Here is a 57671-nt window from a genome sequence, read left to right on the forward strand (position 1 = left end):
GCCGGGACTTGCTCCCGGCGCCGAACCCGTCGACACGAGCACGTTCACTCGACACAACGTAGACCTCATCAACACTATGTCGACCGCACCGGTCGCCGTCTTCAGCACCGAAAGGGCGACGCATGAGCCTCCCGCAGTCGTGACCGGCGCCTCGTCGGGCATCGGCGCCGACATCGCACGCGAGTTGGCCCGGCGCGGGCACGGCGTCACCCTGGTCGCCCGGCGCGAGGACCGGCTGCGCGACCGCGCCGAGGAACTGTCCGGTGCCGTCCGGGCGGAGGTCATCGCCTGTGACGTGGCCGATGCCGGGCAGCAGGCGCGGCTGTTCGACACGGTCGCCGAGCGTGGGTTGACGGTGGACGTCCTGGTCAACAACGCCGGCATCGGCACCGTCGACGCGGTGGCCCACTCGCCGGTCGAGGCCGAGATCGCGCAGGTCCGGGTCAACGTTGAGGCGGTCATCGACCTGACCACCCGGGCGGTGCAGCAGATGGTGCCGCGGGGGCGCGGCGCGATCCTCAACGTCGGCTCCGTCAGCGGCTTCCTCCCTCAGACAGGCCAGACCGGATACGCCGGGACGAAGGCGTTCGTGCAGATCAACAGCGAGAGGGTACGCGCGGAGCTGGCGGGCACCGGCGTCACCGTCGCGGTGCTGTGCCCGGGGCCGGTCCGTACCGGGTTCATCGCTGCGGCGGGCCTGGACGGCGACGCCCACGCCACCTCGACACCGAAGTTCCTGTACGTGCCGTCCCGCGAGGTCGCGAGGATCGGCATCGACACGCTCGACGCCGACCGCGGCGTGGTCGTCGCCGGCCTGCCCATGCGGATCGTCAGCCGGCTGATGCGTCTGACGCCCCGACGCATACTGCTGCGCGCTCTGGTCAAGCAGAACCCCGTGCTGAAGCGGGAGGACCTCACCCGCGGATGACCGGCACACTCCGTTCCACAGTGCAGACGTGGACGGCCGTCAGGACCGTCTGCTGCTCGGCCACGGTCCCGGCGACCTGCTCCGACTTGAGCAGGTCGTCCATGGCGGCGCGGCTGTCGGTTCCGATCACGACGCTTCCGTGGTAGCGGTGGAAGGTGGGCTTGTCGTGGCAGACGCCGAGCGTGGGGGACGACCCGGCCCCGGCCTCGTTCCCGCATCGCCTCGATCGGCGCCGAGGTCAGCCGGAGCACCACCTCGCAGTGAGCCTTGAGCATCTTCAGTCCGTCGGCCACTGGTACGTCGAGGTAGGGGGCCCTTGTTGGCGAGGCCGGCGTTGTCGACCAGCGGGTCGACCGGGTTCACGCGGTCGGCCAGGCGCCGCTCGATGGCCTCGATGCCGTCATCAGTCGCCAGGTCGGCCGTCAGCACCTCCGTCTTGATGCCGCGCCGGTCGTGTAGCTCGGTCACCTGCTCACGCAACCGCTTCGTGTCCCGTGCCACCAGGACGAGGTCGTAGCCGTCAGCGGACAGCCGCCGAGCGAAAACGGCACCGATACCTGCGGTCGATCCCGTGATCAGAGACGTCGTCATGCCGCACGACTAGCCATGGGCAGCCTGTCGGCACACCTTGGAACCCGGTGCTGGGGCAGGGACAGGTCGTGTTGTCCCTGCCCCGCCTTCGGTTCACCGTGCCGCGAGGGCTACGGTCAGAGGACCGGGTTCCAGCCGTCGCTGCCAGCCAAGTACTTCTGTGCGGTGTAGTCGGCCGCCTCAGAGTCGGTCAACATGGGGCGGTTGGAACCCCCGGGGGCGGAGCTGGTGCTGCACACCTGATCCACACAGTAGACGGAGGAGTTGCTGTACTCCTTGAACCGGGCCCAGCTCCAGGGGTATTCGGGCACCATGTCGGTCCAGGGGTGATCGCTCCTGATGCCTGAGTGGATCTTGGTGCCGCGGATCACAGCCTGGGGCCAGGCTTCCTGCACGTTGTGCCACGGCCGACCAAGGTACATCGTGTTGTCCGGCACGCCGTTGGTGAAGATCTCGCTGCCGGTGATCAGGATCCCGTACTTCTGCCGCCAGTCAGTGTTCGGCGCCAGCACCGTGCCGCCGACCCAGTTGCGCATGGCGATCCTGCATCGGTCGAACACTGCCGTGGCGTTGCCGAAGATGAAGTCGATCGAGCCCTCGATGTAGCTGTTGACGAAGTACTGCCGGGTCTGGTCGGTGACAACCGGCGACTTGACGAGCACCGTGTCCTGGCGGCCGATGATCCGGACGTTGTTGTACACCTGCCGATCGCCCATGGCGGCCAACGCCACGGCCTGGGTCTCGTATGGGTTGATCTCCGGGTGGGCGGCAGGGTCGAACGAGTTGGCGATCGTGAGATTCGAGACTCGCAGGTCGATCGACTTGAAAGTCGCCACGGCGCTGCCCTGGGTGCCCCACTGTGTGCCGTCGGGCTTGAGCATTCCGTGGGCCCTGTCGCCCGTGATGACGACATCGGCGGCGTTGGCGCTGACGCCCTCGAGCATCATCCAGGGCTTGCCCGCCGGGATGTTGATGAATTCGTGGTAGGTGCCCTCGTCGATGAAGATGGTGTATGGCTGGTCGAAATAGGGGACGTAGTCGATCGCGTCCTGCACGGTCCAGTAGTCGCCGGTGCCGTCGGGCGCGACGAGCAGCCACGCCCCTTCGATCTTCTTGCCGCCCCTCTTGGTGTGCTTGCCCCCGTGGTGGGCCAGCATGATCACGGCCGCGAGGGCCACCACGGTTTGGTAGGTGGCGCCGATTGCTTCGATTTCAGGCGTGAGGGCGACGGCACCCGCGACCATCGCGCCCAGGAGTACACCGCTCCACAAGGACCAGTTGTTGTGATGCTCTATGTGTCTCGCGGTGACGGTGAACGGCAGACCGTTTCCGAAGGCGGTCGCGGTTTCAGCCGCTTGATGCCGGAACCGGGAAGCTTCGGCGATTCCCACGATGATCTGAAGGATCGCCGCCGCCGCGTTCCTGGTCGTGGCCTGGGCACCGCCCTGGAGGGTCAGCACCGCGTTGTGGAGGCTGGAGGGGCTGATCTGCATGCCGTCGCGGGTGGCACCCTGTTGCTGCAGGTCGCTGTAGTTCGCCAGATTCTCGAACCGCGTGTTCGTGTTCGCGTTCGTCACACCGTTGCCTGGGCGGATCGAACCCGGAAGCTGCACGTGGGGATCCAACGTGAAGAAGGTGCTCAGGTACGCGACATCACCGTCCCGGGTGGCCGACCGCCATCCCATGATGTAGGCGTCGGACCGGCGTATGAACAGCCGGATGAGTTCGGGCCTGTCCTCTGCCTCCAGATCGACGGCGATGAACTCATTGTCCCCGTCCTCGTCGGTGACCAAAACGGGGCGGCCCGTAGTTGTGCGCTGCGGGTTGTCATCACTCACCAGCCTCCTGATGCCGTTGAGCAGTCGGGCATAGTCCATCTTGGCCACCTCGGGCTCACTGGAGATGGTCCAGGTGAGGTTCGCGGTGGGCGTGGCGCTGGCGCTGGGGGCGGCGGCAACCACCAGGCCCAGGCCGCCGACGGCCATCGCACTGACGGCCGTCGCGGCGGCGAGGAATGATCTACGTGAAGGTCGGCCCTGCTCTGCGCTCGTCACTTGAGCTCCGTTTCGTTGTTGGTGGCCCATTGGCGGGATGGCCATGTGCAGCGGTTTGCGATCTCGACGGTGCACAGGCGGTGATCCACCGCATCGGGCATGTACTGCTCCAGCCGCATTCCGTCGTTGCGTTGCTGCAGTTCACGGCGGTGAAGGCACGATCGAATGCCTGGATCCCTGCGGCTGGGAACGAGATGCTTTGCATCCGCGGAAGCCGAATGCTCCGGGTTCGAGCAACGCGCGCTGTTAGCGGGCTCTCCCGACTGTCGTGTCCGGCTGTCAGCTGCTGTCGCGGAGGTCTGAACTGCCCCTGGAACCGGTCTGTGCCGAGGGTGGCCACGGCAGTCGTGCCTCGAAAGATGGCGGGAGGGTCAGGCCGCGTCGCGGCGCCATATCCTGTCTCCGACATCGCCGGGTGTCTTCAGCCGGTCCGGTTCGGGTCGTAGGTCCGATGCCCGCGGTACTGGAACGTCCGCTTCGGTGTGTGTCATGCGAGCAAGGATCAACGCGGGGTCTGCCCGCAGGCCATACGCATTTCTGCGCTGCGGGCCGCGCCCCGGGTCCGCGTAGTTTTGCGGGGTTGTCCTACAGGGTGGGCGCCTGGTTGGCTGTCCACCAGGACGCGATCCGGGCGCGGGAGCCGAAGCCGAGCTTGGCAAGGATGTTCTTGACGTGGCCGTCGACCGTGCGCGGGGAACGTCCGAGTGCGGAGCCAATCTGCCGGTTGCTCATGCCCTGGGCCACGAGCGCGGCCACCTCCCGCTCTCTGCGGGTCAGGAGGCTCGGGGCGGTGGCCGGTTCCGGGGCGGCCGTGTCGGAGTCGGGGCCGGCGAGAGTGTGGGTGCGGGGCTCCACAGCGAAGGCGATGGCCCGGTCGGGGCTACCGTGCGGACTGCCTTCCTCGAACACCGTCTGGTACGAGGCCGGGCCCAGGGCGTCGATGACCTCTGCCTCGCAGCGCGCGTGGTGCTCGGCCATCCGCGGGTCGAACGCGGTGATGGCGGTGCCGGCGTCCCTCCACAGGTGGTCCGCGGCGCCCAGGAGCCGAGCGGCCTGCTTGCGATCGCCCACGGAGGCGGTGGCCCAGGCGAGCACTTCCAGCATCCTCGCGACCGCTGAATGGTCGTTGAAGCCCCTCATGCTCTCGAGCGCGGCTCGGGCGTGTGCCCCGGTCCCCTCCTGGTCACCCCGCTGCCAGGCGTCGAAGCCGAGGGCCAGCAGCACCTGCGCGCGTCCCCATCTCTCTCCAGTCGCCTCGGCGGCGTTGATCAGGTGCCCGCCCGTCTGCGCCGCACGCGGGTCCCCTACATAAGCCTGGAGGCAGGCCAGCGCGAGCAGCCAGCCGGCCGCCCCGCGTTCGTCGCCCAGCGCCGTCAGGGTGGCCAGCGCGTCCTCGTACCGGGTCATGGCTTCCCCCAGCCGCCCCCGGAAGTGCGCCGACACTCCGCGAAAGCCCCGCACGTCGGCCAGCAGGGCCGGGTCGCCCAGCTCCTCGCCGATCGCGTCGGCCTCATCCAACCACCGGTCGGCCACCGCCAGATCACCCTGACACAGCGCCACCCAGACAGCGCTCACCAGCGCCCGGGCCCGTGCCGGTGTGGGCTCGGACGCCACCGCCAGAGCCCGGTCGAGCTGACGGCGTCCCTCGCCGAGGAAGCCGCCGACGCACCAGTGGAAGGCCAGCGCGGCGGCCAGCGTGAGCCTTGCCTGGGGGTCGGCATCGCAGTCCAGGGCCGCCAGCAGGTTGCCGTGCTCGGCGCGCAGCCGGGTCAGGTTCTCCACCTGACCGGGGCCGTACCAGCCCTTGTCGACGCGCTGGGCGAGGGCGAGGAGGAAGTCGCGGTGCCGCCGCAGCAACCTGTCCTCCTCTCCCGACTCGGCGAGCCGTTCCCGTCCGTACTGCCGGATGGTCTCCAGCAGCCGGTAGCGCGGCAGGCCCTCGGCCTCGCAGGTCAGCACCACGGACTGGGCGACGAGTCGGTCCAGGAGGTCCAGCACTTCGTATGCTTCGATGCCCTCGCCCGCGCAGACTTCCTCGGCCGCGTCCAGGCCGAAGGTCCCGGCGAAGACCGACAGTCGGTTCCACAGCAGCCGCTCGACGGGAGAACACAGCTCCCAGCTCCAGTCGACCAGCGCACGCAGCGTGCGCTGCCGTGGCGGCGCGGTCCGGCAGCCACCGGTGAGCAGCGCGAACCGATCCGCCAGCCGATCCGCGGCCTGGTCGACGGTGAGGGTGCGCAGCCGGGCCGCGGCCAGCTCGATCGCCAGCGGCAGCCCGTCCAGGTCGGCGCACAGCCGGAGGACCTGTGCCCGGTTCGCGTCGGTGACCTGGAAATCCGGCCGGACGGCGGAGGTTCTGGTCCGCAGCAGTTCGACTGCCTCGTCCGGGGGCAGCGGGGGCACGGTGAAGACATGCTCGCCCGTGATGCCCAGTGTCTGCCGACTGGTCGCCACCATGCGCAGCCCGGCGGCGGCCGGCAGAAGCGTCTTCGCCAACTCGGCGCAGGCGTCGACGAGATGTTCGCAGTTGTCCAGCACGATCAGTACGTGCCGCCCGGCCAGATATCCCGTGAGCTGCTCCAGGACGGGCCGGGTGCCCATGTCCGGCACGCCCAGCGCGGCCGCCAGCGTGTCTGCCACCGCCGACGGCACCCGCACCGGGGCCAGGTCCACTACCCACGCACCGTCCGCGAACTCCTTGCGGGACTCCGCGGCCACCTCCAGGCCCAGCCGGGTCTTGCCCATCCCGCCTACCCCGGTCAGGGTCAGCAGCCGCGCCGTGGCCAGCACACGCCGGACCTCGGCGACCTCCCGCTTCCGCCCCACGAAAGGGGTCAAGGCCGCGGGCAGGTTCCCCACTTCGGATACCACACTGGTCGGGACAACCATGTTCACTCTCACCGGCAATCGTGTGGGCGACGTACCGAAGCACCATCGGCGCGGTGCGGCCGCAGCACACCGTTGCGCCCGCGGCCTCGGCCACAGCCGAGGCATCTGCCCCTCGACCTGTGCAATAGCGTCATCCGCCCGGCAGGGGACAGGGACCGCCCCCGGCGACCGAGGCTCTCAGCGCAACAACGACGGCATACCTGCGTGAATTGCTTTCCGCGTGTGCGCGTGACGAATATCGGCACCGCACTATCCCTTTCAACTGGAGCAGCCAGGCCATAATTGCACATATGCGAGCAATTATCTAAATGACGGTGCTCACAGTCCGCTGCGGCAACATGCTGGATGCTCGACGCCCACAGCAGAGACGAAAGACGTCCCGACCTGCCTCGTCACGACCGGCCCGGCACCCGTGCAAGGACTCCCACTGTCATGCGGCATGGCTTGCCGCCGGGTGGGCGCGAAGCGCACCGGAGGCATTCGTCATGATCAAGCCCAGCCAGTGTCAACGACGCTCGTGATCAATACGCCTGGGCCGGTCAGCCCCCCCATTTGGCAGGGCGAGTTGGGCGAGGCTGAGGACTTCCCGCGATACACGTCCCGGCTTCCGACTCCGGGGATCGCTGCTGTGGTATTGGGAGCCCGAAGGCTACCTAGGGGGTCGTGGCTACGAGGTTTCAGGCGTTGGTGCCACACCTGGAGTAGCGCAAACGTCGGCTGACCACAGAGGCGGAGGTTCGGCCGCTGGCAGGGCGGGATCAGGCTCGTCGCCGCTGCGACCGGGGTCCGGAAGGCCACGGTTCGCACGGAGAGTTCTGACCGACGCCCCGGACGCCACCTGAGAGCGGATTCCGTGCGGAGACGGCGCGAAGGCCGGCCCGTCACAGCCCGTCCCGCCTTGAGGAGGTCGCCTACTGCCTCACCTTCGCCCTCGCGGAGGCAGACGTCTCCGAACTGGTCCGCGTGGCCGGCTCCCGATGGGCCGTTGAGGAGTTCTTCCCGGCCACGAAGAACGAGCGCGGCCTGCACCAGTACGAAGTCCGCCGCTACGTGGGCTGGTACCGCCGCATCACTCCGCCCATGCTCGCGCACACCTTCCTGGCCGCGATGGCCGCTCACGCCCTCGAAAAGGACGCCGAAGACACGGTCCGAGCAGTCTCGTTCCCTTCGCCGTGGCCGAAGTGCGACAGCTCCTGGATCTTGCCTATTCCCAGCAGTCCGGCTGCCGCGGCCCATCATGAACCACCACCTAGCATGACAAATAGACAAACCCAACTAGATTACTGGCCGAGCAGCCCGCTCACTCCTCTGATCGTGATGGTCAGGCCGAGGATGGTCACGACAGCCGCGGAGACCATCGGCAGCCACCGGATCAGCGGGCTCCACCTGTCCGGGCGCTGGAACCCTTCCAGCCTCGTACGGGCGCTGACCAGGATCAGTCCGAGTCCGACCAGCACCCCGGCCAGCCCGACACTGAACGCGACGATCATGGCCAGGCCCAGCGCCGTGCGGTTGAGCCCGATGGCGAGCAGGAGCACGCCCAGAGCCTCGGGACAGGGGATGATCCCGCTGGAGACGCCCATGGCGGCGAGACCACGGAAGGTGGTGGGGACGGTCAAAGGCGCGTGATGGTGGTGACCCTCTCCGTGACTGTGGCTATGGCCATGGCTGTGGCTGTGGCTGTGGCTGTGAGCGTGCCCGACGCGCTGCTGCCAGCGGCGCAGCAGCAGTCGCGCGCCGAGGACCAGTACGACCGCCCCAGCGGTTATCTCCAGTACCGGCACCAGGACTTCGGGTACGACGAACCGGCCCGCGAACAGCACCAGCGTGCCGAGGGCGATCACGGAGGCGGTGTGGGTGACGGTGATGACCGCGCCGAGGCCGACCGCCTGCCGGGGGGTGCTGTTGGCGCCGACCAGGTAGGAGGCGAGGAGTGCCTTGCCGTGTCCGGGTGTCAGGGCGTGGAAGGCGCCGAGCAGGGCGCAGGTGCCGATCAGCAGGAGCAGTGCCCAGGGGGAGGTCAGCGGGGCGCGCAGGGCACTGAGCATCGTCCCCTCGCCTTCCCCCGCGTCGGCGGAGCTCGGAACGGTGTCTACCTCTCCCTCCCCGAACATGAGCGTCATGGCCCGCCCCTCGTCTCCTCTCTCGAACCCGCTGGGGCGCACCGCGTCCGTTGCCGCGACCAGCACGTCCGCCTGGACCGTCGTACGGACGCCGGGGTCGTACGCGTTGGTGAAGACGACCTGGCCGAGGCTGCCGGGCGACGGCAGTTCGGCCGTCAGGCCGACGCGTACGGCGCCGCCGGCTGCGGCGAGCAGCGCGTACTCGGCGTACTCACTGCCCGTCACGGTCAGCTTCACCTCCCGGCCGTCCACGCGCAGCGCGAGGGCAGAGGTGACACGGTGCAGGTGGACGGCCCGCTCGCGGGCGTCCAACTCCCCGTCACCATCGGTGTCGAGGGATTCGGCGAAGGCGGGTGCCACCAGCACGCCAGGTGTGATGGCGAGTTCGACGTCGAGGCGGGTGGTGGTGGGCGTCAGGTATGCCTGCTGCGCCACCTCGTCGGTCGGGTGCGCCTCGGCGGGTACGGCGGCCATGCCCGACCCGGCGACGGCCAGCGAGAGGGCCGCCGTCCACCGGGCCAGGCGACGGGTGCGGGGGGAGATCACGGACGTCAGTCCTCGGCGCCGTAGTCGTTGCCGTTCTCGCGGTAGATGGCGTGGATGTGGGTGACCCCGCCGGCGTTGGCGCCCTGGCCCTGCTGGTGGGCGAACTCGATGGTGTACGACGGGCTCTGCACCCGGTAGTAGATCGGCTGGTCGCTCTCTGTCGAGCCGTACCAGGCGAAGTAGGTGCTCTTGAGGTTCTTCTTGGCGTCCGCCAGCTTGGCCTTCGCCTGCTCGTCGTTGAGCGGGGTGATCCACTCGTCGATCAGGCTGAGCAGCAGCTTCTGCTGCTTCGCGGTGAGGTCGGACGCCTTGACGCCCTCGCTCTCCAGCGTCTTCCCGTCCTGCCCGGCGCCCAGCACGATCTCGGTGACCGCGGTGTCCAGCTCGGCCGTCTCGAACTGCTCGTCGTCCAGCGACTGCACGACCTTGAATGCCTTCTCGGTCTCGCCCTTCAGCGGCTCGACCTCGTTGCCGTCCTTGTCGTAGTACGCGGGCTGGGCGGCCCACAGGGTCGGGCCGAGCGTCATGGTGTCGCCGGTGAGGGTGATGTTGGTGCCGAGGTGGTGGCCGCCGTACTGGAGTGTCCACTGTCCGGTCTCGGACGGGGTGCCCAGGACGCGGATCCAGTAGTGGTCCGCGCCGAAGTCGAGGTCGATGCCGCCCGCGTCCTTCAGGACGCCGTCGCCGTACGTGATCCCGGTGACCTGCTCGTAGCCGTCCTCGCTGAGCGCCGCCTTGAGGATGGCGAGCACAGCGGCCTGCTGCTCGTCGTCGAGGGAGTCCATCCTGAGGCCCGCCCGCTCGAAGAGCTGGTCGGGCAGGTTGGACCACTGCGACAGGTTGGCCTGGGTGCGCTCGGCCTGCACGGACGACTTCTGCGAGTCGTCCAGGGTCGCCAGGAACGCCTTGGTCGCGGTCAGGACCTGGGCGGCCGCCTTGCCGCCGCCGGAGCCGGAGCCGGACGACGTGGTGGCGGAGGCCGAGGCCGAGGCGTCCGTGGACGTCGACGACGACTCGGAGTCACCCGACCCACAGGCAGTCGCGAACAGAAGCACGGCGGCAACACCGGCCGCGAGACGGTATTCGGACACGGCAGTTCTCCAATGGAGGGGAAGGGAGAGGAGGGGAGAGCGGGGAGCGGGGAGCGGGAGGGGACGACGCTCCAGGCGGTGATCATGGAGAAAACTGATGGAAGCGTCAAGTGTGATCGGGGCCGATCACGTTGCCTGACGGTAGGCGAAAACTCTGTTTACGCAGATGAGGCATGCGTTCGCCGCGCGATCGCTGACGAAATTGCTAACAAAATGACAGCTTCGGCCCCGATGCGAGACGGACCGTGCGGAGCTGGTCGACGAAGCCGCGGATGGGTTCGAGGCTCTGGATGGCGGACGGTGCCGCAGCCGATTGCCCTTGGCCGGCAGCGCGGCACGCCGGGCAAGGAAATGTGCCCCGCACCCGCCGATCGGGACCGGCGTCGACGCCGGTCCCGACAGGGGCGCTGTCACTCGTCGGGGATACCGGCGCCGCTGAGGGCCGGGACGGCGTTCTCCGGGTGGGCGAGGGAGCGGGCTCCGAGCCGGAACTGGTCGAGTTTGTCGACGATGGTCTGGCCGACCGGGGTGTGGCCCCAGATGCTGATGCCCTGGTGGGTGCTGGGTTCCCAGGTGGACTCGTCGACGACGATCGGGTTCCAGCCGACCTCCCACTCGAAGCCCGAGGGGGTGCGGGCGTAGTAGGAGAGTTCCCTGTCGTTGGTGTGCTGGCCGACGGACAGCGCCATGTCGAAGCCGAGTTCACACACCCGCTGGTAGCTGCGGGCCACGTCGTCGAGGCTGGTCACCTCGATGTTGAGGTGCTGCACCCGGGTGCGGATCGGGTCGATGGGCAGGCCGCGGACGGCGGCGATGGCGATGGAGTGGTGGCGTTCGTTGACCCGCAGGAAGCGGATCTTGAGCTTGACGCCGCTGATCGTCTCGTCGATGTAGTCGGTGAGGCGGGCGTCGAAGACCGTGTTGAAGTAGCCCCGCAACTGGGCCGGCTTGGTGGACGTGATGGCGACGTGGCCCATGCCCGAGTCGCCGGTGACGAACCCGGAGGCGAGCATCCGCAGCGGCTCGGCGGACTTCACCGGGGTGGTGTAGATCTCCTGGGTGATGCCCCTGGGGCCGGGGAAGCGGAGCAGACGCTCGACGCCCCGCAACTCCGCCTCCTCCTTGGTGCCTTCGACGACGGGGACGCCGTGGGCACGGATACGGGCCTCGATCTGCTCGAACGTGGCGTGGTCGTCGAGGTGCCAGCCGGTGGCGACGACGTCCTCGGCGAGCCCTCGCCGGAGCAGGAAGCGGCACTCCTGGTCGTCGAGGCGGAACCGCATCAGGCCGGCGTCGAGGTCGTCGCGGTGCATGCCGATGGCCTCAGTGCCGAAGCGGCGCCAGTCGGCGAAGCGGTTGGTCTCGATGACGACGTAGCCGAGGTGGACGGCGCCGAAGACCGAAGCGGTGGTGTTCATCGGCGGCCTGCCAGGAAGTCGGCGCACAGCCGGTTGAACAGCTCGGCGCGTTCGAACTGGACCCAGTGCCCGGTGTTGGCGACCTCGTACAGGTCGCAGTTGGGCATCCTCCCGGCCAGCATGGGACCGCCGGAGGGGCGGTTGACCTTGTCCGCCGCGCCCCACAGCACCAGGGTGGGCACGGGCAGCCGGGCCAGTCGCTTGTCGCGGGTGAAGTCCATCTTCCACAGGGTGCGCAGCGCGTTCGGGCCGGACGGGCGGCGCAGCGGCGGCGCCGCGACGACGTCCGGGTCGATGCTGTCCTGGTACCGCGCGTCGATCACACTGTCCGGCACGTCGGCGGCGTTGAAGACGAGGTAGTTGCGGATGAACTTCTCCAGCTTCAGCCGCGAGGGCCCGTCCCCGGAGTAGTAGTTGAGCAGGCTGTTCAGGCCCGGGGTGGGCAGCGCACGCGTGGTGCCGATGCCGCCGGGGCCCATGAGGACCATGCGGTCGACGCGGTCGGGGGTGTCCAGGGCGAGGCGCAGGGCGCAGGCGCCGCCGTAGGAGTTGCCGACCAGGTGGGCCTTGTCCAGGCCGAGTCGGTCGAGCAGAGCGCGGATCGTGTCGGCGAGGTACCCGAAGGGGTCGGCGCCGTCGACGCCCTTGGTGCTTCGTCCGTAGCCGGGCAGGTCCGGGACGATGACCCGGTACTCCTTGGCCAACTCCGCGATGTTCCGAGCATAGTTGGAGACACCGGAGGCGCCGGGTCCGCCGCCGTGCAGCAACAGGACGGGCGGGCCCTCTCCCGTCTCGGCGACGAAGATCTTCTTGTCGGCGACGTCGAGCAGGGACTCCTGCATCGACGGCAGTTCGGTGTGCGTGGTCATGGCAGTCCTTACAGGGCGATCGAGGCGGTCGGGCGCGATGCCGTAGCGAAACCGGTGGGAGGCGGCGGGAGTGGGGCGCCGGTGCGTGCGGCGGCGTAGACATAGGCGTCCGGGCGCAGAGCGAGGGTGGCCACGCGGTGCTCGGCCAGCCAGGGCAGCAGCACGCCCTCGCTGTCGACGACCGTGCCCTCGGCCGGCTCGGAACCGACGGGCGTGACGGTCAGCGAGGGAACGCCGGCGCGGTCCCACGAGGGCTGGGGCACGGACGGGCCGCCGTGCAGGAGCAGCCAGCGGCCGCCGAGTACGTCGTCCAGCCGTACGCGTTCACCGTCGGGGCCGGTCACCCAGGGCTGCGGGATCTGGTGGCCGGACGCCTTGGTGCGCGGGCGGGCCTGGAAGCCGTCGGCGTAGTGGGCGACGGGGATCCAGTTGGAGTCCTGGAGCCAGTTGCTGAAGCCCGGTATGCGATTGAGGCCGCGCAGTGCGGTGTTCCGGATGCGGGTTACCGGCAGGCGCCGTTCGGTGATGATCCGCCCGACGAACACCGCCCGCTTGGTGATCTCCTTGACGTGCGGCTTGCGTTCGGCCTCGTAGCTGTCCAGCACCGACTCGGGCAGCTCGCCGCGCAGGACGGCGGCCAGCTTCCAGCACAGGTTGGCCGCGTCGCGCACTCCGGCGGCCATGCCCTGGCCGATCCACGGCGGCATCGCATGGGCGGCGTCGCCGGCCAGGAAGACCCTGCCCATACGGAAGCGGGCGGCGAAGCGAACGTGGTGGCTGTAGACGGTGGCCCGCAGGATTTTGATGCTGTCCCGGCTGATGCCGTACCGCAACACCATCGAGTGGATCGCGTCGTGTGTGGTCAGGTACTGCTCGTCGTCGCCCGGCAGGATCGGGAACTCCCAGCGGTGATGGCCGAGCGGGGTCGGGCAGTCCACGGCAGGCCGCGTGGGGTCGCAGCGAAAGCGCAGCCGGTCGTGGTCCGGCCAGGGCTTGAGCATCTCGGTGTCGATGACCACCCAGCGGTCCTCGTACGTCTTGCCCTCGTAGCCGATATTGAGCTGGGCGCGGGTGAGGCTGGAGCCGCCGTCGGCAGCGATGATGTAGGAGGCTCGCACCCGGTGCAAGAAGTCGTCGGCGGTCCCGACCACCGTCAGCTCCACGCCCTCCGCATCCTGCCGCAGCCGTAGACACTCGTGCCGCAGCAGGACGTCCACGTTCGGGTAGCGGCCGACGCCCTCTCGCAGCACCTGTTCCAGCGCCGGCTGGTAGATGAACATCTGCGGCGGATGGCCATGGCCGCGCGGGCTGGGGTGTGCGCTGATGAAGGCACGGCCCTTGGCGTCGACGAAGTCCAGCGGCCGCTCGGCCAGCATGTCTTGCTTCAGCCGCTCGGCCAGACCGGCGCGCTGCCAGATCCGCATGACCTCCTCGTCCGTGGAGATCGCCCTGGCCCGGGAAAAGATCTCGGCGTCGCGCTCGAGTACGACGACCCTGAGACCCATCGCCCCAAGCAGGTTCGCCGCGGTCACTCCTGTGGGTCCGTAGCCGATCACGGCCACGTCATACGCCTCGTCTTCGGCTCTGTCCCTGGCACGGGTTCCGCTCACCAGGCCACCTCACTGTCATCCTGAACTACATCGGCTCTTGCTGTAGCGTTCACTCCAATTAGAGTAATCGCTACGGTAAAGTGGGTACACGACGAGGTCAAGAGCTGGACTGAGGGAGGGGCGGATTCGATGACCAGGCCGCAGGGGGCGCGCCAGAAGCGCGCGAACGGGGTGGAGTCGCGGCAGCGGATCCTCGACGCCGCGGTGGAGATCGCCGGTGAGCGGGGGTACGAGGGCACGTCGATCGCGGCGGTGAGTACCAAGTGCGGGCTGCCCGCGAGCTCGATCTACTGGCACTTCAAGGACAAGGACGATCTGATCGCCGCCGTCATCGAGCGCAGTTTCGAGACATGGCTCGCGGCCGTGGAACTGCCGGGGGAAGAGACGGGCACGCCGCTGCAGCGGGTCACGAGCATGGCGGCGAACGTGGCGAAGTCGCTCGTCGACGCCCCGGACTTCCTGCGCCTGGGTCTCATGCTCGCCCTGGAGCGACGGCCCACCGAGCCCCGGGGCCGGACGGTGTTCCTCCAGGTCCGTGACATCGCAGGCCGGAAGATCACCGAGGTGATCGAGATCCTGGCCCCAGACCTGGACGAGGACGCCGTACGCACGCTCACCACCTATGCCGTCGCCGGCGCAGACGGACTGTTCATCCAACGGGAGGTCGTCGGCGACGCCGTCGACCTCGTCGCGATGTTCGAGCTGCACGCGCAGTTGGTCTATGAAGCGGCCATCTGTATGGCTGCGAGGAGCGGGGGGCGACTCTGACCGCCTGACAGCGGGTCCGGCCGGGTGCGACGACCCGACGGAACCCGTCGCTGCGGGCTTCCGGCTCGGCACGCGGATGGACGAGTCCCACCCGGAACTCATCAGGTCCTGCGCCCCGCTGCCTCGGACAAGTCCACTCGGGCCGCTTCACAGCCCTCGAACCTCGCCGAGACGACGCTGCGCATGCTGGGCGTCCCGACGGTCGACGCCCGCCAGGTCGACGCCCGTTGCCCGACCTCGGCCGAGAAGGAGGGCGGTGCCGGCTGCCCCTCCCGGCACCGCCCCGGCCGTGCGCCGCTCAGGCACGGCCGCCCTGGGATGGAGGAGTACGGCGGATCCGCCGGGCGGCCTCCTCCTGAACCGCCCCGCCTGGAGCCTCAGGCGACGCCCGCGCGCTCCGCCTCCGCCTCCGCCGCATCCTCCTGAGCAGACTTTCCGGCGCGCTTGCGTCCCGGCAGGACGACGAGAACGATCAGGGTGCCGGCGGCCATGATGATGCCGCCGATGAGGCTGGTGTGCGCGACGCTGTGCGCGAAGGACTCGTTCACCGCGTCCACCAGTGCCTGCGCCTGCTGGGCGCCGGTGGTGGAGGTCTTCGCGAGCTGTTCGGCGACCGCGAGGCCGCCGCCCACGGATTCCTTGGCGATCTCCAGCGCATCGGCCGGGAGCTGTCCGCCGACCAGGTCGGTCAGCTTGTCCTGGTAAGCCGTGCCCAGCAGTGAGCCGAGGATCGCGATGCCGAGGGAGCCGCCGAGTTCCATGGAGGTGTCGTTGGCGCCACCGCCGACGCCGAGTTCGGACTCGGGGAAAGAGCCCATGATGGTGTCGGTCGCCGGGGACACGCTCAGGCCGATCGCGAAGCCGAGCAGCATCATCGGTGTCAGGAAGTCGGTGTACGTGGAGCCCTTGTCGACCTGCGTGAGCAGGAAGACACCCGCCGTGCCTATCAGCATGCCGGCCACAACCATCGGCTTCATGCCCAGCTTCGGGGTCAGCTGCCCGGTCACCGCGGCGCCGAGGAAGACGGCGCCGGCCAGCGGCAGCAGCCGTACGCCGGTTGCCAGCGCGTCGTAGCCGAGGACGAACTGCAGGTACTGGGTGGAGTAGTAGATGGCGCCGAAGGTGCCGAAGAAGAAGAACAGCACCGCGAGCATCGCACCGCTGAAGGGGCGCAGCCGGAACTTGCGCACGTCCAGCATGGGGTGCGGGTGGCGTAGCTCCCACGCGACGAAGGCGACCAGGCCGACACCGGCGACCACCGCGGCGGCGATCGGGCCGGCGCCCCAGCCGAAGTGCGGGCCCTCGATGGTCGCGTAGACCAGGCAGCCGACCGAGACGATGGAGAGCAGACCGCCCACGTAGTCGATCCGGCCCATGCCTTCAGCCTTGGACGGCGGGATCAGGACCAGCGCGCCGATGACGGCGACGACGGCGATGGGGACGTTGATCAGGAAGGTCGAGCCCCACGCGTGGTCCTCCAGCAGCCATCCGGCGACCAGCGGGCCGACGGCGATGGCGAGACCGGACGTGGCGGTCCAGGCCGTGATGGCCCGCGTTCGCTCGCGCTTGGGGAAAGTCGCGACCAGCAGGGACAGTGTGGCCGGCATGACCACGGCGGCACCCACACCCATGATCGCGCGGGCCGTGATGACCAGTACGGTCTGGTCGACCAGGCTGCCCATCACCGAGCCGCCCGCGAAGATCACCAGGCCGGTGATCAGGGCGCCACGGCGGCTGTACTTGTCGCCGATCGAGCCCAGCACCAGCATCAGCGCGGCGTACGGGACGGTGTAGCCGTCGATGACCCACTGCAGATCACTGCTGGACAGACCCAGGTCCGTGGTCATGTCGGGCGCGGCCACGATCAGCGATGTGTTCGCCATGACCACGATCAGCAGACTCAGGCACAGCACGATCAGAGCCCACCAGCGGCGGGGATACGGCCCCGTCATCTTCTCGACGGGTGTGGTGGCGATCAAGGGCATGGGGGCTCCCAGGGACGGATTAATTGCACATCGATGGGTAGACTATTTTATTGCTCACCGATGTGCAAATTCTCCGAGGCCCACCACCCGTTCCCCTTCAAAAGGTGCTGATGTGACCAACGGACCACCCCCACACGCGCCACAGCGCCGCACGGCGCGCACCACCCGCGAACGCATCCTGGAGGCGGCCGGGCAAGAGCTGGGCCGCAACCCTGACAGCAGCCTCGCCGACATCGCCGAAGCCGCGGGCGTGGCACGTCGCACCGTCTACGTCCGCTTCGCCGGCCGGACCGCACTCGTCGAGGGACTCGCCGCGGATGCGGGGGAAGCGATACGCCTCGCGGTCACCGTCGCGAAAACGCCGTCCCCCGACCCGGCGAGTGCCCTGGCGCGCTTTGTCCTCACCCTGTGGCCGGTCGGCGATCGCTACCGCACACTCATCGCCCTCGCCTGCCGGGATCTGGGGGCCGATCGGGTGAGCGAACTCCTCTCCCCCGCCCGCGACACGGTCGCCGAGATCCTCGCCCGCGGCCAGCGGCAGGGCGTCTTCCACACCAGCGTTCCGCCCGGCCCCCTCAGCAGAGCCCTCGAAGCACACCTGCTGGCACTCCTGGACAGCGTCAACTCCGGGACCTGGGGCGACGACGGCACCGGCGCCGCCACCGCCGCGCTGATCGCCGCAGGCGTCGACCAGGACGACGCAGCTTCCACGGTCCAGCGTCTGCACGGCGCCGGGCACAGTCACCCCTCTGAAGGAGTCTCATGCGCCAGCCCCGCTACGGATATGAGGACGACGACGTCCCGTACGCGTCATTCGAGCCACCCGCGGCGCCCCGCAGGGCCCGACGGCCGGTCGTCGTCGGCGTCGTCCTGGTCGCGCTGACCCTCGTGCCCCTCGTGGTCGACCGGGTCGCGGCGGCCCACGTGGAGTCGCGCACGGCGAAGGCATTCCAGCAGGGCATGGACACGCCTGAACGGCCCGAGGTCCACGTCCGCGGCTTCCCGGTGCTGGCCCAACTGGCCTCCGGCACCCTGCGGCACGTGGACATCACCGCGCACGACATACCCGCCGACGGACCCGACCGCCCACTTCCGGTCTCCCGACTCGACCTCGCACTGGACGGACTGTCGAAGTCCGACGACGACACCGAGGCACTGGCACACTCGGCGGAGGCGACCGCCTACCTGTCGTACACGGACGTGTCCCACACTCTCGGGCTGGAGGTCTCCCAGGGCACCCGCCCGGGCCGGATCACTGCGCGCGTCCCGCTCCCCCTCGGCAGCGACGTCACCGTGACGGCCACCGTCTCGGCGGTCTCCGGCAACCGCGTCTCCTTCAAGGACTTCGAGGTCGCGGGCGGCGCACCGGCCACCACCCAAGCGCTGCTCGACAAGATCTTCGAGCAGCCGATCCCACTACGGAACGTCCCCGAGGGCCTGCACCTGCGCTCGGTCACCCCCACGGCGAGCGGACTCAGCGCCCGCTTCTCCGGCGAGTCGGTCACGTTCCGCCCCGACGGTGGGTCACAGAGCAACTCGGCTCAGGACAACTCGTCGTATCGCCAGGCGTGAGAACGAGGATGAGCCCTCGGCCGTCCACCGTCGCCTGAGCACCCGCGAGGTGGGGGCTGCGTACGGACCTGGCTCGCCGCCTTCGCCGCAGTCGGCCCTTACGAGGTCACCTCGCGCTTCTACCGCCCCATCCCTGAATGCATCGCCGGATTCGGGGGGGGGACGTGGCGCCCGGCATGATCGACACCGACATGCTCTCCGCTCACCGAGGAACCCGGGATGCGGCGGTCCGCGGTGGAGGCCGTACCGCTGGGCCGGATCGGCACCGCGGGCGAGGGATTACCGGTTGCCGCGACGAAGCGCCGTCGGCGTCTGTCCGAACCAGCGCCTGCAAGCACGCGTCAGGGCCGACTGTTCGGAGAAGCCCAGGGCGAGTGCCACGTGCGACATCGAAAGGGAGGACTCCGTGAGGTACTGGTGCGCCAGTTCCCTCAGCGCCTCGTCGCGCAGGTGGTCGAAGCTGGTTTCCTCCTCGGCCAGGCGGCGCTGCAGTGTCCTGGGGTGGAGCGCCAGCATTCTCGCCACCTGCTCAAGGCCCGCTCCCGCCCGCCCGCCGGGAGTTCGCGCCATCGCGGTGCGGACGAGGTCGGCCGTGGACGAGCCGGGCGCCGGGTAGTTCGTGTCGAGGTAGCTGGTCGCGACCCGGCGGATCGTCTCGTCGACGTCCTGGAGAGGGACGTCCATCAGACGCTCGTCGATGATCAGGGCACCGTGGGCACGTTCCGGTCGCACTTCGGCTCCGAAGAAGCGCACGTAACTCGACAGCGGGGCAGCGGGCGAGTGCGGCAGCAGCACGGCCCGGGGCCGGTATCCGCTCCTGACGACGAGGCCGAGAAGCCGGTGGGCCGTGGCGAGACCCAGGTCCATCGCCTGACGGGCGGGCGGGCGGGGGTCGAGCACCATCTCGAAGCGCATCGCGACGTGGCCGGGGAACTCCTGGCCCGCGGGGACCAGCGCCAGGGTGAGCGACGGGCTGTGCACGAACAGGTACTGCGCCGCGGTCTGGATCATCTCCCGCACGGTCGGCGTGTTCTGCAGGACCAGGGCCAGTGGTCCAAGTGCGGTCGGGTCCTGCGCATGCGCCATCCGCAGACCGAAGTCCGGGCAGCGCAGACCTACCGCCGACGCCTCCAGCAGATGCATCGCAGCGCGCGCCGGAACCAGGGCATCCTCCTCGTCCAGCGCCTGACCGGGCAGACGCGCCGATGCGAGCAGCGCGTCCGGGTTCCCGCCGAGCTGGCGGACCAGACTCGCCCAGCCCCGCAGGGTCGCGGCCCGCACCAATGGTTCCATGTCGTGCAAAGTAAAAATTCTGTCGCATGATGTCAAGCAAACCCTCGTGCACCGCGCCACACTCACTGCTGGCGCCCGTTACTTCGAGTAGCGGACACGCCTCTGCGGGCCCAGGGACAGGCTCGCCAGCCAGCGGGTCACACGCCAGGTCCGGCCGCCGGGACGCGTCGCGGACAGGGCAGGGTGACCGCCCGACTTCAGTCGGGCTGCTGCCCTGAGCCCACCCGGCATCGACCTGCGGCCCGCCCGCACCCATCGGAAGGCATCGAGCCGCGTGAACGCATTCGCAGACAGGGTCGCCGTCATCACCGGAGCGGGCTCCGGCATCGGCCGGGCGCTGGCCGTCGCACTCGCCTCCAAGGGGGCCAGGCTGGCCCTGTCCGACGTCGACACCGCAGGGCTCGCCGCAACAGTACGGCGAGTCGAGGCGTTCGGCGCCGACGTCGAAGCAGCGCGGGTCGACGTCTCCGAGCGTGAGGCCGTCTTTCGCTACGCCGGTGAGGTCGTCGGTCGGTTCGGGCGGGTCCATCAGCTCTACAACAACGCCGGCATCGAGTACCACGGCGCGTTCGAGCGCTCCGCTCTCGAGGACGTCGAACGGATCATGAACGTCGATTTCTGGGGCGTGGTGAACTTCAGCAAGGCGTTCCTGCCGCACCTGATCGCGTCGGGGGACGGACACCTGGTCAACGTCTCGAGCCTGTTCGGCCTGATGTCGGTGCCCGGGCAGAGTGCCTACAGCTCGGCGAAGTTCGCGGTGCGTGGCTTCACCGAGTCGCTGCGCCAGGAGATGCTGGCGGCCGGCCACCCCGTCAAGGTCACGTGTGTGCACCCGAGCAGCGTCAAGACGGCCATCGCACGCAACGCGGGTGTGCCGGCCGGCGACGACCGAGCCGCAGTGGTCAACCTCTTCGACCGCAAGCTGGCCCGCATCTCCCCCGACGACGCGGCACGGACGATTCTGCGCGGCGTCCGCAGGAACAAGGCACGTGTCCTCGTCGGCGCCGACGCGAAGTTCCTCGACGCCTTCGTCCGCATCGTGGGGCCTTCCTACCAGCGCGTCACCGCGGCCGTCGCGGCGCGAGCACTTACCGACCACTGAACCGGCAGCACTGGCAACCGGCCGTCGTGGACGACTCGGCCACGACGCGCCCGAACATCACAGCATCCATGAGGTAGAGGAGAGCCACCGATGCCTACTCCCCCGACCAGCCCGCTCCTGCGCCCCTTGCGGATCGGCCCGCTCACCGTGCCGGGCCGGCTCTACAAGTCGGCGACCAGCGAGACCCGTGCCACCGACGACGGGTACGTGACGGACGAACTGCTCGAGTTCTACGAACCGATGGTGCGGGCCGGTACCCCGCTCATCGTCACAGGCAACCTCTACGTCTCTCTGCAGTCCAAGTCCGCCGGACGTCAGGCCGGCATCGACGCCGACGACAAGAAGGCCGGACTGCGGGACTGGGTCGACCTGGCGCACAGCGGCGGCAGCCTCCTGATCGCCCAGCTCAACCACGGTGGTCGCCAGATGGTCAGGTCGGCCGACCCCGGCAAGTCACCTGTGTCCGCGTCAGCGGTGCGCGAGCCTCTGTACGGGACGAAACCGAGGCCCCTGCGCCGGGACGAGATCCCGGCCGTGGTGGAGACCTTCGCGGCCGCCGCGGAGCGGGCCCGGGGCGTGGGGTTCGACGGCGTACAGATCCACGCCGCCCACGGCTACCTGCTCGGCCAGTTCCTCACCCCGCACACCAACCGCCGCACCGACGGGTACGGCGGCAGCCTCGACAACCGGATGCGCCTGCTGCGCGAGGTGTACCGGGCGATACGCACCCGCGTCGGCGACGACTTCCCCGTACTGCTCAAGCTGAACGGCACCGACATGCTCCCCCTGCGCCGCGGGGCGACGACTGCCGAGCTCGTGCGCGTCGCCAAGGTGATGGAAGGCGAAGGCATCGACGCGGTCGAGATCTCGAGGGCGCACTACGAGTCGTGGCCGGGCATGATCCTGGGACACTACAAAGGGTTCATCCGCGGACAGATCACCGAGGGCTCAGGGATGTCGATGACGCGTCGGCGACGCCTGGCGATGCTGGCTGCCGCCCCCGTCATCGAACGTGTCGCAGAGCGTCTCGCCCCTGGCGGCGAGGGCTTCAACCTCCCCCAGGCCGAGCAGTTCACCGCGCGGCTGGACATCCCGGTGATCTGCGTCGGTGGGTTCCACACGAGGGAAGGGATGGAGTCGGCCGTCGACAGCGGCCGCTGCGATGCCGTCTCGGCGGCCCGAGCCATGATCGCCGACCCGTTCCTGTTCAGGAACGTGCAGGACCCCATGCCGGGTCGGCCGGTGTGCGAGTACCGCAACGGATGCATCGCCCGTTTCGGCGGCAAGGCGATCGACTGCTACGTCGAGCCGATCCGCATCCAGAAGAACCACATGCTGCGACGGACGGAGCAGGCGTGAACCACATCCCGAGCGACCACGAGCCCTTTGGCACCCGCCTGGGCAGCCCGATCACCGGGAGTAGGACGGCTCCGGTACCGACCACTTCGGGAATCTTCCCGGTGTGGCTCCGCGAGGACCTGCCGAGAGAAGTCGCCCGCCAGTACTGGAAAGGACCGCACGCGCAGATCGTCGCGCGGCTGCCCAGCATCGCCGAATACCTCCAGCATCACTTCTCCCCCACCGATCACGGCTACTGGCCCGCGTCTCCTACGGTGGGCACCGTCGTCCCCCCGAACTGGCGCTGTGACGGCATCGCCGAGGTCCGGATGGTGAGCATGGCCGGCGCGCTCACCATCCCGGTCCATATGCGAGAGGTGTACCTCGACGAGCAGAACGTCTTCGACCGGGTGCTCGGAAACCTGACCGGCCCACGGGGAGGCCGCTGGTGGACCGACGGCCACGACGTCGGCGTCGGCCACCGCACCGTCCTGCTGCTGCGCCGACGTCGCGGATTGAGCCGCCGCGCGTTCCGCAGATACGTGCACGAGCGCATCGGTCCCGCGCTCCACGAGGCTGGTGCGCGTGACCTCCGCACGTACACCTTCCTGCCCTGGACCTCGCTTCCGCATCCCACGCCCGGCATCTCGCACGACAATCCGACCTTCCGCCGCTACCACGGATGTGTCGTCCTCGGAGCCGACAACCGCGCCGCCGTGGACGAGATCCTGGCGTCCAAGCAGATCGCCGATCTGGTCGCCGATCAGCACACGGTCATGACGGCCGTCCACGCATTCACTGTCGAGCACACCGAGCCGGTCATCAGGACGGGCGCTCCGGTCCGGCCCTGAGGCAGGCCACCCGGGGGGCTGCGCGAGCTCGGTCAGTTGATGGCGGCACGGCGTCTCCCACAGGCGCGGGGGCAAGGTCACGGTAGTGACTGCAAACGGATGGCATGGAGAAGCCATGAGCAACCGGGCAGACGTCACCTTCGAGTCGGGCGGTGAGAGGTGGGCGGCATGGGCTGCCCGGCACTGTTTCAGCTGTGTGAGAGAGAATTGATGATCAACGGCCGGTGGCCGGCGTCGGGCCTCACCGGCCGTGCACAGCCGTGATCGGTGCGGCGCCATCTCCGGTCGGCACGGTGGTCGGGTCGTCGAGGATCCGGTCCCGGCCCACCTGGACGGCCCCGTGGAGTGTGGCGTCGGCACCGAGGACGCCGACGGACACGGTGAGCCCCACGCCCGGGATCTCGGTGCGGCGTCCGGTGAGGCGGGCGTCGATGCCGGGGGTCAACCAGGGCGCCCACTCGGCGAGATAGCCGCCGAGGACGGCCTCGCCGGCGTCGGTGGCGCTGGCGACGGCCAGGAGTGCGGCGCCCAGGGCATGGCCGGCGCGGTCGAGCGCCGCAAGCGCTTGAGGGTCCCCGGACCGCAGGCGACGGCTGAGTTCGGCGCGGTCGTCGCCGGGCCGTTGCCCCGGGGCCGGGGCGCCCATCCCGGCAGCAGCGATCAGGGCCCTGAGACTGAGATAGGAGTCCAGGCAACCGCGCGAACCGCACAGGCAGGACCGGCCGTCGAGGGACACCGGGACATGGCCGATCTCGCCGGCCATGCCATGGCTGCCCTGATGGACACGGCCTCCTATGAGCAGTCCGCCGCTGACTCCGATCTCGCCCTTGACGTAGACGACGGTGTCGGGCCGGCTGACGCCGGCGGCGGCCAAGGCGTGGTACTCGGCGAGTGCGGCCACGTTCGCCTCGTTGACGACCTCGACCGGACAACCCAGGTCAGGCAGGTGTCCGGTGACAAGTCCTGCCAGATCGGTCACCCCCCACCCGAACCCGATGGCCGCCCCCACCACACCCTCGATCACCGGCCCAGGCACAGCGATGACAACCCGCCCCACATGCGCACCCCCGGCCCGAGCGACAGTCCGCTCGACGGCCCGGGCGATCATTGCGGCCACGGGCCCGGGCTTCCGCCCGGCCTTCCACCTGGGCATCAGCCCACCGGTCGGCCCCGTTCGCCGCTCGGCATCCGGCCCAGCCACCGCTCCCGCATCCGGTCCGGTCACAGCCCCGGCCGTCCGCCCCACCGCCCCTTCCCCCGGCGGACCGCCCGGCGGCCCAGGAGCCCCCAGCGGCACGTCATGCGCCACCCGCTCCGCATGAACCACCGCACCCCCAAGATCGGCGGCCCACACACGCACGTACTCCCACGACACCTGGACGGCCACGGTCCACACCCGCCCGGGAACCAGCCGCAGCAGACGTCTAGGCCGCCCCCGCCCGCCCGAGAGCGCGGCGCCCGCCTCCTCCACCAGCCCCCGCTCGATGAGATCCGCGACCAGCGCAGTCACCGAGGCGTGCACCAGCCCGGTGGCGGCGGCGATCTCGGTGCGCGCACAGGGGCCGAACGCCTCGATATGGCGGAGCACGAGGGACAGGTTGGCGCGGCGCACGTCCGCGGAGTCGGCTGGACTGATCACGCAACCGATTGTCCCCGACCGGTCTGGTAGCGTGGAACCATATTTTTCACACGTTGAAAAATTTAGCTGAGGGTTCCCTGAGAAGTCGACGAAATTGTTGACGATCCGCTCGAAACATCACTAGCTTCACGAATGCCAACACAAAGGGCAGGCGATGAACCGCGTGATGAGGAGAGCGACCATGCAGCACAGGGCAATCAAGCGAAGGAACGTCGTCATCGGGATCGGCGCGACCGCCGGTGTCGCCGCAGTCGGCGGCATCGCGCTGACGGCGCAGGCGTCGAGCGACAAGCAGGGCTCCACGACATCCTCCGACGCCCTGGTCTTCGACAAGGACGACTACACCGAACTGACCGAGACGCTCGCGGACGCGTCCGGTACCGACCACTCGGTGACGTACCACTTCTACAAGCCCCGCAACTACGTCACCAACCCCAGCGACGACACCCACCAGAGCCTGGTCGTCAGCGTCCCCGTCAAGATCGACGGCAAGGCCGTCGACGCCTCCAGGGCGCCGATCGTCCTGGCGAACGCGGTGGGCGCCTACATGCCGTCGACCGTCGCGACCGCAACGGGTGTGGGGCAGGCCGCGCTGGAAATGGGCGCCATCGGCGGCGGCACCGGAACCGGCGGGATGCCGTCCGGGATGCCCACCGACGGGTCGATACCCAGCGGCATGCCCTCGGGCGGTCCGGGCGGCGGCACGGGGGCCATCAACGGCATGGTCAACCTCGCGAAGCTCGCGCTGGTGGCGGGCTACGTCGTCGTCGAGCCCGGCACCCGCGGCCGCAGCCTGACCGACTCGTCCGGCACCTACTACGGAACGGCCCCGGCGGTCATCGTGGACCTGAAGGCCGCGGTGCGCTACATCCGCTTCAACAAGGGCCGCCTGCCCGGCAACGCCACCCGGATCGTCTCCACCGGCACCAGCGCCGGTGGTGCCTCGTCCGCCCTGCTCGGCGCGTCCGGCGACAGCAAGATCTACGACACGTACCTGAAGGAGGCCGGTGCCGCCGAGGCCTCCGACGCGATCTTCGCGACCGGCGCCTGGTGCCCGATCACCGACCTGGAGCACGCCGACGGCGCCTACGAGTGGAACTGGGGCACCAACGTCACCCAGTCCACCGGCAAGGTCGTCGACCAGACGGTGTCGAAGGAACTGCAGTCCCAGTTCGCGGAGTACCAGGCGAAGTTGAAGCTGCGCGGCCTGAACGGCTACGGAACCCTGACCGCCCGCAACTACGACGACTACCTGCTCCAGACCTATCTCCAGGCGTCCGCGACCAAGTACCTCGCCGCCCTGTCGGATTCGGGCCGCGAGACCTACCTGGCCAAGAACACGTTCATCACCTGGTCCGGCGGCAAGGCGACCTTCACGTGGGAGAACTACCTCGCGCACGTGGGCGCGCGGAAGAAGACCACGCCGGCCTTCGACGCCTTCGATCTGTCTGCGGGTGAGAACAACGAGTTCGGCACCGGTACGACCGAGTCGCGCCACTTCACGGCGTACAGCGCCAAGAACGACAGCACGGGCCTGAGCAGCACGCGCGTCGGGAGCGACATCCCCGAGAAGCTGCGGCTGATGAACCCGATGTACCACCTGCTCGAAGAGCGCAACCCGAACCGCTCCAAGCACTGGTGGATCCGGCTGGGCACCAGCGACACCGACACCTCGCACGTCATCTCCGCCAACCTCGCCGCCGCCGTGGACAACGTCGGCGACAACGTCAACCACTCCTTCTACTGGGACCAGGGCCACGCCACCAACGAAGACCCGGGCGACTTCCTCGAGTGGGTCGCCAAGGTGACCGGCTACAAGAAGTAGCCCGGGTCGGGCACCCCCGCAACGAGTCGCCGGCGTCTCACCGAGTACGTCACCGAAGGGCCCCACCGTTTACGGTGGGGCCCTTCGGCGTGCCTTGATGCAGTCGGCCCGCCTCAGGGGCGGTTGACGTCCTCGTACACGGCGAGCAACCCGCGCACCGCACCGCCGACAGCGGCGACGTACATCCGCAGCACGTGGTCGAGCTCCTCCTCGGGGTGGGCCAGCCACCAGTGGCCGAGCTGCTCACCGATACCCGAGATGACGTGGGCGGCCGCCAGGAGGCTTGGTCGATCGAGCCCTACGGGATAGGGCGAGGCAACGTCCGCGATGCGCTCGATGGTCTGCCGCCGGAGCTTGATGAGCTGTTCGGCCATGTCGCCGCCGAGCCCGGAGGAGGAGGTGAACAGCAGCGCCCACCGGCGTGGGTCGTTGGCGACGAGTTCGAGGAAGACGCGGCCTCCGGCGGTGATCAACTCGTCCATGTCGCCACCGGCCGTCGCGATCGCCGTGACAAGGGTGTCCTCGAACTCATGGCGGGCCCGTCGCACGCACGCCACGAAGATGCCCTCCTGTGATCCGTGGTGCTGGTACACGACCGGACGGCTGACGCCGGCGGCACGGGCGATGTCCTCGACGGAGACGCCTTCGTAACCGCGCTCGGTGAACAGGTCCTCGGCGACGTCGAGCAGCTGCTCTTCCCGCTGCTTGCCGGTCAGGCGTCGGCGTGCTGCGACGGCCACGTGTCCTCCGAATGGTTCCGTACCTGGCGGGCTCATTGACAATCCAACTTACGAACCGTAACTTACGATCCGTAAGTTACACATCGTAACCTTCTGGCCGGGAGTATCGCATGAGACTGGGGATGGACCGCGGGGCGCTGGTCGCGTGGGACCCGGACGGCAAGGAGTGGGTCGTTGTCGGCGAGCGGTGGAACCACGACCTGCTGGCCTTCCTGGCCGACGGGGAAGAAGCGGTGCGTGAGGCCGAGCGCGTGTTCGCCGATCCGGAGCGGGCCTCGGGCCGGGCGCCGGGTGGGCTGCCGTTCGCGCCGGCTTCGCTGCGCGCGTTCGCCCTGTGGGAGTCCCACATGGTCAATGGGGCGAGGGGCATGGTCGCCGTGTTCGGCTCATCGGGCGTCCGTCGGCTGACGCGGGGATTCGAGGCGGTGACCGGTCGCGTACTGCCTCCGTTGCGCCCCAAGGCCAACTACTACCGCGAGCCGCAGTTCTACATGGGCAATCACCGCTCGGTACTACCGGACGGAGCCGACGTGGCATGGCCGTCGTTCGCCCAGGTCCTTGACTTCGAGCTGGAGTTGGGCGTCGTCATCGCCCGCGAGGTCAGGGACTGCACGCCGGCCGAGGGACTGGCCGCCATCGGCGGCTTCGTCGTCATGAACGACTGGAGCGCCCGTGACACCCAGTGGGACGACACCCGGCGCGGCACGTTCGGCGGCGTGGTGAAGGCCAAGACGTTCGCCGGTGCCATGTCGGCGGTGGTGGTGACGGCCGACGAAGTTCTGCCCCGGTGGCGCGACCTGACCGGCCGGGCGCTGGTCAACGGGGAAGTATGGGCGCAGGGCAGCACCGCCTCACCCCTGCATGACCTGGGGGCAGCCGTTGCCTATGCCGCACGCGGTGAGTCCCTCGGCCCCGGCGAGATTCTGTCGAGCGGCACTCTGCCGGGCTGCTGCGGGCTGGAGATGCGCCGCTTCCCCCGTCCCGGCGACGAGGTTCGCCTTGAGCTCGATCTGGCGGCCGGGGAACCGGTCACGCTCACCAACACCCTTGGTGCGCGTCCGCGCCGTACCTCCGAGGACAAGCGGGGCGTGGCCGTGGTGACCGGCTGCGACTCCGGCATCGGCAAGGAACTGGCCAGGGAGTTGCACCGCCGCGGCCGCACCGTGTACGCGACTGGACTGAAGGCGGAGGCCATGAACGACCTGGCCGCCGCCGGACTGCGGGTCGCCGCCCTCGACGTCACCGACCCCGCGAGCGTGAACGCATTGATCAAACGCCTCGCCGCAGACGGTGAAACGGTGGACCTGCTGGTCAACAACGCCGGCTACGGCGCCATGGGCCCGGTGATCGAGATGCCGATCGCCGATGTGCGCCGGCAGTACGAGGTGAACGTATTCGGCCTGCTCACGGCCACACAGCAGTTGGCTCAGGGCATGATCGAAGCCGGTCGAGGCACCATCGTGAACATCGGATCGACCTCAGGGCTGCTGATCTCACCCTTCGCCGGCGTCTACTGCTCCACCAAGTCCGCGGTCCATGCGCTCACCGATGCCATGCGGATGGAGCTCGCGCCCTTCGGGATCGCCGTCGTACGCATCGAACCGAACCAGATTCGCACCCGCTTCGGCGACACCGCAACCGCTGGCCTGGCCGCTCGCATCTCAGCGGATTCGCGGTACTTCAGGCTGCGTGACGCGATGACCTCCCGCGCCCAGGGATCGCAGACCAGCAACGCCATGCCAGCCGATGAGTTCGCCCGCAAGGTCGCCGACGCCGTGCTGTCCGACAAGCCCCCCATCAGGCTGAAGCTCGGCCGCGAAGTGTGGCCCTACACCCTGCTCAAGCCGTTCCTGCCCTCCCGCCGGATCGACGCGATCCTGAGCAATCGCTTCGGCCTGGACAGGCTCAGCGCATAGGGGCGATCGTGACCCGCCACACACTGGTGTCGTCATAAGCCAGTTCGCCTTCCGGGACGGGCGCGAAGTTGTGGTTCTGCCACCCTTCCGCGACCAAGCGGGCCGTCATGTCGGTGGCCAGGGAGCGGAATTCGTTACGAGGTGGCACGACTGACCAGGTCGCGACGGTACGAAGACATGCTGAGAAGATACGACGCGTCATTGTGGTGAGGCTGCCCGTTTTCATCGCACGACCAGAGACCGCCGCGAGTCTGGCGGTAACGGAAGGTAAGCGGTGCCCATCACGCCTCGAATACCGCCACAGCATCACACCGGCTCTCCCACAGGCGGCTCTCTGGGGAGAATCTGGGCGGCGCTGGGGAGCGCGTGGGGAGAATCAGCTGCGCAACGCGGCATGCCACTGAAAAACGCGGAAATCGCCATCCGCGCAGGTCAGTGTCGGCGACGGCTGAAAAGTGGACCAGTAGCGACGCTTGGGTTCTAACGCTTGTCGCAACATTCCTTGATCATTCGGTGTGTGTTCATGGCGAGGCGGGGACGTAAGCGCAGGCTGGAGCTCGAAGGCCGAGTACTGGCGCCTTCTGCGGGCCGGGGTGGGCAGCGTCGAGGCGTGCAGGCGACTCGGGATCGGACGGAAGACCGGGTACCGGTGGCGGGCGGAGAACGGTGGCCTGCAACCGGACCATCTTCCAGAGACCTCCCGGTCTGGCCGGTACCTGTCGCTGCTGCAACGCCGGAGGATCGCCTCATTGCGCGGACGCGGCCTGACCATTCGCGAGATAGCCAGCCTGCTCGGACGGGCACCATCGACGGTCAGCCGGGAGCTGCGGCGCAACAGCCGCCCGCACGACTACGGCAGATACGACGCCGACGGCTCACCGCAAACGAGCCGGACGCCCCAGACGCGCCAAGCTGGCCACGGATCCCGAGCTGAAGGCCGAGGTGCAGTCCAAGCTGGATCAGGAGTGGAGCCCGGAGCAGATCGCCTCTCACCTGCGGTCCCGTTGACCCGATCACCCCGAGCGGCATCTTGCCACGAGGCCATTTATCGAGCCCTCCACCAAAGCGCAAAGGGCGGCCTGAGTGTGGGACCTTGACCAGGAAACTCCGCACCGGCCGGCCGCTGAGAAAGAAGCGTCGCCGCCCTGACCAGCGCATGCCCAGGTTTGTCGCACCCGCCGTCCTCATCGACTCCAGGCCACCGATCATCGAGTTGCGCAAGCGTCTCGAGGACTGGGAAGGAGACCCCGTCGTGGGCGTCCCCAGCCAGTCCGCCGTCGCCGCCCTTGTCGACCGACGCACCCGCCATCTCCGCCTGATCCCGCTGCCTGACGGGCACTCGGCCACCTGCGCGGCGCCCTCATAACCTTAGCGAGCTACCAGAGCAAGCCCGTCGGAGTCTCACCTGGGACCAAGGCTCCGAAATGGCCCGTCATCACGAACTCGCTCCCTACTTCGCCGACGGTATCCTCTTCGCCCGGCCGGGCAGCCCCTGGCAGCGGGGCACGAACGAGAACACCAACGGCCTGGTCCGCCAGTACCTGCCCAAGCGCACGAACCTATCCCTCCACACCGCTGACGACCTCCGCGCGATCGAGCACCGGCTCAACAACCGACCCCGCAAAACCCTGAGTTGGCGGACCCTAGCTCAAGCATTCGCCGCCGCACTGGCACCATGAGCCTGCAACGTTGCGACGATCATGCGAATCCACCTTAGAACCCAAGCGTCGGAAGTGGGTCACGATTCACGCGTCGCCGACAGGTCAGAGGCGACTGAAACCGTATCGCCGCAGGTCAGCACCCCCAAGTAGACAACTTCAAGAAGATCTCTTCGTCTCCTGCTTCGCGAATCGTGTTTCGCCTGCCACGCTCCCAATCCGCCCTGGCCCTGCCCGCGCACGACCAAGATCCGGACCATACACGGGCCAAAGTCGGCCAACACTCTTAGAACCTCGCATTCGCACTGGTCAGGGCCATGTACGTGATGTACCACCAGCAGACGAAGAACCTGCTCAGCGGTCTGCACGAGTGGCTGAACATGACTGCTTGGCACCACGAAATCCCAGGCGATCACGCTCGACCGGCCTCGGCAAGCCGTCCGCTACCGGGTCACCATCCGTGTCCTCAATTCGGCCGACAAGGGGATGTGGTTCAAGCTCCCTCCGGCGTCGACTCACTCGTATTCGGCATCCCCGGAAGACGGGGCAAGGGGTCAATCGTCCGCGCGTAGCCGTACGAACACTCCAACGGAGTCCGAGCCGACGAGGCTGCCCCTGAACCGGAGGCCGAGCGGACTGAGCATCGTCCACGCCCAGGAGTTCACGGGCGCGCAACCCGCACACTCCCGTTCACGCCCGCACACGTGACCCCCACTCACTCAGCGTCGATACTTTCGAGAGAAGGCTTCCAGAAGCACCTAACTGCACGCCAGCCACACCTGACGAACCGTCACCAAAATCAGCGTTGAGTCAGCATCAGTACCGCCGGAGCCCGCTTCCGACCGCCACGCACCGCCAAGATCGACAACTGAACAGTCTTAGTCTGACCTGCGAAGACACAGGCCAGAGGCTCATCCGTTAATCTCACCAGGAGGTACCCATGAAGATGCTCATCAACGTTCCGGAGACCGTGGTCACCGACGCGCTGCGGGGCATGGCGGCGGCCCATCCCGAGCTGACCGTCGACGTGGAGAACCGGGTGATCGTACGGCGGGACGCTCCCGTGGCCGGAAAAGTGGCCCTCGTCTCGGGTGGCGGTTCGGGGCACGAGCCGCTGCACGGAGGGTTCGTGGGACCCGGGATGCTGTCGGCGGCCTGTCCGGGTGAGGTGTTCACGTCTCCTGTGCCCGACCAGATGGTGCGGGCCGCGGCGGCCGTGGACAGCGGGGCGGGCGTGCTGTTCGTGGTGAAGAACTACACCGGCGACGTCCTCAACTTCGACATGGCGGCCGAACTCGCCGAGGACGAGGGCATCCAGGTCGCGAAGGTCATCGTCAACGACGACGTCGCCGTCACCGACAGCCTCTACACGGCCGGGCGGCGCGGTACGGGCGGCACGCTGTTCGTGGAGAAGATCGCCGGCGCGGCGGCGGACGAGGGGCGCCCGTTGGAGCAGGTGCGCGCCATCGCCCAGCAGGTCAACGACAGTTCCCGCAGCTTCGGCGTCGCGCTCGGCGCCTGCACCACCCCGGCCAAGGGCAGCCCCACCTTCGATCTGCCGCCGGGCGAGCTGGAGTTGGGCGTCGGCATCCACGGCGAGCCGGGCCGGGAGCGGCGGCCGATGATGACCTCGGGCGAGATCGCCGACTTCGCGGTGGAAGCGGTACTGGAGGATCTGAACCCGCGCAATCCCGTGCTGCTGCTGGTCAACGGGATGGGCGCGACACCGCTGCTGGAGCTGTACGGGTTCAACGCGGAGGTGCACCGGGTGCTGGCCGGGCGCGGGGTCGCCGTGGCCCGCACGCTGGTCGGCAACTACGTGACCTCGCTCGACATGGCGGGCGCCTCGGTGACCCTGTGCGAGATCGACGAGGAGTTGCTGCGGCTGTGGGACGCGCCGGTGCGCACGGCGGGTCTGCGCTGGGGCATGTGAGCCCGGGTACGGCAGTGACCGACATACCCACCACGCACGCACCTACCACGCAAGGAGACCCCGTGCTCGACGCCGACTTCTTCCGCCGCTGGATGACGGCGACGGCCGTGTCCGTGGGCCATGAGGCGGAGCGGCTCACCGCCCTGGACTCGCCGATCGGCGACGCCGATCACGGCAGCAATCTGCGGCGCGGCTTCAACGCCGTGGCCGACGTCGTGGAGAAGGAGGCGCCGGACACGCCCGGCGCGGTCCTCGTCCTCGCCGGACGCACCCTCATCTCGACGGTCGGCGGCGCCTCGGGGCCGCTGTACGGAACGCTGCTGCGCCGCACCGGCAAGGCGCTCGGCGAGGCGGCCGAGGTGAGCGCGGAGCAGTTCACGGACGCGCTGCGCACAGGGGTGGACGCGGTGATGGCGCTCGGCGGTGCGGCGCCCGGCGACAAGACGATGATCGACGCCCTCGTGCCCGCCGTGGACGCCCTCGCCACCTCGTTCGCCGCCGCACGGACGGCCGCCGAACAGGGCGCCCTCGCGACCGTGCCCCTGCAGGCCCGCAAGGGCAGGGCGAGTTATCTCGGCGAGCGCAGCATCGGCCACCAGGACCCGGGGGCCACCTCGGCGGCGCTGCTGATCGCGGCTCTCGCGGAGACCGCCGGTGAGTGACGGGACCGGCCTGGTCGGGGTCGTGCTGGTGTCGCACAGCGCGGCGGTGGCCGCCTCGGTGGCGGATCTGGCCCGGGAGCTGGTCGGCGGCGGTGCGGCCGTTCCCGTCGCCGCGGCGGGCGGCACCGAGTCCGGCGAACTCGGCACGAGCGCCGAACTGATCACCGCGGCGGCCCGTTCCGTGGACCGGGGTGCCGGAGTCGCGGTCCTGATGGACCTGGGCAGCGCTGTCCTCACGGTGAAGGCGCTCCTCGCAGAGGGCGACGAACTCCCGGACGGCACCCGCCTGGTGGACGCGCCGTTCGTCGAGGGAGCGGTGGCGGCGGTCGTCACGGCGTCGACGGGAGCCGACCTGGCGGCGGTGGAGGCGGCGGCCGCGGAGGCGTACACGTACCGCAAGGTGTAGGGGGGCGGGAGCGGCGGGCAACAACGGTTCGAGGACCGGCCCGCCGCTCCCCCATGGGCCTGCTCAGCCGCCGTCCTCGGCCCCGGCACGGCCGACGCCCTCGCCCACGAACTCCTTCGCCAGCCGCTCCCCCACCTCCACCGCCGCGGCATGGTCCTCGATCGGCGACACCCTGGAGTTCTTGAAGACGATGTACGTGACACCGGAGGCCGTTCCGCCGCCGTGCGGGTCGGGATTGATGCCCAGCGCGTCGGCGGTCGCGTAGGACGCCTCGCCGATGATGTCGCGGGGGCCGGTGTCGCCGACGACCGCGTACTGCACCCGGTCCTTGTAGACGACGGCCGCGACCGAGCCGCCCCGGATGCCGTAGTCGCGGTAGTTCCAGATGCTGCTGGCGACCGGTACGACGATGAACGGCAGCCGCGCGGCGTCCAGTTGGCGGCCGTCGGACTGCTGGTAGGCGGTGGTGTCGGCGAAGTACGGGTCGGTGCTGCTGTTGCAGCGCGGCCCGGCCTGGCCGTCGCAGTCGATGTCCATGTCGGCCGTCCAGTAGACGGCCTCCTCGGTGCCGCAGACCGGGATGTCCGCGCGGGCTCCGGCGTCGCTGCGGTAGTGGCCGTTGGACACAGGAGTGCAGCCTTGCACCCTGGCCAGCAGGTCGACGGCCCGGACGCTGCCCTCGTACCGCGCCGGCTCGTTCGTGTGAGCGGCTGGCAGCGCGGTCGGGGCGAGCAGGGCGGCACCGGCCGCGGCGAGTGTCAGCGTGTGGACACGCACGATAGGGGCCCTCTCCTGGGGGATCTGACGGACACTCGGCCCAATCTGGTGCCGGTCCGATCACGCGTCCACCGTTAGGGGGCCGTACGGTGCATGCCCCGAACTCGCGACAGGGGCCGGGCGCCTGAGCCCGTGTCGGCTCCGGCGACCCGGCCACCCGTGACGGCGCGGGTCCTGCGACGACAGCGGTTCCGCGCCCATGACATGAACTGCCCAGACAGCAGGGCGAGTTCAGCCTTGACGAGCCTCAGCATACGTAATCACGGCGGACACGCAGCAACCGCACCCCTCTTGATGCACACGCCCCAGCGGGTCCATATTGGTCCGGACCAATACCGTGCGGGAGGGGCGGAGGAGGGGACAGCTGTGCGACGCGTGGCCAGGTACGTCACGTCCGTCTGCGGGACACTGCTGCTCACCGTCTCCTGCACCTGGACCGGGGACGCGGGCGGGAGCGACACGGACGGTGGGCTCCCGCCCGCCCCGGCCGGGGTCACGGCCGCAGCGGGCAGCGCGACCAGCGTGCACGTGATGTGGAACCGCGCACCGGACGGTCCCGAGGTCTCCGCGTACGAGGTGTATCGCGGCACGGCGAAGGTGAGGGAAGTCCCCGGGTCGGAACACATGGTGGACGTCGTCGGACTCACCCCGTCCACCACGTACGTCTTCACGGTGCGGGCCCGGAACAAGGCCGGGCACTCCGGCCCCCGCAGCAAGACCGTCCGCGCGACGACCCCAGCAGCGTCCGCGACGGACACCACCGCCCCGACCCGCCTCGGCCGCACGCGGGGCGAGACCACCGGCAGCCGGTCGGTGCTGCTGTCCTGGGACGCGTCGACGGACAACCGGGAAGTGGCCTCGTACGACATCCACCAGGGCGCGGCGAGAATCCACACGGTGACCGGGGACCGGACGACGGCCGTGGTCACCGGTCTTCGGCCGGGCACCCGCTACACCTTCACCGTCCGCGCCCGGGACGCCGCCGACAACGTCTCCGCGGCCGGCTCCCCCGTACGTCTGACGACCGCCCCGGGCTCCGACACCGGACAGGGGACCGCCCCCACCGGCTTCCGGGCGGCGACCCATCGCACGGACGGGGCGTACTACCTGGACCTGTCCTGGATCCCGCCGCGCGCGGACGGCGTGATCACGGAGTACGAGATCCACCTCGACGGACGTCCGGCCACCTCGCTGGTGTGGGGCGGGCCCGTTCCGAGCGGGCGGGCGTCGTACAGCTTCTATGTGGGCCGGGAGGCGGGGACGGAGTACCGGGTGCGGATCAGGGCGCGGCTGCCGGACGGGACGTGGGGCGGGTTCTCGGCGGAGCGGACGGCGGTGACGGCGGCGTAGAGCCGAGGGGGCCCACCGCGGTCCCGGACCACCGTGACAGCCCATCACCGGTCCGCCGTACGAACGAATCCGTCACCTGCCCGGTCGCCGTCCGGGTGCGGGCCGGGGCAGGGGCACGTTGGCTGGCCCCGAGGCAGCACGGGCGATCCCCGACCCTCGGCGGCGCATGGGACGTACCGCCAACCGTGCCGCCGGAGGGCAGTCCACATGCGAACCGTTCCATTCCTCCTCCGATCCGGCCTGACCGTGGCGGCCGCCGCAGTGCTTCCGCTCGCCCTGACCGCCCAGACCGCTTCGGCGGCCGGGATCTCGGTGAGCACCAGCGGGTCCACGGTCTCGGTGACCACCACCGCGTGCCCCACCAGCAGCGGCAGCGGCTACGGCAGCGCCTCGCTCCTCAACAGCAGTCAGCGGTCCTTCAACGAAGGGCGTGTGGAGCCGCTCTCGGGCACGAGCGCCAGCCAGTCCGCCGTCTGGTCGGGCGTCAGCCCCGGCACCTACACCGTCACCGTGCAGTGCACGAACGGTGCCACCGCAGGTTCCCAGGCGGTCATCGTCAGCACCGCCTCGACGCCCACCATCTCGGCCACGGCCTCCCCCTCCCGGGGCGTCATGGGCGGCCTGGGCGGCGCCACCAAGGACTACGGCACCCTCACCTTCGCAGCGGGCGGCACCCTGGTGGTGTGCGGCGCGGTGGCGGCGGCATGGGTACTACGCCGCCGCTCAAAGCCGTACCGCCTCTGAGCGACCCCGCCTCTTCCCCGCGCCCCGTCCCGCCCCCCGGCCAGCGGACGGGGCGGGGGCGGGGCGCGGAGCGCCAGCGCCCGTAGGGGCGCGGGGAACTGCGCGACCAGCCACAACGCACCCGCAGACGAAAACACCGACCATCCAGCGGAACCTCAACTTTGAACCCCGATCACCACATTGGCGTACAGCTCCTCCGACACCGCCAGCCTCGTGACCAGCCCACCCATCTCGAACGCCAAGGTCGCCGAAGACACCTGGCGCTCACTCGTCTCGACCAGGAGACACCCACCCGGCGCCAACCACTCCGAGGCCCGCGCAGCGACCCTCCGCAGCACGTCGAGCCCGTCGCCACCCCCGTCCAGGGCGACAAGCGGTTCATGGTCACGCGCTTCCGGCGGCAGCAGCCCGACCTCCTCGGTGGGCACATAGGGCACGTTGGCGGCAAGGATGCCGACCCGCCCGCGCAGACCGACGGGCAGCGCGTCGAACAGATCACCCTCGTGGGCGTGTCCGCCGTACGCGGCGACATTGCGACGCGCGCACTCCACGGCCACGGGGTCGATGTCGGCGGCGTGCAGTTCGACACCGGTGAGAACGGCGGCCAGCGCGGCGCCGACCGCGCCCGAGCCGCAGCACAGGTCCACGACGACGGAGGCGTCCGGGGCCTGGGCCAGGGCCTCGGCGACGAGGAACTCGGTACGTCTGCGCGGCACGAAGACGCCCGGCTCGACGGCGATGCGCAGACCGCTGAACTCGGCCCAGCCGAGGACGTGTTCGAGCGGCAGGCCTGAGGCGCGGCGGGTGACCATGGCGGCCAGCTCGTCCGGGTCACGAGCGGCGGAGAGGACGAGCCGGGCCTCGTCCTCGGCGAAGACACAGCCGGCGGCGCGCAGGACGGCGGCGACGGAGGCCGGGGAGGGATCGAGCGAAGAAGAACCGAAGGAACCGGAGGAGCTGGGAGTACCGGAGGAACTGGGGGGCATGGAGCCGCGAGCCTTTCGGAAGCCGAAGGGCGCTCTCGCGGTCGCCTAGCGGAGGCGGTCCACGTTGCCTCGAGGTGAGAGCACCCGACCTGACACAGCGGTAATGGGTCTCACCTCCCAGGTGATGTCCGGCTGGGGCGTTCCACAGCCGGACGGCAACATTACCCGAACGGTCGGGCCCACGCCCTCCCGCACCCCGACACTCTCGCTACGGCAGCGCCAACTCCCGCTCGTCGCCGAGGTGTTCGGGCACACGGGCGGCCAGGAACGCGGTTCTGCGGCGCAGCCGGAAGCCGAGGGACTCGTAGAGCCGGATGGCGTTGGTGTTCTCGGCGGCGGTGTGCAGGAACGGGGTTTCGCCCCGGCTGCGGATGCCGTGGGCGACGGCGAGGATCAGCCGGGTCGCGAGGCCCTGGCCACGAACCGAAGGGTCGGTGCAGACCGCGCTGATCTCGGTCCAGCCCGGCGGGTGCAGTCGCTCCCCCGCCATGGCGACGAGGGCGCCGTCCCGCCGGATGCCCAGATAGGTGCCCATCTCGACGGTGCGGGGCAGGAACGGTCCTGGCCGGGTCCGTTCGACGAGGTCGAGCATCTCGGGGACGTCCGCAGGGCCGAGGCGGACCGCCTCCGGGTCCGGTGCGGCGGCGACGCCGTCGTCGACGAACTGCACACCGTCGACCTCGAACGTGATCTCCCAGCCCTTCGGGACCTGTCCCGCGAAGCCCGCCAGGGGCACCTCGGCGCCGTGGCCCGCGAGGGCGGCGGCATCGGCCCAGTCGTCGGCGTCGGGCTCGTCGGGCAGCGCCAGCCACGGCGAGACGTCGACGGGGTAGCGCAGCACCCGGCCGCGCCGTTCGGCGAAGTGGGCGTGCGGGCCGGTCAACGAGGCCAGGGCGGGGTTGTCGAGAACATCCGTGCCGTCGCTCATCGGGCGACCCCGACCGTGATGACCGTCTTGCCGCGCGCATGGCCCTCCTCGACCGTACGCAGTGCCTCGGCGGCCCGGTCGAGCGGGAAGGTGCTGGTCACATACGGGTCCAGGGCACCGCGTACGACGAGGTCCGCGACCGCGTCGAGGACGGCGGCGTCGCGGGCGCGGACGACCCGGGCGCCGCCCAGCCGCTCCACGTCCTCGGCGGACGCGCCGGCCGTGATCAGCTTCGTGCGGTCGGTCAGCAGGGTCGCGGCCTCGTCGAGCACCTCGCCGCCGATCAGGTCGTAGACGCCGTCGACGCCCTCCGGGGCCGCCGCCCGCACCCGTGCCGCCAGGTCGGGGCCGGACGGCACGTGGACCGCGCCCAGCGACTCGACGAAGTCCTTCTTGCCGTCGCTCGCGACCCCGACGACCCGCAGCCCCCGGGCCCGGGCGATCTGGAGGATCGCGGCGCCGACCCCGCCGCCCGCGCCGGTGACCAGCAGGGTCGCGCCCGCGGGCAGGGCGAGCTGGACGATGCCGTCGTACGCGGTCGCCGCCGCGACGGGCAGGGCCGCCGCGTCCGTGAAGGAGAGCCCGGCGGGCTTGTGGGCGGTCACGGTGACCGGCAGCAGGACGTACTCGGCGTAGCCGCCGGCGACCGGGTTGCCGAGGACCTCGTCCCCGACGGCGAAGCCGGTGACGTCCTCACCGACCTCCGCGACGACTCCGGCGACCTCGTTGCCGAAGACGGCGGGCAGTTCGCGCGCCCCGCCGCCCGCGCGCGCGTAGCCGGTGCGCTGCTTCCAGTCGACGGGGTTCACACCGGCCGCGCGCACCGCCACGAGCAGCTGCCCGGGACCGGGGCGCGGCCGGTCCACGTCGACCAACGCCTCGGTCTCCGGACCGCCGAACCGTGTGAAGACGTACGCCTTGGGCATGTGCTCCCACTCTCCTTCGCTCACCACCGGACCAACCGGATCAACCGGTATCCAGGGCAAGGTCGATCTCCGGAGCGCTATTCCCGTGACGGCTGAGAGTTCATACGGCCGCAATGATCACCACGGGCCCGGGGTCAGGGGGCCGCACGGCGACCCCGTACGGTGGTACGCGTACCGACTGACCAGGCCTGACCGTGAGGCGCCCACCCTATGAACGTCACCCGAGGCTTCACCGGACGCCCGCGCGTCCACAACGCCGGTCTGCCGCCCGGTCAGTACGACGCGGGCGACGACTGGCCCGTCCTGTCCGCCGAGGTCACCCCTGATCTGGCGCCCGCGGACTGGTCCTTCCGGATCGACGGCTTGGTGGCCGCACCCCGCACCTGGGACTGGGCGGAGGCCCACGCGCTGCCCGGGTCGGCGTACGAGGGTGACATCCACTGTGTGACGAGCTGGTCGAAGTTCGGGGTGCGGTTCGGGGGTGTGTCCCTGGACGCGTTTCTCGACGCGGTGCGGCCCGACGCGTCAGCGACACACGCCGTCGCCTACTCCCACACCGGGTACACCACGAACCTGCCGCTCGCCGACCTGACCGGCGGACGGGCGTGGATCGCCTGGGAGTACGAGGGCCGGCCGCTGCCCGCCGAGCACGGCGGTCCGGCGCGGCTGCTGGTGCCGCATCTGTACTTCTGGAAGAGCGCCAAGTGGATCGCGGGGCTGCGGCTCCTCGACCACGACGAACCGGGGTTCTGGGAGCAGAACGGCTATCACGCGCGCGGGAATCCGTGGGAGGAACAGAGGTACTCCGGTGACTGAGCGCTCCGCTGAAAGTTCCGCGACGGGCCGTCGGCTGTCCGCGGCGTCGTCGTGGCCGATCGCGCCGTTCCCCGCGCCCCTTCAGGGCGCGGACACCCGGGTGGCCGAACCGGAGTTCGTGCCGGTGACGCGGTTCGCGGTGCCCGGCCGGATCGCCGTCAGCAACCGCGCGGCGGCCCTCTGGCAGACGGCCACCCTCACCGAGGTCCGCCGGGAGACGCCCCAGGCGTCCACCTTCCGGTTCGCGGTGCCCGGCTGGGCGGGTCATCTGCCCGGCCAGCACCTGATGCTGCGACTGACCGCCGACGACGGCTACACGGCCCAGCGCCACTACTCGATCGCCTCACCCCCGGACGACACCGGGCACATCGAACTGACCCTCGACCATGTCGAGGACGGCGAGGTCTCCGGCTGGTTCCACACGGTGGCCAAACCCGGCGACGAGGTGGAGGTGCGCGGCCCCCTCAGCGGCTTCTTCGCCTGGCCGGGCGACCGCCCCGCACTGCTGATCGGCGCGGGCTCCGGGGTCGTACCGCTGATGTCGATGATCCGCCACCACCGCGCGCGCGACCTGTCCGTGCCACTACGGCTGCTGGTGTCCGCGCGCGGCCCCGAGGACCTGATCTACGCACAGGAGTACGGCGCCGAGACCACGCCCGTCTTCACGCGCCGCGCGCCCGAGGGCGTGCCGGTCGGACGGCTGGCGGCGGCCCACGTGACGCCCCTGCTGGCCGACGAGCAGCCCCCGGGCGGATGGGAGGCGTACGTGTGCGGCTCCAACGCGTTCGCCGAGCACGCCTCCCGGCTACTGGTGGCGGCAGGCCAGCCCGTGGACCGGATCCGCATCGAACGCTTCGGCTGAGGATCCCGCCCCTGGCGGTGCCCATGCGCCCGCCGGTACCCGGGCCGGGCGGCCGGCAGCGGGTGCGAGAGGTACGTACGCGGCTCCAACGCCTTCGTCGAACACGCCCCACGATTGCTGGTCGCGGCGAGCCAACCCGTGAACCGGATCTGAATCCGGCCCCCAGTGGCACCCCGTGCGCCCGCAGGCGCCCGAGCCGGGCGGTTGACGGCCTCCCGGCATAAGGGTGCGGCCCCCGCGCCTTCCCGGGCACGCCCGAGGCCACGGCCACGGTGGTGCGCCGGCCCTATGGGGGCGTGGGCCGGTCGTGTGCACGACCCCTCGTGCGCGGCTCCCGTTCGGTCGGTGTCGCGCGCGACGATGGGTGGGTGGAGGTCCGGAGGGGAACGCGGGTGTACGGCTGGCGCTGGCGGCGCAATCCGCTGCGCCGTCGGTCGGACGTCGTGGAGGCGTGGACGGTGCTCGTCGTCGCCGTGGTGCTGTGCGTCGGCGCGCCCCTGGTCGGGGCCCTCGCGGCCCGGTGGGCGCACGACGAGGCGCGGGCGACGGCCGACGCACAGCGGGCGGAGCGGCATCAGGTGCGTGCGGTGGCCGTCGCCGGACCCGTGGAGCCTTCGGCGCTCGCGGGCAGACAGCACCTGTACCGCGTACAGGTGCTGTGGACGGAGCCGGGCGGAGGGGCGCGTACGGCGACGGCGCACGTTCCGGCGGGTACGCGGCGCGGTGATGTCATCGACCTGTGGCTCGACGCGCAGGGGCAGGCCGTCGCCCCGCCGCCCGGCGCCGCCGCTGTCCAGCAGCATGCGGTGGCCGTCGGGATCTGCGCCGCGGGCGCGACCGTCGGCGTCACCCTCCTCGCCCGAACCGCCGTACACCGTACGGCCGTTCAGCGTCGGCTCGGGGAGTGGGAACGCGCGTGGGCACGCACGGAGCCGGAGTGGACGCGGCGTCGGGCATGACAGCCTCTACGCGCGCTCCTGCATTCGGCGGGCGATCCTGCCGTGGTCGGTGAGCGCGTCCCGCAGGCCCGGCAGGACGGGTTCGCCCCGGTCGACCAGGACCCGTCCGGCGACAATCGTCGTCCACGCGCGCGCGGGTCCGCAGCGCAGCCACGCCTCCACGGGGTCGCTGAGCGCACCGGCGAGCGCCACCTCGTGCAGGTCCCAGACGACCAGGTCGGCACAGGCGCCGGGCCGCAGATGCCCGATCTCGTCGGCGCGGCCCAGACAGCGCGCCGAGCCCCGCGTGGCGATGTCGAGGGCGTCGCGCGCGGTCATCGCGCCGGGGCCGCCCCGGTAGCGGCCCAGGAGCAGGGCGCCGCGGGTCTCCATCCAGAGCGAGGCGTGGTCGGTCGAGGCGGAGCCGTCGCAACCGATGCCTACGGGCAGGCCCAGTTCGCGCATCTCCTTCACGCGCGCGGTGCCGCCGCCGATGAGCATGTTGGAGCTGGGGCAGTGCGCGACGCCGACGCCCGCGGCGGCCAGGCGCCGCAGTTCGGCGTCGTTCGGATAGATGCAGTGGGCGACCCAGGTGCGGTCGCTCATCCACCCGGCCTCCTCGAAGTACTCGACGGGCCGGCAGCCGTAGGTCTCCAGGCAGTAGGTGTCCTCGTCGTGGTCCTCCGCGAGGTGCGTGTGCAGGCGTACGTCGTGGCGCTCGGCGAGTTCGGCGGTGGCCGTCATCAGCTCCTTGGTCACCGAGAAGGGTGAGCAGGGCGCGAGGGCGACCCGGATCAGCGCGCCCGGTTCCGGGTCGTGGTGGGCCTTGATGAGGCGCTCGCTGTCGGCGAGGACCTCGTCCTCGGTCTGGGTGACGCTCCGGGGCGGCAGGCCGCCGTCCTCCACGGACCGGGTCATGGAGCCGCGCGTGGCGTGGAAGCGGAAGCCGATGTCTCGGGCGGCGCGGATCTCGGCGTCGACGAGTCCGGGGCGGGGGTGCACGTACAGGTGGTCGGACGAGGTGGTGCAGCCGCCCATCAGGAGTTCGGCCATGCCGACGTACGCGGAGACGTACGCCGCCTCCTCGTCGAGCGCCGCCCACAGCGGGTAGAGCGTGGTCAGCCAGTCGAAGAGGGTGCCGTTGACGGCGGGCGCGTAGGAGCGCGTGAGGTTCTGGTAGATGTGGTGGTGCGTGTTGATCAGGCCCGGGGTGACCAGGCGCCCGGCCGCCGACACGGTCGACCGGGCCTCGGGCTCGGTCCCGGCGGCGCCCACGGCGGTGACACGCCCGCCGTCGACGGCGACCCACCCGCCGGGAATCTCGCGCCCGCCGTCCACGACGAGCAGTTCGGCGTCCCTGACCAGCAGTTCCACAGGAGTCGACATGGTCGTCATCGTAGAGCGGCGCGAGCCCCCTAGGGGACCTCGTCCGGGCCCGCGTCCGGGCCGCGTCGGGGGCTCGTCCGGGGCATGAGGCCTGGCGGGCCTCCAGGCCTCCCACGTACGGTGTGATCACCCGCAATCGCTTGCTGTCACCCCACAAAGGCGGTCCTGCATGGCACAGTTCGACCTCCCCCTCGACGGACTCCAGGAGTACCGCAGCGCGTCCGTCGAGCCCGAGGACTTCGACGCCTTCTGGTCCAAGACCCTCCAGGAGGCCCGGGAACACGACCTGGACGCCCGCTTCGAGCCGGTGGACACGGGCCTGACCACGGTCGACGTGTACGACGTGACGTTCGCCGGCTTCGGCGGTCACCCGGTGAAGGGCTGGCTGCGGCTGCCCGCCGGTGCGTCGGAGCCGCTGCCGGTGGTCGTGGAGTTCATCGGGTACGGCGGCGGGCGCGGCCTGCCGCACGGGGACCTGCTGTGGGCGTCGACCGGCCGCGCCCACTTCGTCATGGACACCCGCGGCCAGGGCAGCGCCTGGGGCGGCGGCGGTGACACGGCGGACCCGGTGGGCAACGCGCCCGCGTTCCCCGGCTTCATGACCCGTGGCATCGACTCCCCCGAGAACTACTACTACCGGCGGGTGTTCACGGACGCGGTGCGCGCGGTGGAGGCGGCCCGTTCGCATCCCCTGGTCGATCCGGCGCGCACGGTGGCCATCGGCACCAGTCAGGGCGGCGGCATCACGATCGCGGTCGGCGGGCTGGTCCCGGACCTGGTCGCGATCGCTCCGGACGTGCCGTTCCTGTGCGACTTCCCGCGCGCGGCGACCCTCACGGACCGCCAGCCCTACCGCGAGATCGGCAGCTACCTCAAGACCCACCGGGGCCGCACCGCCGACGTGCTGAACACGCTCGCCTACTTCGACGGCGTGCACTTCGCCGCGCGCGGCCGGGCCCCGGCGCTTTTCTCGGCGGCCCTGGAGGACCAGACCTGCCCGCCGTCGACGGTCTTCGCGGCCTTCAACGCCTGGGCGCACGAGGACAAGAAGGTCGAGGTCTACGACTTCAACGACCACGAGGGCGGCGGCCCGTTCCAGGAGGCCACGAAGGTGAGGTGGCTGCGCGCGTACGCCTGACGGGCTCGTGGGCGGCTGCGGTCGGGGCAGGGGCAGGGGGAGCGGTAACGGCGACGGCCCGACTGGTCGATTCCGATGACTTCCCCTCCCTTCCCCGCGATCCGACCAGTCGGTATGTTCGGCGGTGCCGGGTCACAGTGTCGTGGCCCGGTTTTCCGGCGGACGACGGAGGGCCCATGGCCGAGCACGTACCAGACGTTCACGGTGACTGCGACGCACGCTTCTCGGCGGTGCGGACGGCGTTCGAGGAGAACTTCCGCGAGCGCGGGGAGCTGGGCGCGGCGGTGAGCGTCACGGTCGGCGGCGAGACGGTGGTCGACCTGTGGGGCGGCTGGGCCGACGCGGGGCGCACGCGTGCGTGGGAGCGCGACACGCTCGTCAACGTGTGGTCGACGTCGAAGGGCCCGACGGCGCTGTGCGCGCACATCCTCGCCGACCGTGGGCTACTCGACCTGGACGCCCCGGTGGCCACGTACTGGCCGGAGTTCGCGGCGGGCGGCAAGGAGGGCGTGCTCGTACGGCATCTGCTGTCGCACCGCGCGGGTCTGTCCGGTCTGCGTGAGCCGCACGCGCTCGCCGAGTTCTACGACTGGGAGCTGACGACCAGCAGGCTGGCGGCGATGGAGCCCTGGTGGGAGCCGGGGACCCAGTCCGGTTATCACGCGTTCACGTACGGCTTCCTGGTCGGTGAGGTGGTCCGCCGGGTGTCGGGGCTGCTGCCGGGCGCCTTCCTGGAGCGGGAGGTGACCGGGCCGCTGGGCGTCGATTTCACGATCGGCCTGCCGGAGAAGGAGGCGGGGCGGGCCGCCGAGCTGGTGCAGCCACCGGCCGCCTCTGCGAGTGAACAGGCCGCGATCTTCAGCCAGTTGTCACCCGCGGCCATCGCCGCCCTGGCCAATCCCGTCCTGGGCGCCGCCGAGGCGAACAGCCCCGAGTGGCGGGCCGCCGAGATACCGGCCGCCAACGGCCACGGCACGGCCCGCGCGATCGCCGCGCTGTACGGCGTCCTCGCCGGGCAGGGCTCGTACGGCGGACAGCGTGTCCTCTCCCCCGGGGCGGCCGAGCGGGTGCGCGAGGGGCAGGGCAGCTGCCGCGACCTGGTGCTCGGCGCGGGTCTCGGCCACGAGACGGAGATCGGGCTGGGGCTGTGGCTGAGCGGCCCGGGCGGCTCGTACGGGCCGAACCCTAGGGCGTACGGCCATGACGGCTTCGGCGGTTCCTGCGGGCTGGCCGACCCGGAGGCGGGCGTGTCGCTGGGGTACGTCATGAACCGCATGGGTCCGCATATCGCCGACGACCCGCGGAAGATGGCGCTGATCGACGCACTTTACGGGGCGCTCTGACCCGGCTGCCCACGACTGCGCCGAGCAGTTCCCGGAGTCCGTCTTCACCGAGGAGTACTGAAGGTCTACCCGGCCGGTGTCCGCGTCGCCACCACCATCCGGCAGCGCGGACTGCCGTCCGGTCGCCGCCCGAACTCGGGCAGCGCGCAGGTCTCTACATCGAAGCCGGCGTAGGTCAACTCCCTGCGTACGTCGGCCAGTCGGAAGGCCCGGTAGTACATGACGAAGGGCGGCTTCCACACGGCGTTGCGCACCCGCATCACCGCGTCGAAGCCGAGCAGCGCCCAGTAGGCGCGCGTTCCCGGGCGGGCCGGTGCCACGACAGGGAAGGCGAAGCGCCCGCCCGGCCGCAGTACGGAGTGGACCTGGGCGAACAGCCCCGGCAGCTCACCCGGCAGGAAGTGCCCGAACGCCCCGAAGCTGACGACCAGATCGAAGGCGGGGGTGGGTGCGGCTGTCGTGGCGAAGGGCAGGGCGCGGGCGTCACCGCGTACCAGGGAGACGCGAGGCCCGTCGGCCCGCTCCCCCGCCCCCGTCCGCTGCCGGGCCACCTCCAGCATGCCCGCGCTGATGTCGATCCCGGTGACGCTCCCCCGGCACACGCGTTCCAGCACGTCCAGACCGGCGCCGGTGCCGCAGCACAGGTCGAGGCCGTCGTCGAAGGGCCCGAGGCCGCCCAGCGTCGACGCCACCGCATCGAGGATCGTGTCCGGCGTACGGAACGGGGTGTGGTCGAACTTCGGTGCGAGCAGGTCGTAGCCGCGTTCGACGGACGACAGCGCCTGCACGGCGAGTTCGCGGAGGGTGGGGCCTTCGGGGCTGAACATCGGCTCAGCTTAGGGGGAGAGCGGGCGGATCGCGCGGGCCGTCGGGCCCGCCCGAGCGGACCCCGAGCCTCCCTTGCCGGGGACGGCTCACCCCACGGTCAGCGTGATCGCTCCGGTGTACGTCTGCCCGGCCGTGACGGCAGTGACGGTTCCGTCGACCGTCATGGTCAGCTTCTTGCCACGGGGTGCCTCGACGACCGCGTCGGCCGCGAGGGTGAGCTTCGTCAGGTACGAGGTGCCGGTGATCGTCCAGGCGGAGCCGGCGCCCACCTGGACGATCACCCCGTTGTTGACGGCCGCCTGCTTCGTGTTGGTGACCTCGCCCAGCTCGTAGAAGGTGGAGGCGTCGATCGTGGAGACGTGGTGCTGGGTCCTGGAGGCCGAGATGACGCCCTTCACGCTGCTGTCGTCGAAGGTGAGGACCAGGTTCTTGCCCTTGCGCATGCCGTTGTAGAAGTCGCCCTTCAGCGCGATGGAGGTGAAGGTGGCGGCTCCGTCGGTGGTGTGGACGGCGGTGACGTCGAAGGTGGTGTCCTTGGCCGGGTCGCCGGTGGGCTCGGTGTAGACGCCGACGTTCATCATCTTGCCGTTGACGGGGACCGGGCCCGGGTCGTCCAGCTCCATCATCTGCAGGACGATCCCGTTGCGCGGGTTGAGCCGGGCGCCCTGCGAGCCGTCGACGGTGATGGTGGTCTGCTGACCCTTGTTGAGGAAGGTGGCCTTCTCGGAGTTGATGACGGTCCCGCCGTCGAGCGTCAATGTTCCGGCGCCGAAGAACATGTAGCCGAAGTGTCCCGAGTTCACGTCGGTGTTCCGGGCCGGTATGGCCCTCAACTCGGCGGCGCTGAGCCCCAGTTCGAGCTCGGTGTTGAGTGCGGCGACGGCTGCGGGTGTGCTGTCCCCGTAGTGCACGACCGCCGCCGGGCCGGCGATGATCGTCGCGTAGCTGCCGACGTCGAAGCGCGAGCCGAGGACGCGGACGGTCGCGTCGCCGATGGCGTAGGTGCCGTAGCCGTACGAACCCGTGTTGCCGACATGGCTGTTGACGACCGTCAGCTTGAGCCCCCGGCCGCCCTCGACGGACAGTGCGCCCCAAGTCTCCGAGAACACAGTGGAGTTGACATAGGTCGCCCGGCTGTCGGCCCCGATGAGATTGGTGGCGCGGACGTTCCCGTCGAGGCCGAGCATCCAGGGCACCGACTGCATGTACGGCGTCTCGACGGTGGCCTGGTAGTCGGCGGGCAGGACGCCGTTGCGGGTGTGGATCCGGGAGCTCTTGACGACGACGTTCGCACCGGCGTCGGCGATGACACCGGTGCGTACGACACCCTTGGTCTCGATCCGAGCGCCATCGAGAACAAGGGTGGTCGCCGATCCTGCGCCGACCACGGCGGCACCGTACCCGGCGAAGTCGGAACGCCCGTTCCCGGTGAAGGAGATGACAGGCCGCTCCAGCGTGTAGTCGGCGTCCTTCACATACACACCGTCGAAGCACTCGCCGGTCGAGGTGATCGACACGTTCTTCGCGACGGAGTCGGTGAGCCGGCCCCCGATGACGCTGGTCAGCACGGACTTGTCGCGCACCACGCCGTCGGCGTCCACGTAAAGGGCCTGCCGGAAGGGGAAGGTGAGCGTCTCGTAGGTCACCGGGTTCGCCTCGGCCACCGTGAGAACGACATCGCCCCGGTAGGTACCGGCCTGGATCAGCGTCTCCGTACCGCCGGTCTCGGTCAGCAACTGGCCCGTCTCCACGCCGTCGACGGTCAGGGTGACGCTGTGGCCGTCGGGGGCGACGATCTTTCCGCCCTCGGCGATGGACAGTCGATCCACGCGGGTGGTCGCGGACAGTTCGTACGTCTCCCCGGCGGCGACCGTGATCCGCGTGCCCCGCGCGGTCGCCGGCGCGGCGGTCGCGGAGGCCACCGGGACCAGTACGGCACCGGCGGTCGCGGTACCGGCGATGAGAATCGAACGTCGGGTGATCAGCGTCATGGCATGCCTTCCCAGGGATCGAATGCGCCGTCGCAGACCGTGACCGGACAGCCGTGGAACCCACGGGGGCGACGGGGCGGGCGGCGGCACCAGTGGTGCGTACGAGGGAGTGAATCACCCACGTACACAAGGGAATAGGCGCCCGGCCCACACATACCGGACCCCGATGGCTCGGATCGCGGCGCCCGTTTCATGGGGCTCACACAGAGTGGCCACAGAGGGTGTCGAACGGCCTCGCCCGCCGGATTCGCACGGCCTGGCGCTCTTGTCCGTTTTCACCGCACGAAGCCCCGTTCGCGTCCTAGGATGCGTCGGCGGGAGGGCCGAGTCGGGGGTTGCCCTGCCCGTACGGGGAAGGACAGCAGCGTGGCACGGTTTCTGCAAGTCCCGCTCGGTGACGACCAGTTCATGTCCGTCGAGGTGACCTCACAGGACGACGAGGACACCTTCGGGCCGGTGAGCCGAAGGCAGGACGCGATGGTGCGGCTGCCCGAGAGTCTCTCGGCCGGGCTGGACCGTGTGCGGTCCTTCTCCGACGAAGTGCTCACCCGGCTGCGGTCCGGGACCCGGCCGCCGGACTCGGTGCAGGTGGCGTTCGGCCTGAAGCTGTCGGCGAAGGCCGGCTTGGTCATCGCCGAGTCGACCGGGGAGACTCATCTGACGGTGACCCTGCAATGGCAGCGGCCCGGCGACGCGGACGATCCGCCGTCGCCCGACCCTGATGCCCCACAGGCTGGTTAGGCAGCGGCAGGCGAGATGGCGGGGAAGACCAACGGCGTGGCCCGGACAGGGGCAGCCACGGACGCGATGCGGCCCGGACTGGTCCGGTTTCTGGACCAGCGGGGAAGACCGGTGGGGTTCGGGTTGCTCGCTGCCCCCGACAAGGTCGTGACCTGCGCCCATGTGGTGGCCACCGCACTGGGGCTGCCGCTCACGTACCCCGAGGCGCCCAGGGAGCCGGTCTTCCTCGACTTCCCGTTGCGGGAACCGGGGCATCTGCTCAGCGCCCGGGTCGCCTCCTGGACGGCGATGCTGCCCGACGGCAAAGGCGATGTGGCCGGTCTGCTCCTGGAGCACGCGCTGCCCGAGGGTGCGGGACCCCTGGTGCTCGCCCGCGACGACGCCGTGGGCGACCACCCGGTCGCCGTGTACGGCCATCAGCAGCAGTTCAAGGACCAGCCAGCCTGGGTGAACGGCACCATCGAGGGTGACGTGCATGACGACCGGCTGCAGATCGGCAGGCCCGCGCAGGACGACGGGTGCGTGATCCAGCAGGGGTTCAGCGGCACTCCGGTGTGGGACAGGGCGACCGGCCGGGTGATCGGTCTGGTCAGCCAGGCCGCACGCCCCGACATCGCACGGTACGCACAGGCGATCAAGGGCAAGACCGTTCTCGACTCCTGGCCGAAGCTCCGGGCGGAGTACCAACAGGCCTGTCCCTACCGGGCTTTCCTGCCGTTCACCGCCGAGCACTCCGCCGTGTTCTTCGGCAGGGCGGAGCTGGCGACGGAGACCGTACGGACCGTCCGCACCTCCGAGATCACGATCGTCACGGGCGTGTCGGGCGCCGGCAAGACCTCCCTGCTCCAGGCAGCGGTGTCGCCCCGGCTGGAGGAGGACGACCGGACGGCGGTGCTGGTGCTGCAGCCTCATCTGCACGAGGCGTTGCGGCACGCGCTGGCCGCGGCCGTGGTGAGCCGCACGGATCCCGGGGCTGTGGACGTCCGTACCCGGCAGGACGAGCTGGTCGGTGCGCTCGCCGACCTGACACCCGCGGCCCTCGTCGGCCGTGTCCTGGGCGAGTTGGGCGCCGGCGCGACACAGCTGATCCTGGTGGTGGACCAGTTCGAGCTGCTGCTCGGGCCCACCGCCGACGAGCCCGCGGAAGGAAAAGCGGAGCCTGGAAGACTCCAGCAGGTCGCCGCCGAGCTGCGTGGTCTCGCCACCGAGGACGGTCCCGGCGAGGACGGCACCCCGGCCGCCCGTGTCATCGTGGCCGTGACCGAGAACCTGCTGGAGACCGTGCTCGGCCTGCCCGGCTGGCGGGACACCGTGCGGGACTCGGTGGTGCGGGTCGGCCCGATGACCCCGGAGCAGCTGACGGACGTACTCGAAGGCCCGCTGCGCAACGGGATCGCGCGGTTCGAGGACGGGGTGCTCGAGCTGATCGTGCAGGACATCGTGCGACAGCGTCAGACCCTGCCCGACGTCCAGGCGCTGCTGACCCGTATGTGGCACGGGCAGACCGGCAACGGACTGCTGACCACCACCAGCTACCGTGAACTGAGCGGGCCAGAGGGCTGGTTGAGCGCCCATGTGGAGCAGATCTGGGCCGGGCTGACCAAGAAGAGCAAGAAGGCGACCGAGCGGCTCCTGCTGCATCTGGTGGAGCCGAGTTCCGGACACGGCGACTTCCTACGGCGTTTCGCCGCTCGCGGCGAACTCGACGAGGCCGACTGGAAGGCCGCCGAGCTGCTGGCCAAGCCTGAGTACCGGCTGGTGGTGATCAGCGCGGGCGCACGCGGCGAGCCCATGGCCGCGCTGTCCCATGACACCCTGCTCGCCCGGTGGACCTCGGCCAGGGCCCACCTCGACGCACATCGTGACCTGCTGCGCTGGCGATCCGAACTCAGACGGGAACGCGCGGCCTGGGAGCACTCGGGCCACCGTTCCGAGATCCTGCCGCGCAGAGCCGCGCTCAGGGATCACCGCGACGCCCTGGTGGCGTACGAGACGCATGCCTCGGAAACCGAAAGGCAGTTCGTCGAGGCGGCCGAGCGCCATCGCAGGACCTGGCAGTGGCGCTCGGGCGTCGTCCTGACCGTCATCCTCGTGCTGACGGTCGTCGGGGCGACCGTGTTCCTGGCGCTGCGGCGCCAGGCGGCGGAGGACCGTGCGGGGAGGGAAGCAGCCGAGATCGCCGAGCAGAGCGAGATCCTCGCCGATGCGGACCCGGTCACCTCCCAGCTGTTGGCGGTCGCCGCCCAGGAGTGGACGGGAGACGTGTCCGAGACGGGGAAGGCGCTTCTTCAGGCCGCCGCCGACCGACGGCGCGGCACGATCCCCAGCGGCCGGTACGGCCGCTCGCTCATGGCCTTCGATCCTGCCGGCACCACTCTGGTGACCAGCGGGTTCGACGGCCGGATCATGTTCTGGGACACAGCCGGCCAGCAGCGCGCGGGGCCGCAGCCCCGGGCTGACTACGCCACGCCGTCCGCACTGGCCGTCAGCCCGGACGGCCGGCTGCTGGCCTCGGGGCACTACGGGGGTTCGGTCATCCTCTGGGACATGGTCACTCGCCGTCCCGTGGGCAAACCTGTGTCGCTTCCCCGGCCGTCCGGCGCATCCGCAGGGGACGAGCGGCTTGTTTCCTTTCTGGCGTTCGCGCCGGAGGACAGCACCCTGGTGGCCTCCTCGTCCGACGGTGTGCTCACGCGGTGGGACCTGCGCGGGTCCCGGCCCCGGTTGCTCGACACCGGCGAACGAACCGGTGTCGGCGGTCCTTTGAACCTGAGCGCCGACGGCTTGCTCCTCGCCGTGCCGGACCGCCGGGGCGGCATCCGGTTGTCGGACGTACGTACCGGTCGTCGCCTCGGTGATCTGCCTGCCGATGGCAGGGGGACCGTCCGGCTACTTGCCTTCAGCCCGGACGGGCGCAGGCTCGCCGTGTATCGCGGGGGCAAGGAGCTGCCCGGGATCGAGTTGTGGGATGTCTCCACTCGCCGCCAGGTCGGGGGTTTGCGCACCAAGCACATGGGTTACATCACCACGCTGGCCTTCAGCCCCGACGGCTCTCTCCTGGCGACCGGATCCGAGGACCAGCAGGTGGAGTTGCTCGACGCGAGCGGCACCGGGCTGCCGATCGGCGAACCGCTCGCCGGCCATGTCGGCTCCCTCACGGGGCTGGTCTTCGCGCCCGACGGCCAGACCCTCGCCTCGGCAGCGGACGACGGCACGGTGCGGCTGTGGGATCCCGAGCTGCTCCGCCCACGCGGGATCGCGATGGATGACGGTTCCCAGCAGGTGCTCTCGGCCGCCTTCAGCGCTGACGGAGAGATCCTGGCGTCCGGGGGCGCGACCCTCGCGGTCCATCTGTGGGACCCCCGGACCGGGCGCCCCGCGCGTGCTTCGCTGACCGAACGTATGGGCAAGGCCTTCTCCGTGGCGTTCAGCAAGGACGGTTCGACGCTGGCGGCCACGAGTGACGTGGGACCTGCCTGGCTGTGGGACACCACCAGTTGGCAGCCCACCGGCCCGCAACTGGAGGGAGCGATCAGCGCGGTCGCGTTCAGCCCCGACGGGAAGCTCCTCGCGACCGGAGACACGGACCTCAACCGGTTCGACGTCCAGGGCGACGTCCAGCTGTGGGACACGGCGACCCACCGTGCGCTGGAACCGCTGCTCCCCGCTCGTCGGCCAGGCGGTGGAACGTATCCGCTGGGCCATCGAGGGAGGGTGCACGCGCTGGCGTTCTCCCCGGACGGAAAAGTGCTCGCCTCGGGCTCGGGGTTCGGGGAGATCCAGTTGTGGGACGTCGTCGGACGACGGGCGATCGGGGAACCCATGACGGACCACTCCGGCGATGTCACCTCCCTGGCCTTCAGCCCGGACGGAGAGCGGCTGGCCAGCGGTGCCACCGACGGTACGGTCCGGCTCTGGGACGTGGCCGCCCACCGCCAGTTCAGCAAGCCGCTGACCGGACACCGGGTGACCGTCAACGAGGTGGCGTTCAGCCCTTCGGGTCTGCTGGCCAGCGGTGGGGACGACAGCCGCGTCCGGTTGTGGGACCCGGACACCGGGACGCAGATCGGTGATCCGCTGCTCGTCGACGGCGGCATCGTGCACGCCCTGGCCTTCAGCCGCAACGGCTCCTCCCTCGCGGCGGGTGGCGCCCGGCTCCACCTGTGGGACGTGTCCGCCCTGACCGATCCGGCGAAGGCCGTCTGCGCCCGCTATCCCCACCTGCTCTCCCGGGCCACTTGGCACGAGCATCTGCCCGAACTCCCGTACCGGCCGGGGTGCTTGGATGCGTCGCGGCAGCCCCGGTGAGGGGCAGTCGGCAAGGCTACGCCGGGGCGATCATTCCCGCCGACAGGTCGATGTCCGCCCCGCACAGGCCCGGCATCGCGAGCATCGCCAGCAGGGCCTGGGCCACCTCGTCCGCTTCCACCAGGCGGCCCAGTGCGGCCCGGGAGGCGAAGTCCCGTTCCGCCTCCTCCGGGGTGCAGCCCGTCAGTTCGGCCGTCAGGCGGAAGTTGCGGTCCATGCGTGGGCCTCGAACCGGGCCCGGGGAAAGGGAGTTGACCGCGACGCCCTGGAGGCCGGCCTCGCCCGCGAGGGTGCGGGTGAGGCCGAGGAGGGCCATCTTCGACGCCGTGTACGGGGTGCGGTGGAGCAGGGGGCGTTTGCCGCTCACCGAGGCGATGTTGACGATGTCGCCTCGGCCCGCCGTCAGCATGGGCGGCAGGAAGGCCCGGCACATCAGATAGACGCCCCGGACGTTGGCGGCGAACACGTCGTCCCACTCGTCCGGTTCGATGTCGACGAGCGGCTTCACGGGGCCTGCGACGCCCGCGTTGTTCACCAGCAACGACACGTCCTCGTCGGCCAGTTGGGATGCCAGCGCGCTCACCGACTCCGGGGCGGAGACGTCGCACACCGCCGTGCGTGCCTCGCCGCCCTCCTTGGTGATCCGGTCCGCCGCGTCCGCGAGGGCGGTCTCGTCTCGGCCGACGAGGATCACCCGGGCGCCCGCGTCCGACAGCGACGACGCGAACGCCCGCCCGAGCGGTCCTCCCCCGCCCGTGATCAGTGCCGTACGCCCGTGCAGGCTCATGCGGCGCCGTTCCACGGCAGGGCGTCGCCCTCGGCCTTCGCCGCGCGTACGTCGCCGGAGCGGGCGTGGCCCTCGAACAGCTCGACGCGGGAGGCGCGCCCGCAGAGGCGGCCGAGGAGCGCCTGGGAGGCGGTGTCGGTGACCTCCTGGTAGGTCACCGTCTTGAGGTACTTCCCCACCCACAGGCCACCGGTGTAGCGGGCGGCACCGCGCGTGGGCAGGACGTGGTTGGTGCCGATGACCTTGTCACCGAAGGACACGCAGGTGCCCTCGCCGAGGAACAGGGCGCCGTACTGGGTCATCTTCTCCAGTGCCAGGCGTGGTTCGGTGGTCAGGACCTCGACGTGTTCGAAGGCGAAGTCGTCGGCGAGTGCGTACATCTCGTCCAAGGTGTCGACGACGTGCACCTGGCCGTGGTCGCGCCAGGCCGGTCCGGCGAAGTCGCGGGTCGGCATGCCGGGCAGGAGTCGTTCCACCTCGGTGATCGTCCGTTCGGCGACCTCGCGGGAGGTGGTGATGAGGACAGCCGGGGAGTCGGGGCCGTGTTCGGCCTGGGAGAGCAGGTCGACCGCGCAGACGAACGGGTCGGTGTCCTCGTCGGCGAGGACGAGGATCTCGGTCGGCCCGGCGAACAGGTCGATGCCGATCCCGCCGAACAACTGCCGCTTGGCCTCGGCCACATAGGCGTTGCCGGGGCCGGCGATCAGGTTCACGGGCCGCATCGAGTCCGTACCGACCGCCATCGCGGCGACCGCCTGGACTCCGCCCAGGAGCCAGATCTCGTCCGCGCCCGCCAGGTGCATCGCGGCGACCGTGGCGGCCGGGATCTCCCCGCGGATCGGCGGCGTACAGGCGACGACTCGCGGTACGCCCGCGACCTTCGCCGTGACGATGGTCATGTGGGCGGAGGCGGTGAGCGGGTAGCGGCCGCCCGGGATATAGGCGCCCGCGGCCTGCACGGGGATGTGCTTCTGGCCCAGCCGGACGCCCGGCAGTGTCTCCACCTCGAACTCCCGCAGGGAGTCCAGCTGGTGGCGGGCAAAGGCACGGACCTGGTCCTGGACGAAGCGGATGTCGGCGATGACCTGCTCGGGCACCGACGCGACGATCTTCTCGACCTCCTCGGCGGAGAGCCGGAAGGAGTCCGGGCTCCAGTTGTCGAACTCCTCGGAGTACTCGCGCACGGCCGCGTCACCGCGTTCGCGGATGTCCGCGATGACGCCGGTCACGGTCTCCCGCACCTGGTCGAGGGAGGCGGCCACCTCGGCCTTGGGGACGGCATGCTTCAGGATCGTTGCCACAACAGCGGCCTTTCTCAGGTGGGTTCAGACAGGAGGGGCGACGAACAGCACGTCGGGGTCGTTGAACTGCTCCTTGGCGACCGACTCGCTCATCGGATCGGCCGTCCCCCACTGGTCCTGGGTGATCGGGTCGTCGACGTCATGGCGGCCCGGGTGCCACAGGTCCTCTTCGAGGACGGCGAGTTCGGTCGTGTACTCGACGGTGTTGCCGTGCGGGTCGTGGAAGTAGGAGAAGGTGTTGTCGCCGGCCAGATGACGGCCCGGACCCCAGGTGAGCCGGGTCCCGGCACGCAGCGCACGGCCCGTGCCGCGCATGTACTCCTCGACGCCCCGCATCTCGAACGAGGCGTGGTGCAGGGAGACATGGGGGCCGCGTGCGATGGCGAAGGAATGGTGGAGGGGGCTGCACCGCAGGAAGTACATGAGGTCGCCCATGTGCGTCGAGTAGAGGGTGTCGGTGAGCCGGAACCCGAGGTGCTGGACATAGAAGTCCCGCAGCCCTTCCGGGTCCTGGGAGTTCACGACGCAGTGCGAGAGCCGCACCGGGATGGCCTCGCGTTCCTCGATCTTCCGGTGTGCGCGGGTGGCGACATCGGCCGAGACCTCCACGACCCGGCCGTCCGGGTCGAAGAACCGGAAGCCGTAGCCACCGCCCGGAGTGTCCAACACCCTTGGTTCATGGACCAGTTGGACACCTGCGCTGCCTAGCCGTACCGCCAGCTCGTCGACGGCGGCCGGGGTCGCGGCCCCGAAGGCGATCAGGTCCATCCGCTTCCGCTCGTCCTGGCGGATCCGCACGATGTACTGCTCGGGGCTGCCCTCGGCGGCGAAGAACGCGATGCCGTTGTCGTTCGCGACCTCGGTCAGGCCCCAGGTGCTGCCGTAGAAGGCGCGCTGGGTGGCGAAGTCCGGTACGGCCAGGTCGACATGACGCAGATGGGTGATGGGCTGGAAGGGAGTGTCCAAGGTGCTCATGCGTCGCTCCTGACGGTGTTGCGCTGGTGACCCAGGCCCGTGATCTCCGACTCCACGGCGTCCCCGGGTTTGAGGAAGACGCCCCAGTGCGCGCCGTTGCCGGCCGGGGAGCCGGTGAGGAGCAGGTCGCCGGGGCGCAGGGTCGTGGTCGTGGAGACGTACGCGATGAGCCGCGGGATGTCGAAGATCATGTCCTTGGTGGACTCGTCCTGGCGGACGACTCCGTTGTGGCGCAGGGTGATCCGGAGGTCGGAGGGGTCCCCGACGAAGGCGGCCGGGACCAGGAAGGGGCCGGTCGGCAGGAACGTGTCGGCGTTCTTGGCGGTGAACCAGTCCGTGCCGATGGCCTTCAGATCGGGTCGGTAGAGACGGTCGCGGGTGGTGAGGTCGTTGCAGATCGTGTAGGCGGCGACGTACTCCATCGCGTCCTCGGTGCGGATGTTCCTGCCCGACCTGCCGATGACCAGGGCGAGTTCGAGTTCCCAGTCGTGCTGGTCACCGAGCGCGGGGAGCACGATGTCGTCGTACGGGCCGCACATCGCGCGCGGCGAGCCCAGGAAGACGTACGGGACGCCGTTCCGTGCCCGTACGTCCATCATCTTCTCGGCGTCGGCGCGGGCCTCCTCGGGGGTCGCGCCGTGCACGCTCTCCTTCTCGGCGGCGACCAGATCGACCACGTGCTTGCGGTAGTTGGCGCCGCTCTGGAGGATCTGGCCGGGTTCGACCGGGGCCAGGACGC

At 70.1% G+C, this 57671-nt stretch carries 45 protein-coding genes and 2 pseudogenes (1 of these 47 running past the window's edge); 22 read left to right on the forward strand and 25 right to left on the reverse strand.

Going from position 1 to position 57671, the window contains the following annotated elements:
- On the forward strand, positions 1–928 hold a 928-nt coding region (locus ACWCRB_RS16575), incomplete at its 5' end, for an SDR family NAD(P)-dependent oxidoreductase (protein ID WP_450996729.1).
- Here ACWCRB_RS16575 and ACWCRB_RS16580 read toward each other — a convergent pair.
- From ACWCRB_RS16580 to ACWCRB_RS16620, 9 genes and pseudogenes are all read right to left on the reverse strand, one after another.
- Positions 915–1058 carry a hypothetical protein gene (locus ACWCRB_RS16580; protein ID WP_450996730.1) on the reverse strand — a complete coding sequence of 48 codons (144 nt, stop codon included), beginning with the start codon at positions 1056–1058 and terminating at the stop codon, positions 915–917. The genes ACWCRB_RS16575 and ACWCRB_RS16580 overlap by 14 nt on opposite strands.
- Positions 1059–1116: 58 nt before the next feature.
- Positions 1117–1519 (reverse strand): annotated as a pseudogene (locus ACWCRB_RS16585) (SDR family NAD(P)-dependent oxidoreductase); the annotation flags it as partial.
- A gap of 116 nt (positions 1520–1635) precedes the next feature.
- Positions 1636–3573, reverse strand: a complete 1938-nt coding sequence (locus ACWCRB_RS16590) for a pectinesterase family protein (protein WP_450996731.1) — start codon at positions 3571–3573, stop codon at positions 1636–1638.
- A gap of 585 nt (positions 3574–4158) precedes the next feature.
- Positions 4159–6411 carry a LuxR C-terminal-related transcriptional regulator gene (locus ACWCRB_RS16595; RefSeq protein ID WP_450996732.1) on the reverse strand — a complete coding sequence of 751 codons (2253 nt, stop codon included), beginning with the start codon at positions 6409–6411 and terminating at the stop codon, positions 4159–4161.
- Between the two features lie 1331 nt (positions 6412–7742).
- Positions 7743–9131, reverse strand: coding sequence for a nickel/cobalt transporter (locus ACWCRB_RS16600; protein WP_450996733.1), 1389 nt, complete (start codon positions 9129–9131; stop codon positions 7743–7745).
- Between the two features lie 5 nt (positions 9132–9136).
- Complete coding sequence (locus tag ACWCRB_RS16605; RefSeq protein WP_450996734.1) at positions 9137–10222, reverse strand: DUF3500 domain-containing protein; 1086 nt, start codon at positions 10220–10222, stop codon at positions 9137–9139.
- Between the two features lie 410 nt (positions 10223–10632).
- The gene (locus ACWCRB_RS16610) at positions 10633–11640 is read right to left on the reverse strand and encodes a VOC family protein (RefSeq protein WP_450996735.1); all 1008 of its coding nucleotides are present in this window, start codon (positions 11638–11640) and stop codon (positions 10633–10635) included.
- On the reverse strand, positions 11637–12509 hold the full coding sequence (locus ACWCRB_RS16615; RefSeq protein ID WP_450996736.1) for an alpha/beta fold hydrolase: 873 nt from the start codon (positions 12507–12509) through the stop codon (positions 11637–11639). The genes ACWCRB_RS16610 and ACWCRB_RS16615 overlap by 4 nt, the downstream gene beginning before the upstream one ends.
- An 8-nt stretch (positions 12510–12517) precedes the next feature.
- Positions 12518–14119 (reverse strand): bifunctional 3-(3-hydroxy-phenyl)propionate/3-hydroxycinnamic acid hydroxylase, encoded by a 1602-nt coding sequence (locus ACWCRB_RS16620; RefSeq protein ID WP_450996737.1) that lies wholly within the window; start codon positions 14117–14119, stop codon positions 12518–12520.
- Positions 14120–14248: 129 nt separating this feature from the next.
- Here ACWCRB_RS16620 and ACWCRB_RS16625 point away from each other — a divergent pair, with 129 nt between their 5' ends.
- On the forward strand, positions 14249–14887 hold the full coding sequence (locus ACWCRB_RS16625; protein WP_405534738.1) for a TetR family transcriptional regulator: 639 nt from the start codon (positions 14249–14251) through the stop codon (positions 14885–14887).
- 377 nt (positions 14888–15264) lie between these two features.
- Here the strand turns inward: ACWCRB_RS16625 and ACWCRB_RS16630 are convergent, their stop codons facing one another.
- A complete protein-coding gene (locus tag ACWCRB_RS16630; protein WP_450996738.1) occupies positions 15265–16872 on the reverse strand; it encodes an MFS transporter in 1608 nt (535 codons plus the stop codon).
- 112 nt (positions 16873–16984) lie between these two features.
- Here ACWCRB_RS16630 and ACWCRB_RS16635 point away from each other — a divergent pair, with 112 nt between their 5' ends.
- Positions 16985–17755, forward strand: coding sequence for a TetR/AcrR family transcriptional regulator (locus ACWCRB_RS16635; RefSeq protein ID WP_450996739.1), 771 nt, complete (start codon positions 16985–16987; stop codon positions 17753–17755).
- Between the two features lie 14 nt (positions 17756–17769).
- A complete protein-coding gene (locus ACWCRB_RS16640; protein ID WP_450996783.1) occupies positions 17770–18444 on the forward strand; it encodes an LmeA family phospholipid-binding protein in 675 nt (224 codons plus the stop codon).
- A 279-nt stretch (positions 18445–18723) separates the two neighbouring features.
- Here ACWCRB_RS16640 and ACWCRB_RS16645 read toward each other — a convergent pair whose 3' ends face one another.
- On the reverse strand, positions 18724–19737 hold the full coding sequence (locus ACWCRB_RS16645; protein WP_450996740.1) for an AraC family transcriptional regulator: 1014 nt from the start codon (positions 19735–19737) through the stop codon (positions 18724–18726).
- A gap of 274 nt (positions 19738–20011) precedes the next feature.
- On the opposite strand from ACWCRB_RS16645, the gene ACWCRB_RS16650 reads away from it, so the two are divergent.
- The 3 genes from ACWCRB_RS16650 (at position 20012) to ACWCRB_RS16660 (ending at position 23028) form a co-directional block, all read left to right on the forward strand.
- On the forward strand, positions 20012–20839 hold the full coding sequence (locus tag ACWCRB_RS16650) for an SDR family NAD(P)-dependent oxidoreductase (protein WP_405534744.1): 828 nt from the start codon (positions 20012–20014) through the stop codon (positions 20837–20839).
- Positions 20840–20929: 90 nt separating this feature from the next.
- Positions 20930–22198, forward strand: a complete 1269-nt coding sequence (locus tag ACWCRB_RS16655) for an NADH:flavin oxidoreductase (protein WP_450996741.1) — start codon at positions 20930–20932, stop codon at positions 22196–22198.
- Positions 22195–23028: a hypothetical protein gene (locus tag ACWCRB_RS16660; RefSeq protein WP_405534746.1), complete on the forward strand. Its 834-nt coding sequence runs from the start codon at positions 22195–22197 to the stop codon at positions 23026–23028. The genes ACWCRB_RS16655 and ACWCRB_RS16660 overlap by 4 nt, the downstream gene beginning before the upstream one ends.
- 241 nt (positions 23029–23269) lie before the next feature.
- Here the strand turns inward: ACWCRB_RS16660 and ACWCRB_RS16665 are convergent, their stop codons facing one another.
- Positions 23270–24667, reverse strand: coding sequence for an ROK family transcriptional regulator (locus ACWCRB_RS16665; protein ID WP_450996742.1), 1398 nt, complete (start codon positions 24665–24667; stop codon positions 23270–23272).
- A 181-nt stretch (positions 24668–24848) separates the two neighbouring features.
- Between ACWCRB_RS16665 and ACWCRB_RS16670 the strand changes: the two genes are divergently transcribed.
- Positions 24849–26492 (forward strand): subtype B tannase, encoded by a 1644-nt coding sequence (locus tag ACWCRB_RS16670; protein ID WP_450996743.1) that lies wholly within the window; start codon positions 24849–24851, stop codon positions 26490–26492.
- 113 nt (positions 26493–26605) lie between these two features.
- Here the strand turns inward: ACWCRB_RS16670 and ACWCRB_RS16675 are convergent, their stop codons facing one another.
- Positions 26606–27232 (reverse strand): TetR/AcrR family transcriptional regulator, encoded by a 627-nt coding sequence (locus ACWCRB_RS16675; RefSeq protein ID WP_405534749.1) that lies wholly within the window; start codon positions 27230–27232, stop codon positions 26606–26608.
- A 110-nt stretch (positions 27233–27342) separates the two neighbouring features.
- On the opposite strand from ACWCRB_RS16675, the gene ACWCRB_RS16680 reads away from it, so the two are divergent.
- Positions 27343–29148, forward strand: coding sequence for an SDR family NAD(P)-dependent oxidoreductase (locus tag ACWCRB_RS16680; RefSeq protein ID WP_450996744.1), 1806 nt, complete (start codon positions 27343–27345; stop codon positions 29146–29148).
- Here the strand turns inward: ACWCRB_RS16680 and ACWCRB_RS16685 are convergent.
- Positions 29138–29296, reverse strand: coding sequence for a hypothetical protein (locus ACWCRB_RS16685; protein WP_450996745.1), 159 nt, complete (start codon positions 29294–29296; stop codon positions 29138–29140). The two genes, ACWCRB_RS16680 and ACWCRB_RS16685, sit on opposite strands and share 11 nt — an antisense overlap.
- Positions 29297–29671: 375 nt before the next feature.
- Between ACWCRB_RS16685 and ACWCRB_RS16690 the strand changes: the two are divergent.
- The 4 genes and pseudogenes from ACWCRB_RS16690 (at position 29672) to ACWCRB_RS16705 (ending at position 33807) form a co-directional block, all read left to right on the forward strand.
- Positions 29672–30827 (forward strand): annotated as a pseudogene (locus ACWCRB_RS16690) (IS30 family transposase).
- 919 nt (positions 30828–31746) lie between these two features.
- Positions 31747–32739 carry a dihydroxyacetone kinase subunit DhaK gene (gene dhaK, locus ACWCRB_RS16695; protein WP_450996746.1) on the forward strand — a complete coding sequence of 331 codons (993 nt, stop codon included), beginning with the start codon at positions 31747–31749 and terminating at the stop codon, positions 32737–32739.
- Between the two features lie 62 nt (positions 32740–32801).
- Positions 32802–33401, forward strand: coding sequence for a dihydroxyacetone kinase subunit DhaL (gene dhaL, locus ACWCRB_RS16700; RefSeq protein ID WP_450996747.1), 600 nt, complete (start codon positions 32802–32804; stop codon positions 33399–33401).
- Positions 33394–33807 carry a PTS-dependent dihydroxyacetone kinase phosphotransferase subunit DhaM gene (locus ACWCRB_RS16705; RefSeq protein WP_450996748.1) on the forward strand — a complete coding sequence of 138 codons (414 nt, stop codon included), beginning with the start codon at positions 33394–33396 and terminating at the stop codon, positions 33805–33807. The genes dhaL and ACWCRB_RS16705 overlap by 8 nt, the downstream gene beginning before the upstream one ends.
- A gap of 63 nt (positions 33808–33870) precedes the next feature.
- On the opposite strand, the gene ACWCRB_RS16710 is transcribed toward ACWCRB_RS16705, so the two are convergent.
- Positions 33871–34584, reverse strand: coding sequence for a glycoside hydrolase family 75 protein (locus ACWCRB_RS16710; RefSeq protein WP_450996749.1), 714 nt, complete (start codon positions 34582–34584; stop codon positions 33871–33873).
- 366 nt (positions 34585–34950) lie between these two features.
- Between ACWCRB_RS16710 and ACWCRB_RS16715 the strand changes: the two genes are divergently transcribed.
- Positions 34951–35934, forward strand: coding sequence for a fibronectin type III domain-containing protein (locus tag ACWCRB_RS16715; RefSeq protein ID WP_450996750.1), 984 nt, complete (start codon positions 34951–34953; stop codon positions 35932–35934).
- 207 nt (positions 35935–36141) lie between these two features.
- Positions 36142–36678 carry a hypothetical protein gene (locus tag ACWCRB_RS16720; protein ID WP_450996751.1) on the forward strand — a complete coding sequence of 179 codons (537 nt, stop codon included), beginning with the start codon at positions 36142–36144 and terminating at the stop codon, positions 36676–36678.
- Between the two features lie 155 nt (positions 36679–36833).
- Here the strand turns inward: ACWCRB_RS16720 and ACWCRB_RS16725 are convergent, their stop codons facing one another.
- The 3 genes from ACWCRB_RS16725 to ACWCRB_RS16735 all read right to left on the reverse strand — a co-directional run bounded on the left by ACWCRB_RS16725 (position 36834) and on the right by ACWCRB_RS16735 (position 39518).
- The gene (locus tag ACWCRB_RS16725; protein ID WP_450996752.1) at positions 36834–37664 is read right to left on the reverse strand and encodes a putative protein N(5)-glutamine methyltransferase; all 831 of its coding nucleotides are present in this window, start codon (positions 37662–37664) and stop codon (positions 36834–36836) included.
- Positions 37665–37872: 208 nt separating this feature from the next.
- On the reverse strand, positions 37873–38592 hold the full coding sequence (locus tag ACWCRB_RS16730; RefSeq protein ID WP_450996753.1) for a GNAT family N-acetyltransferase: 720 nt from the start codon (positions 38590–38592) through the stop codon (positions 37873–37875).
- Positions 38589–39518, reverse strand: coding sequence for an NADP-dependent oxidoreductase (locus ACWCRB_RS16735; RefSeq protein ID WP_450996754.1), 930 nt, complete (start codon positions 39516–39518; stop codon positions 38589–38591). Before ACWCRB_RS16735 ends, ACWCRB_RS16730 begins: the two co-directional genes overlap by 4 nt.
- A gap of 210 nt (positions 39519–39728) precedes the next feature.
- Between ACWCRB_RS16735 and ACWCRB_RS16740 the strand changes: the two genes are divergently transcribed.
- The 3 genes from ACWCRB_RS16740 (at position 39729) to ACWCRB_RS16750 (ending at position 42155) form a co-directional block, all read left to right on the forward strand.
- Positions 39729–40334, forward strand: coding sequence for a sulfite oxidase-like oxidoreductase (locus ACWCRB_RS16740; RefSeq protein WP_450996755.1), 606 nt, complete (start codon positions 39729–39731; stop codon positions 40332–40334).
- 139 nt (positions 40335–40473) lie between these two features.
- The gene (locus ACWCRB_RS16745; RefSeq protein WP_450996784.1) at positions 40474–41196 is read left to right on the forward strand and encodes a ferredoxin reductase; all 723 of its coding nucleotides are present in this window, start codon (positions 40474–40476) and stop codon (positions 41194–41196) included.
- Positions 41197–41564: 368 nt separating this feature from the next.
- Complete coding sequence (locus ACWCRB_RS16750) at positions 41565–42155, forward strand: Rv1733c family protein (protein ID WP_450996756.1); 591 nt, start codon at positions 41565–41567, stop codon at positions 42153–42155.
- Between the two features lie 6 nt (positions 42156–42161).
- Here ACWCRB_RS16750 and ACWCRB_RS16755 read toward each other — a convergent pair whose 3' ends face one another.
- The gene (locus tag ACWCRB_RS16755; protein ID WP_450996757.1) at positions 42162–43520 is read right to left on the reverse strand and encodes an 8-oxoguanine deaminase; all 1359 of its coding nucleotides are present in this window, start codon (positions 43518–43520) and stop codon (positions 42162–42164) included.
- A 169-nt stretch (positions 43521–43689) separates the two neighbouring features.
- Here ACWCRB_RS16755 and ACWCRB_RS16760 point away from each other — a divergent pair, with 169 nt between their 5' ends.
- On the forward strand, positions 43690–44658 hold the full coding sequence (locus ACWCRB_RS16760) for an acetylxylan esterase (protein ID WP_450996758.1): 969 nt from the start codon (positions 43690–43692) through the stop codon (positions 44656–44658).
- 176 nt (positions 44659–44834) lie between these two features.
- On the forward strand, positions 44835–46001 hold the full coding sequence (locus ACWCRB_RS16765) for a serine hydrolase domain-containing protein (protein WP_450996759.1): 1167 nt from the start codon (positions 44835–44837) through the stop codon (positions 45999–46001).
- A gap of 65 nt (positions 46002–46066) precedes the next feature.
- Here the strand turns inward: ACWCRB_RS16765 and ACWCRB_RS16770 are convergent, their stop codons facing one another.
- Together ACWCRB_RS16770 and ACWCRB_RS16775 are read right to left on the reverse strand one after the other, a co-directional pair.
- Entirely contained in the window at positions 46067–46828 is a 762-nt protein-coding gene (locus tag ACWCRB_RS16770) for a class I SAM-dependent methyltransferase (RefSeq protein WP_450996760.1), read from the reverse strand.
- A gap of 87 nt (positions 46829–46915) precedes the next feature.
- Complete coding sequence (locus tag ACWCRB_RS16775; RefSeq protein ID WP_450996761.1) at positions 46916–48820, reverse strand: hypothetical protein; 1905 nt, start codon at positions 48818–48820, stop codon at positions 46916–46918.
- 366 nt (positions 48821–49186) lie between these two features.
- Between ACWCRB_RS16775 and ACWCRB_RS16780 the strand changes: the two genes are divergently transcribed.
- Positions 49187–49561: a CU044_2847 family protein gene (locus ACWCRB_RS16780; protein WP_450996762.1), complete on the forward strand. Its 375-nt coding sequence runs from the start codon at positions 49187–49189 to the stop codon at positions 49559–49561.
- Positions 49562–49597: 36 nt separating this feature from the next.
- A complete protein-coding gene (locus ACWCRB_RS16785; protein ID WP_450996763.1) occupies positions 49598–53869 on the forward strand; it encodes an nSTAND1 domain-containing NTPase in 4272 nt (1423 codons plus the stop codon).
- 16 nt (positions 53870–53885) lie between these two features.
- Here ACWCRB_RS16785 and ACWCRB_RS16790 read toward each other — a convergent pair whose 3' ends face one another.
- The 4 genes in view from ACWCRB_RS16790 to ACWCRB_RS16805 are tightly spaced (at most 24 nt apart) and all read right to left on the reverse strand, a layout consistent with a single transcriptional unit that may run on beyond the window.
- The gene (locus ACWCRB_RS16790) at positions 53886–54656 is read right to left on the reverse strand and encodes an SDR family NAD(P)-dependent oxidoreductase (RefSeq protein ID WP_450996764.1); all 771 of its coding nucleotides are present in this window, start codon (positions 54654–54656) and stop codon (positions 53886–53888) included.
- Positions 54653–55957 (reverse strand): histidinol dehydrogenase, encoded by a 1305-nt coding sequence (gene hisD / locus ACWCRB_RS16795; RefSeq protein WP_450996765.1) that lies wholly within the window; start codon positions 55955–55957, stop codon positions 54653–54655. Before hisD ends, ACWCRB_RS16790 begins: the two co-directional genes overlap by 4 nt.
- A 24-nt stretch (positions 55958–55981) precedes the next feature.
- Entirely contained in the window at positions 55982–56932 is a 951-nt protein-coding gene (locus tag ACWCRB_RS16800; protein ID WP_450996766.1) for a VOC family protein, read from the reverse strand.
- Positions 56929–57671: the 3' portion of a fumarylacetoacetate hydrolase family protein gene (locus ACWCRB_RS16805; protein WP_450996767.1), read on the reverse strand. The gene runs 223 nt beyond the window's last position; 743 of the gene's 966 nt are visible here — the last part of the coding sequence; the start codon falls outside the window, past its right edge; its stop codon occupies positions 56929–56931. Before ACWCRB_RS16805 ends, ACWCRB_RS16800 begins: the two co-directional genes overlap by 4 nt.

Source organism: Streptomyces sp. NPDC002156, assembly GCF_053593675.1.

Bases quoted from the DNA above. Each gene is read 5' to 3' on its own strand.
- ACWCRB_RS16615 (WP_450996736.1), bottom strand. From the start codon at position 12,509: ATGACCACGCACACCGAACTGCCGTCGATGCAGGAGTCCCTGCTCGAC.
- ACWCRB_RS16610 (WP_450996735.1), bottom strand. From the start codon at position 11,640: ATGAACACCACCGCTTCGGTCTTCGGCGCCGTCCACCTCGGCTACGTC.
- ACWCRB_RS16735 (WP_450996754.1), bottom strand. From the start codon at position 39,518: ATGCCCAAGGCGTACGTCTTCACACGGTTCGGCGGTCCGGAGACCGAG.
- dhaK (WP_450996746.1), top strand. From the start codon at position 31,747: ATGAAGATGCTCATCAACGTTCCGGAGACCGTGGTCACCGACGCGCTG.
- ACWCRB_RS16655 (WP_450996741.1), top strand. From the start codon at position 20,930: ATGCCTACTCCCCCGACCAGCCCGCTCCTGCGCCCCTTGCGGATCGGC.
- ACWCRB_RS16740 (WP_450996755.1), top strand. From the start codon at position 39,729: ATGAACGTCACCCGAGGCTTCACCGGACGCCCGCGCGTCCACAACGCC.
- ACWCRB_RS16680 (WP_450996744.1), top strand. From the start codon at position 27,343: ATGAGACTGGGGATGGACCGCGGGGCGCTGGTCGCGTGGGACCCGGAC.
- ACWCRB_RS16720 (WP_450996751.1), top strand. From the start codon at position 36,142: ATGCGAACCGTTCCATTCCTCCTCCGATCCGGCCTGACCGTGGCGGCC.
- ACWCRB_RS16765 (WP_450996759.1), top strand. From the start codon at position 44,835: ATGGCCGAGCACGTACCAGACGTTCACGGTGACTGCGACGCACGCTTC.
- ACWCRB_RS16625 (WP_405534738.1), top strand. From the start codon at position 14,249: ATGACCAGGCCGCAGGGGGCGCGCCAGAAGCGCGCGAACGGGGTGGAG.
- ACWCRB_RS16790 (WP_450996764.1), bottom strand. From the start codon at position 54,656: ATGAGCCTGCACGGGCGTACGGCACTGATCACGGGCGGGGGAGGACCG.
- ACWCRB_RS16800 (WP_450996766.1), bottom strand. From the start codon at position 56,932: ATGAGCACCTTGGACACTCCCTTCCAGCCCATCACCCATCTGCGTCAT.
- ACWCRB_RS16775 (WP_450996761.1), bottom strand. From the start codon at position 48,820: ATGACGCTGATCACCCGACGTTCGATTCTCATCGCCGGTACCGCGACC.
- ACWCRB_RS16770 (WP_450996760.1), bottom strand. From the start codon at position 46,828: ATGTTCAGCCCCGAAGGCCCCACCCTCCGCGAACTCGCCGTGCAGGCG.
- ACWCRB_RS16760 (WP_450996758.1), top strand. From the start codon at position 43,690: ATGGCACAGTTCGACCTCCCCCTCGACGGACTCCAGGAGTACCGCAGC.
- ACWCRB_RS16670 (WP_450996743.1), top strand. From the start codon at position 24,849: ATGCAGCACAGGGCAATCAAGCGAAGGAACGTCGTCATCGGGATCGGC.
- ACWCRB_RS16730 (WP_450996753.1), bottom strand. From the start codon at position 38,592: ATGAGCGACGGCACGGATGTTCTCGACAACCCCGCCCTGGCCTCGTTG.
- ACWCRB_RS16645 (WP_450996740.1), bottom strand. From the start codon at position 19,737: ATGGAACCATTGGTGCGGGCCGCGACCCTGCGGGGCTGGGCGAGTCTG.
- ACWCRB_RS16630 (WP_450996738.1), bottom strand. From the start codon at position 16,872: ATGCCCTTGATCGCCACCACACCCGTCGAGAAGATGACGGGGCCGTAT.
- ACWCRB_RS16755 (WP_450996757.1), bottom strand. From the start codon at position 43,520: ATGTCGACTCCTGTGGAACTGCTGGTCAGGGACGCCGAACTGCTCGTC.
- ACWCRB_RS16725 (WP_450996752.1), bottom strand. From the start codon at position 37,664: ATGCCCCCCAGTTCCTCCGGTACTCCCAGCTCCTCCGGTTCCTTCGGT.